Source organism: Desulforamulus hydrothermalis Lam5 = DSM 18033 (genome assembly GCF_000315365.1).
Taxonomy (GTDB): domain Bacteria; phylum Bacillota; class Desulfotomaculia; order Desulfotomaculales; family Desulfotomaculaceae; genus Desulfotomaculum; species Desulfotomaculum hydrothermale.
Genome location: NZ_CAOS01000015.1, coordinates 1 through 49,863 on the forward strand (window position 1 = coordinate 1; position 49,863 = coordinate 49,863).

47 protein-coding genes and 1 pseudogene are annotated in these 49,863 nt (G+C 47.8%); 14 read left to right on the forward strand and 34 right to left on the reverse strand.

The window, feature by feature from the left end:
- Nucleotides 1-664: 664 nt before the first annotated feature.
- On the reverse strand, nucleotides 665-1,267 hold the full coding sequence (locus DESHY_RS13360; RefSeq protein WP_008413307.1) for a helix-turn-helix domain-containing protein: 603 nt from the start codon (nucleotides 1,265-1,267) through the stop codon (nucleotides 665-667).
- Between the two features lie 338 nt (nucleotides 1,268-1,605).
- Between DESHY_RS13360 and DESHY_RS13795 the strand changes: the two are divergent.
- Nucleotides 1,606-1,821, forward strand: a pseudogene (locus DESHY_RS13795) (ISL3 family transposase); the annotation flags it as partial.
- Between the two features lie 75 nt (nucleotides 1,822-1,896).
- On the opposite strand, the gene DESHY_RS12540 reads toward DESHY_RS13795, so the two are convergent.
- From DESHY_RS12540 to DESHY_RS12565, 6 genes are all read right to left on the reverse strand, one after another.
- Nucleotides 1,897-2,307, reverse strand: coding sequence for a MerR family transcriptional regulator (locus DESHY_RS12540; RefSeq protein ID WP_008413308.1), 411 nt, complete (start codon nucleotides 2,305-2,307; stop codon nucleotides 1,897-1,899).
- A 170-nt stretch (nucleotides 2,308-2,477) separates the two neighbouring features.
- Nucleotides 2,478-2,801 (reverse strand): DUF4387 domain-containing protein, encoded by a 324-nt coding sequence (locus DESHY_RS12545; RefSeq protein ID WP_008413309.1) that lies wholly within the window; start codon nucleotides 2,799-2,801, stop codon nucleotides 2,478-2,480.
- Between the two features lie 5 nt (nucleotides 2,802-2,806).
- Nucleotides 2,807-4,168 (reverse strand): acyclic terpene utilization AtuA family protein, encoded by a 1,362-nt coding sequence (locus DESHY_RS12550; protein WP_008413310.1) that lies wholly within the window; start codon nucleotides 4,166-4,168, stop codon nucleotides 2,807-2,809.
- Nucleotides 4,169-4,236: 68 nt separating this feature from the next.
- Nucleotides 4,237-5,517 (reverse strand): TRAP transporter large permease, encoded by a 1,281-nt coding sequence (locus DESHY_RS12555; RefSeq protein ID WP_008413311.1) that lies wholly within the window; start codon nucleotides 5,515-5,517, stop codon nucleotides 4,237-4,239.
- Entirely contained in the window at nucleotides 5,495-6,022 is a 528-nt protein-coding gene (locus DESHY_RS12560) for a TRAP transporter small permease (RefSeq protein ID WP_008413312.1), read from the reverse strand. The genes DESHY_RS12555 and DESHY_RS12560 overlap by 23 nt, the downstream gene beginning before the upstream one ends.
- Nucleotides 6,023-6,082: 60 nt before the next feature.
- A complete protein-coding gene (locus DESHY_RS12565) occupies nucleotides 6,083-7,099 on the reverse strand; it encodes a TRAP transporter substrate-binding protein (protein WP_008413313.1) in 1,017 nt (338 codons plus the stop codon).
- A 372-nt stretch (nucleotides 7,100-7,471) separates the two neighbouring features.
- Between DESHY_RS12565 and cbiQ the strand changes: the two genes are divergently transcribed.
- Both cbiQ and DESHY_RS12575 read left to right on the forward strand, forming a co-directional pair.
- Nucleotides 7,472-8,248, forward strand: a complete 777-nt coding sequence (gene cbiQ, locus DESHY_RS12570; protein ID WP_008413314.1) for a cobalt ECF transporter T component CbiQ — start codon at nucleotides 7,472-7,474, stop codon at nucleotides 8,246-8,248.
- Nucleotides 8,249-9,097 (forward strand): energy-coupling factor ABC transporter ATP-binding protein, encoded by an 849-nt coding sequence (locus tag DESHY_RS12575; RefSeq protein WP_008413315.1) that lies wholly within the window; start codon nucleotides 8,249-8,251, stop codon nucleotides 9,095-9,097.
- Nucleotides 9,098-9,257: 160 nt separating this feature from the next.
- Here the strand turns inward: DESHY_RS12575 and DESHY_RS12580 are convergent, their stop codons facing one another.
- Nucleotides 9,258-10,499 (reverse strand): methionine gamma-lyase family protein, encoded by a 1,242-nt coding sequence (locus tag DESHY_RS12580; RefSeq protein WP_008413317.1) that lies wholly within the window; start codon nucleotides 10,497-10,499, stop codon nucleotides 9,258-9,260.
- A gap of 41 nt (nucleotides 10,500-10,540) precedes the next feature.
- A complete protein-coding gene (locus tag DESHY_RS12585) occupies nucleotides 10,541-11,482 on the reverse strand; it encodes an AAA family ATPase (protein ID WP_174269717.1) in 942 nt (313 codons plus the stop codon).
- 149 nt (nucleotides 11,483-11,631) lie between these two features.
- Between DESHY_RS12585 and DESHY_RS13800 the strand changes: the two genes are divergently transcribed.
- Complete coding sequence (locus DESHY_RS13800) at nucleotides 11,632-11,901, forward strand: hypothetical protein (protein ID WP_235695580.1); 270 nt, start codon at nucleotides 11,632-11,634, stop codon at nucleotides 11,899-11,901.
- On the opposite strand, the gene hfq is transcribed toward DESHY_RS13800, so the two are convergent.
- The 16 genes from hfq to DESHY_RS12660 all read right to left on the reverse strand — a co-directional run bounded on the left by hfq (nucleotide 11,898) and on the right by DESHY_RS12660 (nucleotide 30,223).
- Entirely contained in the window at nucleotides 11,898-12,143 is a 246-nt protein-coding gene (gene hfq / locus DESHY_RS12590; protein ID WP_008413320.1) for an RNA chaperone Hfq, read from the reverse strand. The genes DESHY_RS13800 and hfq overlap by 4 nt on opposite strands.
- Nucleotides 12,144-12,197: 54 nt before the next feature.
- Nucleotides 12,198-13,145 (reverse strand): tRNA (adenosine(37)-N6)-dimethylallyltransferase MiaA, encoded by a 948-nt coding sequence (gene miaA / locus DESHY_RS12595; RefSeq protein WP_008413323.1) that lies wholly within the window; start codon nucleotides 13,143-13,145, stop codon nucleotides 12,198-12,200.
- A 2-nt stretch (nucleotides 13,146-13,147) separates the two neighbouring features.
- A complete protein-coding gene (locus DESHY_RS12600) occupies nucleotides 13,148-13,942 on the reverse strand; it encodes a class I SAM-dependent methyltransferase (protein WP_008413324.1) in 795 nt (264 codons plus the stop codon).
- Complete coding sequence (mutL, locus tag DESHY_RS12605; protein WP_048818160.1) at nucleotides 13,939-15,840, reverse strand: DNA mismatch repair endonuclease MutL; 1,902 nt, start codon at nucleotides 15,838-15,840, stop codon at nucleotides 13,939-13,941. The genes DESHY_RS12600 and mutL overlap by 4 nt, the downstream gene beginning before the upstream one ends.
- A gap of 10 nt (nucleotides 15,841-15,850) precedes the next feature.
- Nucleotides 15,851-17,206, reverse strand: coding sequence for a histone deacetylase family protein (locus DESHY_RS12610; RefSeq protein WP_008413328.1), 1,356 nt, complete (start codon nucleotides 17,204-17,206; stop codon nucleotides 15,851-15,853).
- Nucleotides 17,203-18,885: a hydantoinase/oxoprolinase family protein gene (locus DESHY_RS12615; protein ID WP_008413330.1), complete on the reverse strand. Its 1,683-nt coding sequence runs from the start codon at nucleotides 18,883-18,885 to the stop codon at nucleotides 17,203-17,205. Before DESHY_RS12615 ends, DESHY_RS12610 begins: the two co-directional genes overlap by 4 nt.
- Nucleotides 18,886-19,062: 177 nt before the next feature.
- Complete coding sequence (mutS, locus tag DESHY_RS12620) at nucleotides 19,063-21,678, reverse strand: DNA mismatch repair protein MutS (RefSeq protein ID WP_174269719.1); 2,616 nt, start codon at nucleotides 21,676-21,678, stop codon at nucleotides 19,063-19,065.
- Between the two features lie 129 nt (nucleotides 21,679-21,807).
- The gene (locus tag DESHY_RS12625; RefSeq protein ID WP_008413332.1) at nucleotides 21,808-22,185 is read right to left on the reverse strand and encodes a YlbF/YmcA family competence regulator; all 378 of its coding nucleotides are present in this window, start codon (nucleotides 22,183-22,185) and stop codon (nucleotides 21,808-21,810) included.
- Nucleotides 22,186-22,217: 32 nt separating this feature from the next.
- A complete protein-coding gene (gene miaB / locus DESHY_RS12630) occupies nucleotides 22,218-23,597 on the reverse strand; it encodes a tRNA (N6-isopentenyl adenosine(37)-C2)-methylthiotransferase MiaB (protein ID WP_008413334.1) in 1,380 nt (459 codons plus the stop codon).
- A gap of 693 nt (nucleotides 23,598-24,290) precedes the next feature.
- Nucleotides 24,291-24,629, reverse strand: a complete 339-nt coding sequence (locus DESHY_RS12635) for a thiamine pyrophosphate-binding protein (RefSeq protein WP_008413338.1) — start codon at nucleotides 24,627-24,629, stop codon at nucleotides 24,291-24,293.
- 166 nt (nucleotides 24,630-24,795) lie between these two features.
- Nucleotides 24,796-24,954 (reverse strand): hypothetical protein, encoded by a 159-nt coding sequence (locus tag DESHY_RS14330; RefSeq protein WP_162829795.1) that lies wholly within the window; start codon nucleotides 24,952-24,954, stop codon nucleotides 24,796-24,798.
- A gap of 73 nt (nucleotides 24,955-25,027) precedes the next feature.
- Nucleotides 25,028-26,665 carry an AMP-binding protein gene (locus DESHY_RS12640; protein ID WP_008413340.1) on the reverse strand — a complete coding sequence of 546 codons (1,638 nt, stop codon included), beginning with the start codon at nucleotides 26,663-26,665 and terminating at the stop codon, nucleotides 25,028-25,030.
- 160 nt (nucleotides 26,666-26,825) lie between these two features.
- Nucleotides 26,826-27,737, reverse strand: coding sequence for an NAD-dependent epimerase/dehydratase family protein (locus tag DESHY_RS12645; protein ID WP_072866232.1), 912 nt, complete (start codon nucleotides 27,735-27,737; stop codon nucleotides 26,826-26,828).
- Entirely contained in the window at nucleotides 27,737-28,744 is a 1,008-nt protein-coding gene (locus tag DESHY_RS12650; protein ID WP_008413342.1) for a GDP-mannose 4,6-dehydratase, read from the reverse strand. The genes DESHY_RS12645 and DESHY_RS12650 overlap by 1 nt, the downstream gene beginning before the upstream one ends.
- Complete coding sequence (gene rfbF / locus DESHY_RS12655) at nucleotides 28,741-29,523, reverse strand: glucose-1-phosphate cytidylyltransferase (RefSeq protein WP_008413343.1); 783 nt, start codon at nucleotides 29,521-29,523, stop codon at nucleotides 28,741-28,743. Before rfbF ends, DESHY_RS12650 begins: the two co-directional genes overlap by 4 nt.
- Nucleotides 29,480-30,223 carry a glycosyltransferase family 2 protein gene (locus DESHY_RS12660; protein ID WP_008413344.1) on the reverse strand — a complete coding sequence of 248 codons (744 nt, stop codon included), beginning with the start codon at nucleotides 30,221-30,223 and terminating at the stop codon, nucleotides 29,480-29,482. The genes rfbF and DESHY_RS12660 overlap by 44 nt, the downstream gene beginning before the upstream one ends.
- Nucleotides 30,224-30,394: 171 nt before the next feature.
- Between DESHY_RS12660 and DESHY_RS12665 the strand changes: the two genes are divergently transcribed.
- Both DESHY_RS12665 and minC read left to right on the forward strand, forming a co-directional pair.
- The gene (locus DESHY_RS12665; protein WP_008413345.1) at nucleotides 30,395-31,846 is read left to right on the forward strand and encodes an MptA/MptB family glycosyltransferase; all 1,452 of its coding nucleotides are present in this window, start codon (nucleotides 30,395-30,397) and stop codon (nucleotides 31,844-31,846) included.
- Between the two features lie 110 nt (nucleotides 31,847-31,956).
- Entirely contained in the window at nucleotides 31,957-32,640 is a 684-nt protein-coding gene (minC, locus tag DESHY_RS12670; protein ID WP_008413346.1) for a septum site-determining protein MinC, read from the forward strand.
- Nucleotides 32,641-32,743: 103 nt separating this feature from the next.
- On the opposite strand, the gene DESHY_RS12675 is transcribed toward minC, so the two are convergent.
- On the reverse strand, nucleotides 32,744-33,298 hold the full coding sequence (locus DESHY_RS12675) for an NUDIX domain-containing protein (protein WP_008413347.1): 555 nt from the start codon (nucleotides 33,296-33,298) through the stop codon (nucleotides 32,744-32,746).
- 174 nt (nucleotides 33,299-33,472) lie between these two features.
- On the opposite strand from DESHY_RS12675, the gene DESHY_RS12680 reads away from it, so the two are divergent.
- Genes DESHY_RS12680 through DESHY_RS12690 form a run of 3 tightly spaced genes read left to right on the forward strand, consistent with a single transcriptional unit; the run spans nucleotide 33,473 to nucleotide 36,556 of the window.
- Nucleotides 33,473-34,471, forward strand: a complete 999-nt coding sequence (locus DESHY_RS12680) for an acyl-CoA dehydratase activase-related protein (protein WP_008413348.1) — start codon at nucleotides 33,473-33,475, stop codon at nucleotides 34,469-34,471.
- Between the two features lie 6 nt (nucleotides 34,472-34,477).
- Nucleotides 34,478-35,584, forward strand: a complete 1,107-nt coding sequence (locus DESHY_RS12685; RefSeq protein ID WP_008413350.1) for a hypothetical protein — start codon at nucleotides 34,478-34,480, stop codon at nucleotides 35,582-35,584.
- Nucleotides 35,585-35,593: 9 nt separating this feature from the next.
- On the forward strand, nucleotides 35,594-36,556 hold the full coding sequence (locus DESHY_RS12690; protein WP_008413351.1) for an acyl-CoA dehydratase activase: 963 nt from the start codon (nucleotides 35,594-35,596) through the stop codon (nucleotides 36,554-36,556).
- Between the two features lie 26 nt (nucleotides 36,557-36,582).
- On the opposite strand, the gene DESHY_RS12695 is transcribed toward DESHY_RS12690, so the two are convergent.
- Genes DESHY_RS12695 through DESHY_RS12705 form a run of 3 tightly spaced genes read right to left on the reverse strand, consistent with a single transcriptional unit; the run spans nucleotide 36,583 to nucleotide 39,736 of the window.
- Nucleotides 36,583-38,067, reverse strand: coding sequence for a sensor histidine kinase (locus DESHY_RS12695; RefSeq protein WP_008413353.1), 1,485 nt, complete (start codon nucleotides 38,065-38,067; stop codon nucleotides 36,583-36,585).
- Nucleotides 38,064-38,756 carry a response regulator gene (locus DESHY_RS12700; protein ID WP_008413355.1) on the reverse strand — a complete coding sequence of 231 codons (693 nt, stop codon included), beginning with the start codon at nucleotides 38,754-38,756 and terminating at the stop codon, nucleotides 38,064-38,066. Before DESHY_RS12700 ends, DESHY_RS12695 begins: the two co-directional genes overlap by 4 nt.
- Nucleotides 38,757-38,806: 50 nt before the next feature.
- Nucleotides 38,807-39,736, reverse strand: coding sequence for a DMT family transporter (locus DESHY_RS12705; protein ID WP_008413357.1), 930 nt, complete (start codon nucleotides 39,734-39,736; stop codon nucleotides 38,807-38,809).
- 295 nt (nucleotides 39,737-40,031) lie between these two features.
- On the opposite strand from DESHY_RS12705, the gene DESHY_RS12710 reads away from it, so the two are divergent.
- The 3 genes from DESHY_RS12710 to DESHY_RS12720 all read left to right on the forward strand — a co-directional run bounded on the left by DESHY_RS12710 (nucleotide 40,032) and on the right by DESHY_RS12720 (nucleotide 43,416).
- Nucleotides 40,032-40,682 carry an IS607 family transposase gene (locus tag DESHY_RS12710; RefSeq protein WP_274377202.1) on the forward strand — a complete coding sequence of 217 codons (651 nt, stop codon included), beginning with the start codon at nucleotides 40,032-40,034 and terminating at the stop codon, nucleotides 40,680-40,682.
- Nucleotides 40,645-42,354 carry an IS200/IS605 family element transposase accessory protein TnpB gene (locus tag DESHY_RS12715; protein WP_008413361.1) on the forward strand — a complete coding sequence of 570 codons (1,710 nt, stop codon included), beginning with the start codon at nucleotides 40,645-40,647 and terminating at the stop codon, nucleotides 42,352-42,354. Before DESHY_RS12710 ends, DESHY_RS12715 begins: the two co-directional genes overlap by 38 nt.
- 300 nt (nucleotides 42,355-42,654) lie before the next feature.
- Complete coding sequence (locus DESHY_RS12720) at nucleotides 42,655-43,416, forward strand: CpaE/TadZ family protein (RefSeq protein WP_235695581.1); 762 nt, start codon at nucleotides 42,655-42,657, stop codon at nucleotides 43,414-43,416.
- 61 nt (nucleotides 43,417-43,477) lie between these two features.
- Here the strand turns inward: DESHY_RS12720 and DESHY_RS12725 are convergent, their stop codons facing one another.
- On the reverse strand, nucleotides 43,478-44,854 hold the full coding sequence (locus tag DESHY_RS12725) for a coiled-coil domain-containing protein (protein WP_008413364.1): 1,377 nt from the start codon (nucleotides 44,852-44,854) through the stop codon (nucleotides 43,478-43,480).
- A 367-nt stretch (nucleotides 44,855-45,221) separates the two neighbouring features.
- Between DESHY_RS12725 and DESHY_RS12730 the strand changes: the two genes are divergently transcribed.
- The gene (locus DESHY_RS12730; RefSeq protein WP_008413366.1) at nucleotides 45,222-45,884 is read left to right on the forward strand and encodes a GNAT family N-acetyltransferase; all 663 of its coding nucleotides are present in this window, start codon (nucleotides 45,222-45,224) and stop codon (nucleotides 45,882-45,884) included.
- 95 nt (nucleotides 45,885-45,979) lie between these two features.
- Here the strand turns inward: DESHY_RS12730 and guaB are convergent, their stop codons facing one another.
- The 4 genes from guaB to cobU form a co-directional block, all read right to left on the reverse strand.
- Nucleotides 45,980-47,434, reverse strand: coding sequence for an IMP dehydrogenase (gene guaB / locus DESHY_RS12735; protein WP_008413368.1), 1,455 nt, complete (start codon nucleotides 47,432-47,434; stop codon nucleotides 45,980-45,982).
- A gap of 216 nt (nucleotides 47,435-47,650) precedes the next feature.
- Entirely contained in the window at nucleotides 47,651-47,875 is a 225-nt protein-coding gene (locus DESHY_RS12740) for a hypothetical protein (RefSeq protein WP_008413370.1), read from the reverse strand.
- 85 nt (nucleotides 47,876-47,960) lie between these two features.
- On the reverse strand, nucleotides 47,961-48,596 hold the full coding sequence (gene cobC / locus DESHY_RS12745; RefSeq protein WP_008413371.1) for an alpha-ribazole phosphatase: 636 nt from the start codon (nucleotides 48,594-48,596) through the stop codon (nucleotides 47,961-47,963).
- Nucleotides 48,593-49,180, reverse strand: coding sequence for a bifunctional adenosylcobinamide kinase/adenosylcobinamide-phosphate guanylyltransferase (gene cobU / locus DESHY_RS12750; protein WP_008413372.1), 588 nt, complete (start codon nucleotides 49,178-49,180; stop codon nucleotides 48,593-48,595). The genes cobC and cobU overlap by 4 nt, the downstream gene beginning before the upstream one ends.
- Before the next feature lie 136 nt (nucleotides 49,181-49,316).
- Between cobU and DESHY_RS12755 the strand changes: the two genes are divergently transcribed.
- The gene (locus tag DESHY_RS12755) at nucleotides 49,317-49,847 is read left to right on the forward strand and encodes an HDIG domain-containing metalloprotein (protein ID WP_048818163.1); all 531 of its coding nucleotides are present in this window, start codon (nucleotides 49,317-49,319) and stop codon (nucleotides 49,845-49,847) included.
- Nucleotides 49,848-49,863 lie beyond the last annotated feature (16 nt).

Sequence of the window (49,863 nt, forward strand, 5' to 3'; positions counted from 1 at the left end):
TTTTTTTCTTTTTTTTTTTTTTTTTTAAAAAATTATTTAGGGAGGAGATTTTTTTAATAAACTCCCCTCCTATTTTTTTCTGGGGGGGGGGGGGGCCCAGGGGGGGGGGGGGGGTTTTTTTTTTTTGTTAGAAGGAAAAAAAATATAAAAACTCCCTCTCACGCAAGTTTTTTCCCACACCCTTCGTCATATATTATTTTTTTTTTTTGCCCGCCCCCCAATAGAATATATTTTTTGTTCCCCCCCCTCTTTTTTTGCAGGGAGGGGGAGGGGGGGGGGGGGGTAAAGATTTCCCCCTTCATGGGAAAAATAAACCCCACAATTAATTTTCCCCTCCCGGGGTTTTTTTTGAATTTGAAAAAAAATCCGGGTTTGGGGAGGAAGGGTTTTTTTAAACAGGGGTGGCTTTTTTTTTTTTTTTTAAAGCATTTTGTTGCGGGGGCCGCCCCCCACGGGGCTGGGGGGTTTTTTTTTTTGTTTTCTTTTTGGGATTTTCTGTAAGTTTTACGGGCAAAATTCCCTTTAACGTTCCCCCTCCCGGCCCCGCAGCAGTTGTTCCTAACCATTATAAAACGGACGTTCACCTTTCCCTTTTGTTCGGGCCGGGTCCTTTTGCGGGCTGAGGGCTGGATACCCATATAAACCACAGAACTTTAGAAAATCATCAATTGTAACGAAAGATACCGTCTCCCTGGTGGGTAATAACCATTTGCTGGGCATTGTCCATTACCAGTTCCAGGGCATACCCGCCAAAAAAATCAAAGGATTCAGTAAGGGCACGGATTACGTCGGCCGTGGTTATACTCAAAGAGAAGGCATAATATTTCATCCGACTGCATGATAAGACTACTTCATGGATATATATTTTTACTGGCTTTCCGGCAACCGGCAGCATCCACTCCTTCCAATCATACTGCATCTGCCTGCCAGGATCAGTTTCAACACGGGTAGTAGCTAATTTATCGGCCTTATCATCTTCTTTAAATGCTCGCAGGAAACGGTGTACACTGGATAAAGAGCCGTTATAGCCTTTTTGAACCAATTCTTTGTGGATTCTTGTACCAATATAGCCTTTATGGAGCATAGTTTGGATTTCTTCACGGTACTGATCAAGTTGTTTTTCATACTTTCTGGCCTTAAACTCCGGCGGATTAACATCTCTTAGGTACTTTCTAACGGTGTTCCTTGATACTCCCACTGTTTTGGCTATTTTCCTGATGCTAACCCCCTGGGCATACAGAGCTTTAATACGTTGCCATTTGTACATACTGACCACCTCTTTTGCATCCCCCTTTCGGGGGATATTTTATCATATGGTGGGTCAGTTTTATTTGACGATCAGGGGTCAATTCTATTTTACGATCTATATTAATGTACCGTTATCTGCCCTGTGTAAGCATCTTACCCTGTAAGTTATCCCCGGAATACCTTTGTAGCTACCGCTTGTAGTGGAGTAAGAGTTATTGGTTACTATTTAGCCTTCAGCGGAGATAGCTACCGCTTGCGGCATGCTTTAGGTAATATTCAAAACTAACATTATGTTGGCAAGTGATCTATTAAGAAATTGGCTGCCATTTTATTAACTTTTATCTTGCCAAACACAGGCTAAATCTCGTTAAACAACATAAAATCAAAGAATTTTACTACCTGGCTAATACAATCGTAAACTGGAAAACTGAAATTCTAAATTCATTTGATGTCCCTTACTCAAATGGGTGTATTGAAGGCTACAACAACAAAATTAAAGTCATCAAGCGTAATGCTTTTGGTTTTAGAAATTTTAATAGATTCCGCTCACGTATTCTTCACTGCTGCGCTTAATTTTGGACATAAAAATATGGCGACAGGTATCCGTAGACACCTGTCACCCCAACATTTGACATAGAGCCATATTTTTTAATTTTTCGACTGGCATCCCTGGTTGTAGTGCGGGCAAACACTGCAATGATCTGCCTTGTCTTCAATGATAAAGCAATATGTACCCTGCTCTTTCCAGCATGGTTTGTTAATGTTGACCGGTTCACCCTGACCGGTGTTGCCGCCGCCGTTGCAGTTTTTGGTGTTCCAGCAAGGATACATGCTAATAATTTGCTGAACACCGGCAATGTTTAAACCCTTTTCATTAATCAGGTAATGAATAAACTGCAGTCGCTTAACATCATTGTTGCTGTATAAACGCTGCTTGTTGCGGCGTGACGGTTGCACCAACTTATGCTTTTCCCAAATACGCAAGGTTTCTGGATGAACTTTTAAAAGATCTGCAATAACCCCAATGTTAAACATGGGTTGATCATCATTACAAAACAAAGTATTATCTCCTCTCACTTGCTATTTTGTATTTATTATATAGTATATAGTCTATAAACCAAATTTGTAAATAAGCTAAATGGGTGCAAATTTATTAGTTTTTCTTAAATATCTGGCTGTTTTAGGACAAGTCGCGAAATTTTGTAGATTTTGCCGAAAGTGGTATTTGGCTAATCTGTCTCAATTGTTAATTCTAATAAGGGAGCATGTTGTTGAGCCCCGTAAACATCCGTCTCGCCCAATGCACCCGAAGGGTAAGGACGGACGATGGTGGCTTTGATGGCACAGGCAGGGGGAAACTCAACAATGCCGATCACGTCTGCTTCGCTGATCCCGTAAAGCCTGGCAATGGTTGTTTTATTAATTACTCCGGAACGGCAGGCCAAATCAAAGGAGGGCTTGTCTTTAAAAATAACATCCAGGGTCAGTTCATAAGGCCCGGAATTTTTACTGCGTATTACCGAGGCAATTTGTTGTAGTTTTACTGTAGCCAATGATATTACCTCCCTGCCTGAATAATTTCTATCGGGAATAAACTTAACGGGTCATCAACCTGCATTAAATGATAAATATTAAAATTATATACGGCGCCGGCTTTAAAATCCGACGGTGAATAAGGAAAGGCCAAATTGCCTGCTGTCGCCAGCCTTCCCGGGTACCCGTAATGCAGCATGGTAGATCGGGCAAAGCTGCAAATGGTATTGGCAAGTTCCTGGGTCTCAGCTACCGCTTCAATGATGATCCCCAGTTCATGAGGGTTGCCTTTCGGTTTGGGTTCCAGGCTGCCCATAACACCGTTTCTCCCATAAATGTTAAAGTGCAAGAAATACTGATAACCATATTGCTTAAAGTTGTCTTTTACTCTTTCCCGCACAGCCTCTACTATATGGTCAATTTGCTCAATCATAATGGGATCCCGGCAGCCGGCAACAGATACCGTCCGGTAACCCACCCGCTTGACCCCCTCCAGTTTAACTGCATAACTTTCGCCGGGGACAAATTTACTACCGGCAACCCTGACTGTGCGGGAGGTTACTTGCGTGAAGGTTGTCTGCCGGAGATCTAAAACTCCTCCCGGGCCGGGCAAAAGGTAAGGGTTGGTTTTTTCATACAGCGTATGGGCTGCCACCGAAGTGGTAGTGCAGGCACGAATGGGATTTAAAGGTTCTACCAAAAAAGAATCCTGCTGCAGGATACCCAGCAAGCAGTCACTGCCGCTGCCCGGTGAAGCTGCAATCGCCCCGCATTCCAGTATTTTGCCCATATGTATGGCCAGGCCTTTATCATAGCCCTGCAGCAACGCGCCGGCACAGAATACTGCCGGATCGTAAGCCCTGCCCGCCAGCACCACCTGGGCACCCTGTTCCAGGGCAGACATAACCGGTTCCGGACCCATTTGAGCAACAATTCTGACGGCTGCATTAATATCTTCCTCTGTCAGCCGGGGCGCCGGATGCAGTGGCGAAATCCTGTTCTGTCGCCAGGCCTGCCAAACTGTTTCTTTACTTACTTCCGCATGAATAACAGCCAGCGAAAAATGCCAGCCCTTTTCCCTGGCCAGTTCAAGAATAATCTCTTTATTCCAACTGACATGCGCAGCGGCTCCGCAGCCGCCGGCGGTACCGATTACCACCGGAATTTTCCCGGCCAGGCCCGCTTCTATCATTAATTCTAAATCACGTTTAACCGCCATCCGGTCGGTAAAAGATACTCCTGCCCCCAGGTAGTAAGGACCCGGGTCGGTGGAACCCGCATCAACCGCAATCAGATCGGGGGATCGTTCCAATCCGGCCTGAAAAGATTCCTCCGGAAAACCATAACCTAATATTGCAGTGGGAGATAATACTTTGTATTCCCTCACTGGTTATCCCTCCCCAAAAAAAATAAGGTAAGACCCATGCCTCACCTTATTATATACCCAATTGTCAGTTATTTCATCAAGACCCGCGGAATATAAAGGGAAATATCCTCCCACAGCACAAAAACAACAAGCATGGCAATCATGATGGCAATAAAGGGCAACACCCCTTTAACAACATTCTCTAAAGGGTCTTTAGCCATAGCACTGACTACAAACAAATTCAATCCTACCGGCGGCGTAATCATAGCCAGTTCCATATTTACCGTCATAACAACAGCAAATTGTATCAAATCAATACCTAAATGGTGAATCATCGGCAGCAATATGGGCAGGGTGATAAGCGTAATGGAAACAGCCTCCAGAAAAGTTCCCATCACAAAAAACATCAGGTTGGTGGCCAGGAAAAACAAGTATTTGTTCAAGTGGTTTGCTGCAATCCAGTCCGCCACCGCATTGGGTACCTGATTGGTCGTTAGAAACAAGGCAAAGATCATAGCTGCGGCAATAATCATAAAAATCATGGAAGAGATATTAATTGACTCGACAAAGATTGAACGAATATCCTGCCATTTAAGTTCTCTGTATATTAGAGCTGAGACCAGGATGGTATAAAATACGGAGAGAACCGCTGCTTCGGTGGGCGTGACTATCCCTGTGTAAATACTGCCTAAAATAAAAACCGGTAATAAGCCGCCGGGCAGTGCTTTGAGAGCTGATTTCCAACGGGTTTCCCAGTCGGCCTTTGCTCCCCGGCCGAAATTGTTTTTTTTAGCGGTCAGTACAGCTGTGATTAGCAATACGGCAGCCAATAATATCCCCGGCAACAATCCTCCCATAAATAATTTTCCTATGGATTCCTCAGCCACTACACCGAAAATAACCATGGTGACACTGGGCGGTATTAAAATCCCCAGGGTACCGCCCACAGCCACCAGGCCCATGGCGTACCTTTTAGGGTAGCCATTGTCAATCATTGCGGGCAGCATGATAGAACCAATGGCTGCTGCAGTAGCCGGACTGGAACCGGAAATAGCGGCAAAAACGGCACAGGCCAGTACGGTGACCACTGCCAAGCCGCCGGGTAAATGACCCAGCCAGGCCCTTAAAAAATCAATTAAGTATTTGGCAATGCCTCCTCTGGACATAAGTACCCCGGCAAAAACAAAGGCAGGAATAGCCATCAAAGTAGGGGATAACAAAGAAGCAAACATCCGCTGCACAATCATATAAAGACTGTAATCCATGGTTACAGCCAGCACAATGACGGCAGATGTGGCCAAGGCAATAGCAATTGGGACATTGAGCAAAAACAGAATGATAAACAGACTAAAGATGTAAACCGTCGCCATGCTGCTCACCCCTGTTCTTGGCCAACCAGTGTTTGCCGCCGTCCTTTAATAAATAACAGAGCTTTTCGATAAAACGCACGCCCAGCATGACACCGCTGGCCGGCATAATTAAATTGACAATCCACAGGGGAAACTGGCTGTCGGTGGAACGCTGACCGTACAGGATATAATTTTGCACCAATGCCACGCCATAGTAAGTAAAAAAGACAGCAAAGGCAAGCCCCAAGGTATTGGAAAAAATGCTGACCACCCACTTGCCGCCCACAGGCAGAAAGTTATAAAGCATATCTACTTTAATATGATGATTGTTCCGCAAGGCCACCGCCAAACCGGCCATGGTACCCCAGATTACAAAATAAACCGAAAACTCATCCAACAGTGACTGCGGCTTGCCAAAAAAATATCTTAAAACAACATTAATAAAAACCAGGGTCAGGCCGATGAACAGCATGCCGCCGGAAAAATAATCTTCAAAGGCAGTGTAAATTCTGATCAGTTTTCGCAAGCTAACCCCTCCCATGGAATAAAAGGGGCGGTCAGGTTGCACCGCCCCGGCAAAGAACTTTTATTGACTGGCCCTGGCTGCCTCAATATACTCTCTGCCAATCTTATCGGTATATTCTGCATATACAGGTTCTAAGGCCTTAATAAAAGCTGCCCGGTCCGTTTCTGTTAACTCATAAACTTCAACTTTACCACTTTCCTTAATCTTGGCAAAGCTCTTGGCGTTCAGTTCCTCAGCCAGCTTACGCTCAAAGGCAGTGGCCTCTTGCATTGCCTCATTAATAATTTGCTGCTGTTCGGGAGTTAAGCTCTGCCAAAACTTCGTGTTGGTCAGCACCACATAATCCAGGCGACCATGACCGGAAACTGTAAGGTATTTTTGTACTTCAACATATTTTTGGGTGTCGATATTGTTAAAGGTATTTTCCTGTCCATCCACCGTTCCGTTCTGCAAAGCCTGGTAAACTTCTGCAAAGGCCAGGGTTTGGGAACCCGCTCCTAAGGCTTTAAACTGAGCATCCAACAGACCGCCGCTCTGGGTTCTGAATTTAAGCCCTTTGAAATCAGCCGGTGTTTTTAATGGCCGCTTGGAGTTGGTAAAATGCTTGGCACCGTTGGGCCACCAGGCCATTCCCAGCATACCCTTGGGTTCCAGGCTTTTCATTAACTTTTGACCGGCCGGCCCGTCATAAAAATTGTAGGCAGCCTGGTCACTGCTGAACAAAAATGGCATGTCAACTAATTGAAAAGCCGGTACAAAACCAACCAATTTGGTTACCGAAGGGGCTATCAACTGCACGTTGTTGGCCTGCAATGCTTCTAATTCTTCTTTATCTCCGAACAGTTGCGAAGAAGGAAATACCTGCACTTCCATCTTGCCGCCGGATTTTTGCTCGACCAGCTCTTTAAATTTCAAAGCTGCCTGCCCTTTGGGAGTTGTTTCAGCCACTACATGGCTGAATTTAATAACAACTTTTTCATCTTTTGTCCTGGTTGACCCGTCACTGCCACAGCCCGCTAAAGATAACAGCAATAAGGTTGCTAACAAAAAGGTAAAAATTGTTTTTATTTTACGCATACCGGTGCCTCCTTTGTTTTATTTTTTTGAAAAATCAAATAATTTTGCCGAAAGTCCACCTCCCTAAAATTATACATATGACTGCCAATATACTATATAAATACAATAGTCTGTTAAATTGTATGTCTTAATACTAGTATGTTGTAACCTAATTACCAATAAAAAAACCGCTAACGGTCAAAAATAACGCCTTAACGGTTAAGTCTGTAGCCGGCCCTAGTGGCACGGCAAATTAGTTTTAGCTTGCCGCTGATGACTTGCAAGGAAATATTTTATGATATAATGACACTGGTATTGGGTTATTAAACCGCCCGGCCAATTTATAAGTCTTGTGGCATGACTGCGGCAATCTGCATATAAAGGAGAAAATAAATGCTGCCCATTGAAAGATTAGCCTACTGCAACGGTTTGCGGGGAATACACCCGGGAGAAAAGTTTTTGTTGACCAGCTGTTTCTTGCTTACCTGCCTGGCACTTAATGTGCCGGTTGTCTCAGGTTTGGTTTTGCTTACCATGTCTGTAATTACACTGCGCCAGGGGAAAATTCCTCTGGGTTTTTACCTCAAACTGTTATCTGTTCCCATGTTTTTTCTGATGGCCGGTACTGTTACCATTGCTGTCAATATTTTGCCGCCCCAGGCACCCGCCCTGTGGAGCTGGCAATGGGGCGGGCTTAAACTGGGGGTTACATCAAGCAGCTTGCTTGCCTGCGCCAAGCTCATATTGCGCTCGCTGGCGGCGGTAACTTGCTTATATTTTTTGGCCTTAACCACACCTTTAATTGAAATTATCGGCATATTGCGAAAGCTGAAAGTCCCTCCCTTGTTTATCGAATTAATGTCTTTGGTATACCGCTACTTATTTATATGGCTGGCAACGGCAACCGGTATCTATACTTCGCAAACTGCCAGGCAAGGTTACAGTTGCCTGAAAAACAGTTATCGCTCCCTGGGACTGCTGGCCTCCAGTCTGCTGGTACGATCCCAGCAACGGGCTCAGGAGCTGTACACGGCTTTAGAAGCAAGGTGTTATCAGGGCACCATTGAGGTACTGGAACAAACATATCCCCTCTCCAAAAAAAACCTGCTGTTGATTGCCATAGCTGAAATATTATTAATTCTGGCCTATTATTTAAGCGGAGGAAATTAAATGTCTGATCATATTTTTCAAATGCAAGACCTTTACTTTTACTATCCTGACGGCACTCCTGCCCTGCAGGGCGTATCCTGCAACATTGCCAGAAATAAAAAAATTGCTCTTTTGGGAGCCAACGGGGCTGGTAAATCTACTTTTTTACTACATTTAATCGGCATTTTACAACCTGCCCGGGGAAATATTCGGTTTAACGGGCTGCCGCTGCAATACGACCGGGATTCATTAATCAGATTGCGCAGTAAAGTGGGTTATGTCTTTCAAGACCCGGACAGCCAGCTGTTTTCGGCCAGCGTCTGGCAGGAAGTTTCCTTTGGACCCATGAATTTAGGTTTGCCCAAGCAAATAGTGGCCAACCGGGTGGCCGATGCTTTGCAGGCAACCGGCACCTTTCACTTAAAAGATAAACCAACTCATTTCTTGAGTTTCGGCCAAAAAAAACTGATCTCCATTGCGGATATCCTGGCCATGCAGCCGGAAATGATTATATTTGATGAACCCACGGCTTTCCTTGATCCCCGGTATACCCGGCGTATCCTGGACCTTTTAGACAATCTTAATCAGCAAGGAATTTCTATTATTATGGCCACCCACGATGTGGATAAAGCCTATCAATGGGCCGATACAGTTTTTGTCATGAAAGAAGGTCGGCTGGTTAAGATAGGCTCGCCGGCAGAAATATTCAGTGATGATGACTTATTACAGGCAACCTCCCTGGAAAAACCGTTAATTCTCAGTATTTTCCGGCAACTGCAGCAAGCCGGTTATATTTCACACCGCTTGGCGCCGCCGAAACAATTGGATGAATTAATTGCGCTGCTGCCGGGCCGGCCTGCCGCCCGATAAGCGGCTGTAAAACATTCAGTAACAGATCTTTCCCCTTGGATTAAAAACAGTTTTTCTTTCCCGGCATTACTAAAGGGTGGCTTTTGATACCCTGGTCATGCCAACCGGGCATCATTAACCACCCACCAAAATTCAACCATAGGATTATTTGGGGTTAACTTTACTTGACTTGCAGCACATTCCAGGCTGCTTTTATCACACCCAGCCTTACATATTCTTTGGATAAGCCACCCTGTAAATATACAGCATAGGGTTCCCGCAGCGGAGCATCAGCAGTCAGTTCCAGTGATGCTCCCTGGACAAAGGTACCGGCCGCCATAACAACATCATCCTGGTAGCCCGGCATGTAGTCCGGTTCCGGCAGGGCATGGGCGTCCACCGGAGAAGCTGCCTGTATGCCGCGGCAAAAGGCCAGCAGCCTCTGGGGGCTGGTCAAGGCAATGGATTGAATAATGTCAGATCTGGGTTCATCATAGGCCGGTGAAACTTGAAAACCCAATCTTTCAAATAGCCGGGCCGCAAACACCGCTCCCTTAAGGGCTTCTGCCACCGTGTGCGGTGCCATGAAAATACCCTGCATTAAAAGCCGCTGATGCCCCAGGGATGGCCCCACTTCCGCACCGATGCCCGGTGCTGTCCAGCGGTTGGCAGCCATTTCCACCAGTTCCCGGCGCCCCGCTATATATCCCCCGGTGGGTGCTATGCCGCCGCCGGGATTTTTAATCAGCGAACCGGCCACCAAGTCAGCCCCTACGGCGGTTGGCTCGGTGGTATCCACCAGTTCACCGTAGCAATTATCAACAAACACAATGGCCTGGGGAACACGGGATTTAATAAAATCGGCCAACCTGGTTAGCTCTGCCAGGGTTAATGAAGGGCGCCAGGCATAACCCCGGGAACGCTGCACTAAAACTACCTTGGTTCTGGGGGTCAGGGCTCTTTCGATGGCAGCCCAATCCAGTGTCCCCCGGTCAGTTAATTCCACTTGTTGATAAGTAACCCCCAGGTCCTTTAAAGAACCAGGGGCATTTCCCCTTTTGCCGATAATTTCTTCCAGAGTATCGTAGGGTGACCCCTGTACCGCCAGCAGTTCATCCCCCGGCCGCAGCAAGCCGTACAGGGCAATGGCAATGGCATGGGTGCCTGAAACAATCTGGCTCCTGACTAAGGCGGCCTCTGCCCCGAAGACATGGGCATAAATTTTCTCCAGGGCCTCCCTGCCGGCATCATTATACCCGTAGCCGGTGGAACCTCGCAAATGGTAATCAGAAACCCGGGCCAGGTGAAAACCTTCCAGCACCCGGGCATGATTCAGCAAGGCCCGGGCTTCAATTTCGCGGTATACCGGTTGTACTTCAAGTTCTACTTCTGCAGCAAGTTTGTCCAATTGTGCAAAATCCATGTTACACCCCTGATGCTATTTTTTTACTGGCTCTGATGGTATTATATTTCTTCCACCGCCTCTGTCAAGTCTTCCCTGTAAATGGTCATCAGGTCTTCCCGGGTAATATTTTTTCGCCCCACCAGGCGTACTGCCTGATGCCGCATGGCCCGCTCAATCAAGTTGCGTACCAGCCTGGCGTTGCCGCTATGCTCATGCTTTACCGTCTGGTATTGCAGAATTTTGTATAATTCCTCCCGGGCCGGCGGGGACAGCACATATTGGCGCTGCTTCAGCATCAGGTCGGCAATTTCCATCAGTTCTTCCAAGGAGTAATCCGGGAAGGTGATATGTATAGGAAAGCGAGAGCGCAGCCCCGGATTAGTTTCTAAGAAATAATTCATTTCTTCCTGGTAGCCGGCCAGTATAATGATTAAATTATCTTTGTTATTTTCCATACTGGCTACCATCGAATCTATAGCCTCCTTGCCAAAATCCTTTTCGCCGCCTCTGGCTAAAGAATAAGCCTCGTCGATAAAAAGGATTCCTCCCAGGGCTTTTTTAATCTGATCCCGGGTCTTGGCTGCCGTATGGCCGATGTATTCGCCAACCAGATCGGCCCGTTCAACTTCAATCAGATGACCTTTCGGCAATACCCCCATTTCCTTAAATAAACGCCCGATAATCCTGGCCACTGTAGTTTTGCCGGTACCCGGGTTACCTTTAAAAATCATGTGCAGCACCATAGGTTCATAAATAAGCTTTTCCTTTTGCCTGAGTTTTTGAATTTCAACAAAGGCTTGAATTTCTTTAACCAGTTTTTTCACACTGGACAAACCGATTAACTGATCTAATTCACCCAATATCTCCTGAGTAGCCTTACGGCTGGCTTCTTCGTTAAGGGGGGTTTTGTCCTGGGAATTCAACTGCTTGCCCGTAAAGGATGTTTTTCTGACTGGTCCCACCGGTTTTGTTGCTTCGGGCCGGGGCAGATTTTGCCACATTCTAATCTTAACCAGGTTGTTCACCTCCGGGCAATAACTTTATGGTTGTTAAACATTATACGCTCGGAGGGTGCTATTGTGACCATAAAATCAACAGCCTCTCCCTTTGGGAGAGACTGCAGAGTGTCGACATACATTATCGGTGATTTATGATCCCCTTTGGCTCCGGTCTACGCACCGACAGCACTATGATTCGCTACGGTCGCCCTTGGGGTCGCCTCAAACGGGCCATCCTGGCCCGGTTCGGCTGGCGCCCACATCCTGTGAGCGCCACCCCAATGGCTCCTTTCGCTCATCAAGTGCTGTTTCCGGTGCTTCGACAAGTCGCCCACAGGGGATCATTAAACCACCTCACTTTGTTTTACAGCCTTTGTCTACAGTCTGTAGCCTCTCCCTTTGGGAGAGGCTGTCAGTGTTAGGACACGGGCTTGTTTTCCGAAAAGGAGGTATTAACCGGACGCAGCGGGCTGATGGTGGAAATTGCATGTTTATATACCATCAACTGTTTGCCGTCGCTTTCCAAAATCACCGTAAAGTTATCAAAACCCTTCACCATACCTTTTAATTGAAAACCGTTGATAAGAAATATGGTAACCGGGATATTTTCCTTTCTGACCTGGTTTAGAAAGGCATCTTGCAAATTAATCTGGGGTTTTGTCATGAGGGTTCCCTCCATTATTGGAAAATATTTTCTTTCTATATCATAACAAGTGTTCTACGCGTTGACTAATTCTCCTGCTATTTGTTTAGCAATTTCCCGGGCCAACTTACTTTTATCGCTGTAATTTTCCAGGCAGAGCCAGTGAATTCGCTTATCCGCCCTGAACCAGGTTAGCTGCCGCTTGGCAAAGCGCCGGGTATTCCGCTTAATTAGTTCAACCGCATCCGCCAGCGTGCACTCTCCCTTTAAGTAGGCAATTATCTCCTTATAGCCCAACCCCTGCAGGGCGGTGCCCCAGGTATCATACCGCTCCATTAATTGCCTGACTTCCTCTACCAGTCCCTGCTGCAGCATCAGATCAACCCGCTGTTCAATCCTTTGATAAAGCAGCTGCCGGTCCATGGTTAAGCCAAACATTCGGCAGCGGTACTTGGGAAGATTGTTCTTTTGTACATACCGGTATTCTGAAATTGGTTTGCCGGTTTGATAATATACCTCCAGAGCCCGGATTACCCGCCTGATATCATTGGGATGCAATTTTTGAGCAGTCACCGGATCCACTGCCGCCAGTTGCCTGTGCATAGCCTGGTTGCCCAACCTGGCCGCTTGCTGTTTTAGCTGTTCCCTTAATTCAGAATTACCGTCAGCGGGGGTAAAATCATAGTGATCAATGACTGAACGGATATATAATCCGGTGCCCCCCACCAGCAAGGGCAAATTTCCCCGGTCTGTTATTTCTATAATTAACTTTTCGGCAGCCCGTTGAAACATAGCCACACTGAATTCCTGGTCTGGCTCCACAATGTCAATTAAGTGATGGGGTATGCCCTGTCTTTCGGCCAGGGTCGGCTTGGCCGTCCCGATATCCATACCCCGGTACACCAGCATGGAATCAGCAGAAATAACTTCTCCCCGCACCAGTTTGGCCAACTCAATAGCTACGTCGGTCTTCCCCGCCGCCGTTGGCCCCACAATGACAACTAAAGGCCGCAAGTCCTGCATTGTTACGGCACCACCTTTTCTATAATGCCGTAAGCCACCGGCGAATATTTTCCTCCCTGTACGGCAGGAAAGTTCAGTCTTTTAAATTCGTCACTGCCCCTGTTTTCTTTCATCACCACTCTCTTTCTGGCAACCCGAACAGCCTCGGCCACAGCTTCCCTGGATAGGGGGTTGTGGTTGGCAAACAGGCGCAACGGTGCCATGGAACTGGATTTTTCCCTGGCCACCCGAAACATGGGGTCAAAATACACCACATCAAAGGAGTTGGCAGGCAGGTTTTTCAAATATGTCAAGTGATCTGTCGGGATCACTGTTATCCGTCGCATGGCCTTTAAAATCTCCGGCTTTTCTCCGGTATAAGACTGTAAACCAAGGCGAACAACGGACGCCACCGGTGCGGCATCCTCCAAGCCTACAACAGTTCCTGCCGGGCCCACCACATAACTGGCTACCAGTGCATCCGCCGCCAAACCCAGGGTACAATCCAGTACCGCATCCCCTGCTTGCAGATTCATTGCACTGATCATTTGGTCAGTTTTCCCAGACTGGATTTCCTTTATACGCAGTTTGGCTAATCCTGGATGAAAAAACAGTTCTTTGTCGTCCACCACCAGAGATAATTTTTCACAGGACAGCAGCATAACAGCCGCTGCACCGCTTGCCTGCCGGATTGCGGCCAAAGACTGCTTACCCCGACGCACATAGGGAATATTCAGTTCCCGGCTTAACGCTAACGCCTTTGCTTCCAGCTCTGCCGCCCTGCGGATACCGGTGGTAATAACAAGGGATTGTATCATCGTTTGAACCTTTTATTCAGCTCCTCATGGGAAATTTGGATCAGGGTGGGCCTGCCATGGGGACAGGTAAAGGGCTGACGGCAGCCGGCCAAACCCGAAAGCAGCGCCTTTATTTCCAGGCTGCCCAAATTTTTCCCCGCTTTTACCGCCTCACGGCAAGCCATCGAGGCCGCCAAACGATCGATTACCAGTGACATGTCGATTTGACGGGAAGGACTCTCCTGCAGCAAGGCCAGCAGATCCATAAATATCTCGCCGGGTGCCTGGGCAGCCTGGGGCGGTATACCTCTTAATAAGAAAGTATCTCCGCCAAAATGTTCCACTATAAAACCAAGTTTGTTAAAATCCAGGATATGCCGCACCGTCAATTGGGCTTCGTGAGGCGGAATTTCTAAGGGAACAGGTGTCAACAGCATTTGCGCAACAACTTCCTGCTGCAGCTGCTGCAGGTATTTTTCATATAAAACCCGTTCATGGGCGGCATGCTGATCAATGATGTAGAGGCCGCCTTCGCCGTAAGCCAGGACATAAGTGGGTGGCAGCAGCCCGGTTGGCGTTAAAGCAGGGAAAAAAACGGCCGGCCGGTAGTCCTTTTGTTGTTCCAGTAAAATATTCTCCGATGAGTCCGCCCGGTCCTGCTGTTTTTCGGTTATCCTTTCAGTTTGTTCAACCGGCGGCATGCTTGGGTTGGATTTGAGCGGCAAAGCAAAATGCAGCTGCCGGCTGTTAATTGCACCGCCGCTTTTCTCGGCCGCAACATGTTGCTGCTCCGTCTGCCGGTTTGCGGCAGCCGGCGGGGCCGGCTCACCTGCGGCCCTTTGCTCGCTATAGACTGACCCCGCCAAGGAGGGCGTAGCCTGTCTTTCATGACGCCTTGCCGGCATGTTTTCCCACAACCCGCCAATGGCGCCGGTTGATTGCAAAGGCTTGATCAGGGCTGCCGTCAGTTCGTCCAGAACTTCTTTTTCTCTGGCCAAACGCACTTCCATTTTGGTAGGGTGAACATTTACGTCAACCTGGGCAGGATCTATAGTCAGGTGCAGCACAGCCACGGGAAAACGCCCACCGGGTATTTGGTTCTCATAAGCCTGTTGTAAAACATTGGAAAACAAACTACTGCGAATATACCTGCCGTTAATAAAGAAATTTTGATATTGTCGGGATGCTCGGGTCAGCACCGGCTTGCTTATCAGGCCCTTGACAGCCAGCAACTCTCCCTGGCAGTTAACTTCCAACATGCTGTTTAAATTAGCAGCACCCAGGATAACAGCGGCAGCATCTTTGAGGGAGCCGCTGCCGGGGCTGACAAACAGTATCCTGTTGCCGCTGCGCAGTTCAAAACGAACATCCGGCCTGGCCAGAGCCAACTTGGCTAACAAATCACTGATCTGGCCGGTTTCCGCAGCAACCGATTTAAGAAATTTTCTTCTGGCCGGAGTATTAAAAAAAAGATCTGTTACCTCTACCGTAGTTCCCACCGGGCAGCCCACCGCAGCAATCTCTTTAATCTGGCCGGCCTCGATACGGACCGCTGTTCCTCCCAGTTCGCCGGCCGTTCTGGTGGTTAAAGTTACCCGAGCCACCGCTGCAATGCTGGGCAGGGCTTCGCCACGGAAGCCCAGTGTATTGATCCTGTTTAAATCCTCGGGCCGGCGAATTTTACTGGTAGCATGCCGTTGAAAGCACAGGGCGGCATCTTGGGCTGACATACCGCAGCCGTTATCCACCACTTTAATGCCGGTTATCCCGCCCTGTGTCAATTCCACGGAAATACGCTGAGCACCGGCATCCAGGCTGTTTTCCACCAGTTCCTTAACAACAGAAACCGGCCGCTCCACAACCTCACCGGCAGCAATTTGGTTAGCAATGGTTTCATCCAGTACAATGATATTTGCCAACATGTCACCCCTAACCGTCTGAACGAAACTCCTGACGTTCCTCACGCCGGTACATCATAAAAGTATCAGTAGACTTATCCTGCATATATATATAATTAAATCGGTAATCCTGTTTGTTTTGCTCATAAACATCCCAGGCCTCTTCCTGACAGTATTTGCAAGCCTGTATCGGAATAGTCACCGCCAGCACGTGATAACGCTTACCGTCGGGATGATAAGCCTGCGAATCAAGGATGATGTAGCCCGGACACTGGGGGCAGACCCGTACCTTTTCAAACTGTTTTTCTTCTATAAATTGGGTATCGTAATAAATAGGTTTGCTGCGCTGGTAAAATTTAGCCCCGTTGGCCAGCATAAATTTGTCTGTTTTGTGACGGTTAGACCAGATTTCCTGCAATTCTTCCACCACTCGATGGATTTCGGAGGTCACCTTGGGATTTTCCTTAAAGCGATCAGGCCGGTATTCCGGTTCCACTACCGATGAATAATCCTTGCCGGCCAACGCCAGTAAAATGGCAAGGTTTACATAAGGCAATGCGGTTTCAATGGCATAACCGCCTTCCAAAACAGCCAGATCCGGTTTTAACTTTTCGGTTAACCGGGCATATCCCTGGGCGGTAATGCGCATTTGCCCCAGGGGATCAGTAAAATGATTATCCTGTCCGGCAGAGTTAACTAAAAAATCCGGTTGAAAATCCGCCAGGATCGGCAGAATTAAATTATCCATTACATAGTGCAGCCCGCTATCCGTGACACCAGGCGGCAGCGGAATGTTAACAGTGGCAGCATATGCCCCGGGGCCGCCCAGTTCATAAGTAAAACCGGTGCCGGGATAGATGGTGCGACCGTCCTGGTGAAATGATATAAACAGCACATCCGGATCATGATAAAAAATATCCTGGGTGCCGTCACCATGGTGAACATCCGTATCAACTATGGCAATTTTTTTCACGCCATAGGCTCGGCGCAAGTAATCCACCAAGACTGCTTCATTATTTATATTGCAAAAACCCCGGTTGCCATGCACGACCCGCATGGCATGATGACCCGGCGGCCGAACCAGGGCAAAGCCGTTTTTAATTTGTTGATTCATAATTTTATCTCCCAAATGCATGGCTGCGCCGGCAGCAATACGGTGGGCCTCCAACACCTGGTCACTCACTGTGGGCACACAAAAATGCGTCCGGCAAATATCGTGCGGAGAGGCCAATTTGGGAGAAAACTCCTCAATTTCCGGCAGATCGAGAATACCTTCCTCAAACATCTGGTCCCGGGTATACAGCAAACGCTCTTCACGTTCCGGGTGGGTGGCAGAAATAGCCCAGTCAAAGGCCGGAAAGAAAATAATGCCGGTTTTTTTAATCATTTTATCAACCTCCCCCCGGAACCGATGTGTCCCAGAATGCCCCTGGGCGTTTGAACCGAGATATGATACAACCTGCCGGTTGTACGCCAGTCGCGTACAATATTAAAAACATCCCGATTGGTAATTTCAATTTCCTCTACATATTCCAGCAAGTTCATATTAGCCGCCCGCTTCATCAGCCAGCTTTTGGCCAATTCAACCGCCCCGATCTCATCCAGCCGGCCGCTTAACCTGCCCTGGTAGCCTTCTTCTTCCACAATAAAAATCTGACGTTCGGTATCTGCCAGCAGGCTTACTTGTAAAGTGGGCCTGGCTACTGCTGCTCCAATGGCGTTGGCAACCGGAGCGTAAGGAGGTAAAATAGGGGTACAACCCAAGCGGGCGGCAATTTGCGGCACAAAGCCGGCAGCCCCGCCCCCTACCCCCACCACATTTTGCGGGCGCAGCTTTTTTTTCTGCATTACTTCCCATACCCGGTAGGCCGGCTCCTGCTCCCATTCTACAAACATCTGCTGGATTTCGGAAACTATGGTATCAATAACCAGATTAACAATGTTGTGGGCCACTTCCATGGGGCCCATTCCCATCGGGTCACCCAGACTCTGCATAGCTTCCCGGGCTCTGTCTGCATCCCCGATTTGCGTCATGCCCATGTAACGCAGGGCATCGGTGGGTGTGGGCAACGGCCCGCCCAGGCAGTAAGCCTGACCGACTCGCTCGGAATAAATAATCAGTTCTTTGCCAACCCGTTCTACCACACTGTCGCCACCTACCGGTACCGAACGGACCGACAATGCCCTGACCTGGGTATAACGATCGCCAATTTTCGCTCCCCGGGAAGCCAGCAGCGGTTGCCCCGATAAGATGAGGGCCAGGTCGGTCGTAGTGCCGCCGATATCAACTACCAGGGAAGTTTCTCCCGGCGGGGTTAATGCCTGTACACCCAGAGTACTGGCGGCGGGACCGGAAAAAATCGTTTCTACAGGCACTTGCTCTGAAAAAACAAGGGGCAAAGTACCGCCATCAGCCTTTAAGATAAATACATCGGCACCGATATCACGGCGGGCCATCGCATCACGTACCGCATTGGCAAAATAACGGTATTTATCCCGGGTAGCACAGGTGAGCAACGTATTAACAATACGCCGCGGGAAATTTAACCTGCCACCTGCCCGGTGCCCCATCTCCACCTGCCAGTCCGGGTGCTGTTGTTTGATATATTCAGCCACCCGCAACTCATGCGCATTATTGCGGGTGGAGAACTTTCCTACCACAGCCACCCTTTGATAACCCTTTTCCTCCAACCAGCCAACAGCTCTGACCAACTCATCCTCAGCCAGCGGAATAATCTCCCTGCCCCGGTAATCAATGGCTCCGGTTAAGAAAAAAACATCTTCCTGCTGCCGAAATTCCATCAAGGTTCGGCCGGGACCCGGCAGTAACAACAAGCCCACCGGATCATATTTTTTTTCAGCAATTAGATTGGTGACAATGGTGGTACTAAAAACAACCCTTTGAATCTGCTTGCCCGGTATTCCTTTTAACAGGTTGTCCAGCGCATCCCCCAGGGACAATAATAAATCATCCTGGGTTTCCACCTTTGCGGTAGCACGCACAGCACCGCCATCCAACAGGACAGCATCGGTACAGGTACCGCCAACATCAATGCCGATCAGCATGACGAGGCCTCCTTATAATGCAAGGATCATTCAATATCCTCTGCAGAATAACATTTATTCCTCCAGAACGGATATCATATACCAAGTTTATCATATTCTTATTTTTAATTGTACAAAAAATAATCATTTTTACCGGGTAAACAGCCATACGCCAAGGCTTTCCCCGATAAAGCAGCGTTATTGGTTATTGCGCAGTTTGCTTTGCAAACCGCTCAGGTAATTTAAGCATTGCAGCGGCGTCATATTGGTAAGATCCAGGGCTAATATTTCCTGCCGCAACCAATCCTGCTCGGTTGTAAATAATGCCGGCGCTTGTTCCTGCCCGGATACGGCAACCTGATTTTTCCCCGCCACCACCTCTTGGGCGGCCCGTTGACGGTATTCCAGTTGCTGCACCAGCTCGGCAGCTCTTTCAATAACATGGCCGGGCAATCCTGCCAATCGGGCACAGTGTACGCCATAGCTTTTACTGGCCTTATCCCGTACCACTTTTCGCAAAAATACCACCTGGTCACCTTGTTCCTGCACTGCGGTAGCATAGTTTTTTAATCCCGGCAGCAAACCTTCCAGTTCGGCCAATTCATGATAATGGGTAGAAAATAACGTCCGGCAACCTACCACATCGTGCAGGTATTCAATAACCGCCTGGGCTATCGCCATACCCTCCAGGTTAGAGGTGCCTCTGCCCAGTTCATCAATAATAACCAGGCTGCGGGCAGTGGCGTTATCAAGTATTTGCCGGGTTTCGAACATTTCTACCATGAAGGTGCTTTGTCCTGAGCTCAGATCATCCGAAGCACCAACCCGGGCAAAAATTCTGTCAACAATCCCGATTTTGGCCATTGAAGCCGGTACAAAACTTCCCACCTGGGCCAGCAGGACAATTAAAGCCACCTGTCTCTGATAGGTGCTTTTCCCCCCCATATTGGGTCCTGTAATCAAACACAGCCGCCGGTTGGCGGTATCCAAACAGGTATCATTGGGCACAAAGCGTCCCGGCCCCAGAGTCATTTCCACTACCGGGTGCCTTCCCTCCGTAATTTCAATTACACCCTCATCAGATAACCGGGGCTTTACATAACCACGGGCGGTCGCCACTTCGGCCAGTGATACCAATACATCAATTTGTGCTATCAGGGCAGCCGTCTTTTGAATTCTCTGCACCTGATCAGCCACCCTGCCGCGAATTTCCGTAAATAAATCGTATTCCAGCTCTACCAAGCGGTCTGCCGCTCCTAAAATCATGCTTTCATATTCTTTTAATTCGGGTGTAATATAGCGCTCGGCGTTGGCCAGGGTTTGCCTGCGCTGGTAATAATCCGGCACGGCATGGAGATTGGCTTTCGTTACCTCCAAATAATATCCGAAAACTTTGTTAAAACCCACTTTTAAATTTTTAATGCCGGTTTTTTCCTTCTCTCGGGCCTCCAAACCGGCCAGCCAGGCCTTACCGTCCCTGGCAGCCGCCCTCAGCCGGTCAACTTCCGGGTGATAACCGTCTTTAATTAATCCGCCGTCCCGCAGCGATGCCGGCGGGTTGTCCGCCAGGGAAGCAGACAGCAAATCTCTCAGGTCGTCCAAAGTGTCAAACTGTCTGCTGATACTGCGCAGCAAACTGCTACGGCTCTGCTGCAGTGCCTGGTACAGGGAAGGAAGTTTCTCCAGCGAGCCCAACAAGGCGGTCAGATCCCGCCCGTTGGCGGTGCCGTATGCTGCCCGTGCGGTCAGCCGCTCTAAATCATAGATTTGTTTTAAAGCCCCTGCCAGTTCCTCGCGCAGCAGGAGAGCATGCACCAGTTCCTCCACCGCATCCAGGCGTGCCTGAATATCTGACAGGTTAATTAACGGCTGCTCCAACCAACTTTTTAAAAGACGCCCCCCCATGGCGGTACGGGTTTTATCCAGCACCCCTAACAGAGTTCCCTTGGTTCCCCCGTCCCGTAAAGATTTAGTGATTTCCAGGTTGCGCCTGGCAATGCCGTCTAACATCATATAAGCCCGGGGAGAATAGCAGGTAATTTCCGTAATATGATATAATTTGCGCCTTTGGGTTTCTGTTAAATAACTGAGCAAACCGGCAGCTGCCAAACACAAAGCCTGTTTTTCATTGTAATTGGCCAGCTTGTCTGACCCAAAATGATTTTGCAAAATTTGCCGGCAACCGGCCTGATCCAGGTTGAGCCGGAAAGGTGTCAGGGTAGTGGAGGGCAGTCCTTGAAGCAGCGCAGCCACCCTTGCATCCTTCATCATATCTTGATCCAGCAACACTTCCCGGGGTGATAAACGTACTATCTCATCCAGCAGGATGTCTCCGGCACCACTGCCGGACAGCTCTGTGACTTGAAATAACCCGGTCGACAAATCAGTTACAGCCATGCCGTAAAGGTCTTGCTTTGCTTGACAGAGCGCCACCAAGTAATTGTTGTCTTTCTCGCTTAACATGCTTCCGTCAATCAGGGTGCCGGGCGTAATTATCCGCACCACCTCACGTTTGACAATACCCCTGGCAGTCCTGGGGTCTTCCACCTGTTCGCAAATTGCTACCTTGTATCCTTTATCTATTAACTTACCAATATAGTTATCCGCCGCATGAAACGGCACACCGCACATAGGAACCCGTTCCGGTTCTCCGGCATCCCGCCCCGTTAAAGTAATCTCTAATTCTTTGGCGGCCAGTTTGGCATCCTCAAAAAACATTTCATAAAAGTCTCCCAAGCGAAAAAACAATATGGCATCGGGAAATTGCTTTTTTATTTCCAAATACTGCTGCATCATTGGCGTTAAGGCCACAATTATCTCCTCCCGTACCCAATTATACCATAAGACCAAACTGCTGCTATGATAAAGAAACCCCCTGGGGAATTAAACCATCCCCAGGGGGTTTTTCGTGAGTGTCGCAGACCTGCGACAGCAGCTTTAGCCTCAAGAATACGGGCCGCAAGCGGCACAATTGTGTTGTTCCTTTGGTTTGCCTTCAATTCCTTCGCTTATGCGCTCATTAACTTCATTAAGGAATTTTTGAAACTGATCTTGGATTTCTGCAAACTCCCTGATGTGATGATTTTCCATCATCTGGTCTTCCAGGGCATATACTTCACTAAGCTGCTCATCCGTTAATTCATGACCCTGCATGCGCATCATGTGGTGGGATTGCTGCAGGCGCTGGAATTTTTCTATTAATTCAACAGCAGCAGCGTCTGCCATCATGGCAGCTTCTTTTTCCCGCATGATTTTATACTTTTCGGAATCTGCAATCAGCTTGCCCAGCTCTAAGGCTTTTTCCAATACTAAATCACTCATCCATGTCACCTCCCCTGGTAATGATCAGAGAATCAATTAATGGCACCCGCAAGCACCAGTTCTCCCTCTAGCAGGTTTAACCTGCCCCTGGTAATCTTAACTTGTACCAGTCGGCCGGTTAGCTCCTTAGCCCCGGGAAAAACAACCAGCTTATTGGTACGTGTGCGGCCGGCCAGCAGGTCAGGGTTATTTTTGGTTTCCCCTTCCACCAGCACTTCAAAAACTTTACCTTCTTCCTGTTGATTGTTTTCCAGGGAAATTTGATTCTGTAATTGTATCAGTCTTTGGATTCGATCACTTTTTACTTCCTCCGGCACCTGTTCCATTTTGGCAGCAGGGGTACCGCTGCGAATGTTATAAACAAAAGTAAAAGCGCTGTCGTAGCGAACCTGCCGCACCAGGTCCAGGGTGTCGGCAAAATCCGCTTCGCTTTCGCCCGGAAAACCCACCATTAAATCCGCTGTAATACTGGCCCTGGGAAAAGCGGCTTTAATTCTCCGCACCAGGTCCAGGTATTGTTCCCGTGTGTAACCACGATTCATCAACTTAAGAATACGGTTGCTGCCGGCCTGCGCGGGCAGGTGGAAATGTTCACACACCTTTGTGGTGGAGGCAATGGCATCAATTAAACTTTGATCAAAATCCCGGGGATGGGAAGTCATAAATCTGATCCGCTGCAGCCCCTGAATTTTATCCAGGTCCAGCAGCAAATCCGCAAAACGATAATTGGCAGCTAAATCTTTACCATATGAATTTACATTTTGTCCCAGTAGTGTAACTTCTTGATAACCTTCCTGTACTAAAGATGCAATTTCTTTAATTATATCATCCGGCTGCCTGCTCCGCTCCCGCCCCCGCACATAGGGAACAATGCAATAGGTACAAAAGTTATTGCAACCATACATAATAGTAACCCAGGCCTTCAGCTTGTCCTTGCGGCGCACCGGTATATTTTCGATAATTCCCTGCTCAGCAGCCCAAACTTCAAATACCGATTGGTGATCCTGCTGTACTTGCTGAATCATGCGTGGCAATTCATGAATATTATGGGTGCCGAAAATTATATCAACGTAGGGAAAACCCTGACGCAACCTTCTGGCAGCATCCTCCTGCTGCGGCATACAGCCGCAAACCCCTAAAATTAAATCAGGTTTAGCCACCTTTAATTTTTTTAACCGCCCAAGCAAACCGTATACTTTGTTTTCTGCGGTTTCACGAACGCAGCAGGTGTTTAAAATAATTATATCCGCCTCTTCCTGTTTCTGAGCCGGCCGGTAGCCCAGATCCTCCAGGATACCGGACAAGGATTCGGCATCCCGCTCGTTCATCTGGCAGCCAAAGGACTGGATTAAATACTTTTTACAACCATTAATCTTCTTTCCCGGTGATAGATAGTCAATTTTTTCTGCCATGCAATATGTAAGCCTCCTAAAGTTGGCATAATTACTTTGCAGCAGTTACATTTTCCCATATTTACAGCGTGATTGCAAACCATATGTTATATTTTGGGGAAATTATCTCAGAAAAATACTTATTTATAGCCCGGTAAAAGCTATATTTAGCCAAAAACCAAGAACCCGGCTCAGTAACGACCGGGTTCTCCAGATCAAATTATAATAATCCTTTTCTTAAGATAACTTCCATGATGGCTGTGGTATCCAGGGAAATGTTAGGAACAACCCACAGGGCCAACAATAGGATGGCCATTGACAACAGTGCAATGAGCATTTTTCTCATCCCGATTTTCAACCCTTTCTACAGCAATACCTGATTAAATTATACATACCGGTTATTAAGGTGGTGTGAACTATTTATTAAATCTTTCTGTTTTTCTACCAAGACGTAATCTGCAGGCCTTTTGTAACACGTTTTAATAAAAATTATAAAACCCTAATCTTATTATAAATCCTCGCTCAGAGTAAAAAATATCAACCATAAGACATATTTAAAGGGACTTTTGTCTTGTTTTAATTAACAGCACTGAGGTGATAACATGCTAAAACTTGGTTCATATTTATATCTGCTTATCATTGGCAGTATTATTTTATTTTTGTTGGCATTACTGGCCACCCAGCTGAAAATCCGGTAATATTAGTCTTGGCCGTTCATGTCCCGTGACTGCCACGGTTCAGTTCATCTTTGTTCCCGGCACAACCGTCGGTGCACACCCGGTCTTTAGCAGCATCCGCCAGGCCGTTTAATAAATGCACCATACCGGGTCCGGTAGTGCCGATACACACTGCCGGTTGGCCCGTTAACTTGGCAAAGGCGGCGGCCATCAGGGCAGCAGTTTCTTCATGGCGTACCGCATAAAAGCGAACGGTCTGCTGACGCGCCAGGGCATCCAGCAAATGAAAAATACCGTCTCCAACTACGCCAAAAACATGTTTGATCCCCCATCTTGCCAGTTGTTCCACCATCACATGAGCCACAGTTTTGGACATAATCTTACCTCCCTTAAGTTATTTTAGTTTTGCCAATTCCGTCCGGCCCATGCAAAAACCCAACAAAAAAGCACCACCGGAAGTGGTGCCCAGACTGTAGACAAAGGTTGTAAAACAAAGTGAGATGGTTTTATGATCCCCTGTCGGCGACTTGTCGAAGCACCGGTCACAGCACTTGATGAGCGAAAGGAGCCCTTGGGGTGGCGCCCACAGGACGTGGGCGCCAGCCGAACCGGGCCAGGATGGCCCGTTTGAGGCGACCCCAAGGGCCACCGGAGCGAATCATAGTGCTGTCGGTGCGTAGACCGGAGCCAAAGGGGATCATAAACCACCGCTAATGTTTGTCGACACTCTGAACACCACCGGAAGTGGTGCCTTGTTATTATAATACTAACATACTAACGTTTCTTGCCTTTTTTCGCCCATTCCATCTCCCGCAACTGCACCCGGCGGATTTTTCCGCTGACAGTTTTCGGCAAAGCATCTACAAATTCAATCTCCCGTGGATATTTATAAGGTGCGGTAACTTTTTTGACATGATCCTGCAGTTCTTTAACCAGCTGGGGTGAGGGTTGATAACCTTCAGCCAGAACCACAAAGGCTTTAACTATTTCACCCCGCAAATCATCCGGGCTTGCCACCACCGCAGATTCCGCCACAGCATCATGCTCAATCAAGGCGCTTTCTACCTCGAAGGGCCCGATGCGGTAGCCGGAAGCCAGAATAACATCATCGGCACGGCCGACAAACCAGAAATATCCGTCTTCATCTTTAACGGCCCGGTCTCCTGTGATGTACCAGTCACCCCGAAAACAACGCTGGGTTCGCTCGGGTTCCTGCCAGTATTCCTTAAACAATCCGGCAGGCCGTGCCGGAGTAACCCTGATGGCAATATCACCCTCCTTACCCGGCGGCAGTACATTACCGGCATCATCGATCACTTCTACCTCAAAGCCAGGTGCCGGCTTGCCCATCGCTCCGGGTTTTACCGGCAGACAAGGAAAGTTGCCTACCACCAAAACTGTTTCAGTCTGGCCGTAACCGTCACGGATAGTTAATCCGGTGTGGTTTTTCCAAATTTCTATAACCTCGGGGTTTAGCGGCTCCCCTGCCCCGGTGCAGCTTCTCAGGGTGGGAAACTTATACTGGGACAAATCTTCCAGCACCAGCATGCGATAGTTGGTGGGTGCCCCGCAAAAGGTGGTAATGGGGTATTTTTGCAATACTTCCAGACAGCGCTTGGTGTTAAAACGTTTTTCATGGTGAACAAATAACGCTGCCCCCTGATGCCAGGGCCCAAAAAGACTGCTCCAGGCTGCTTTACCCCAGCCGGTGTCGGATAAATTCCAATGCAGGTCATCCGGTGTAAGATCAAGCCAATATTTACCGGTAACTTTATGGGCATATGGATAGCTGGCATGGGTGTGCAGAGTCATTTTAGGGTTGCCGGTGGTGCCGGAAGTAAAGAATAAAATTGCCCCGTCTGTACTTTTGGTTTTAACGGCACTAAACTGAGCAGGATATTTTTCTATGGATGACTGATAATGCAACCAGCCTTCCCGGGGCTCCCCTACCACTACTTTAAATTTTACGGTGGGTATGATGTCTTTAATTTCATCTACTTTGGCGGCAGTCTTTTCATCAGTGATTAAGGCAACCGCCCGGGCAGTTTTAATGCGATAGGCCAAATCTTTGGCTGTTAATTGAACCGTCCCGGGGCTGACTATGGCGCCCACCCGTAAACAAGCCAGAAAAGACTCCCACCACTCTATGTAGCGAGGCATAATTAAAATAACAACATCACCGGGCTGTACGCCCTTTTCAGACAGCAGGTTGGCCAATTGGCAGGATCGATCTTTAAAATCTTTAAAAGTGCGTTTAACCTCCCGGTCGTGTTCATCCACCCATAACATAGCCAGCTTGTCCGGATTGCCAGCCCATTTATCGACCACATCGGTGGCAAAATTAAAATACTCCGGTACATCCCATTGAAAACATTGTCGCTCTTTTTCATAATCTGTCATATTGTTGGTCATACAAATACTCCCTCCGTTTTTATGCCGCAAATAAATCCTGGGTTGTGTTTTTAGTCAACACCATTCGAGATCTACCGCGCAATTGACTGACTAATTATAAAATTTATTATATCAGATTATGTCAAGGAAATGGACAAAATTTTAGGGCCCGAGGCCCTCTTTAATTTTTATTAAGTATTTGGCGGTACCATTGAAGGGTGGTTGTCAGACCTTGTTCCAGCGAAGTGGCGGGCTGCCATTGTAAAATTTGCCGGGCCAATTTTATATCTACGCAATAAGCAAACTGTTCCTCTGCCGCGTAAGGCTTAGCCCCGTAGCGCAAGAGATCTGTCCCGCCGGTCAGGGCGCCGACCGTTTCTGCCACATCCCGCAAGGACACCGACTGCCCGCTGCCGATGTTAAAAACACCTCCGGCAGCCCGGGGAGTATTGGCAGCCCGCCACAGGGCTTCCACCACATCGGCCACATATACAAAATCCCGGTATTGTTGACCTGCTGTCATGGCAAAGGGTCGCTTGTATAAAAGAGATCTCATCAACTGACTTAAAAACAGATGTTCTCCCTGGGCCGGGCCATAAACCAGAGTGGGCCGCAGCACAACTACCGGCAGCTTAAAATATTCCCAGCACAAACCGGCCAGCATAGTGGCAGCGGCCTTGGCAGCACCGTAGGCTGATACCGGCCGTAACCTGTCAAGTTCCCGGTAGGGCGTTGCCCCCCGACCATATTCAGCCGCGCTGCCCAACAAAACCACCGCCCGGCAACCGGTATCCTGCAGTGAACGAAGCAAGTTCATGGTACCCAGCAGATTTGTTTGATAGGCCTGTTGAATGGCTGACCAGGAACGTCCCGTGGGCCTGACGGCTGCTAAATGAAAAACCATCTCAGGCTGAAAATGCCGGATTTGTTGACTGAGGGTGGGGTAATCCAGGATATCTGCCGTGACGAAAGTTGCGTCAGTATTAATTAGCCTTACATTTTTCCGGCGCCTGACCAACCCCAGGATCTCAACTTCTTCCGCCTTTAAGCGTGTTATCAGGTGAGCAGCGATGAAGCCGCCCGCTCCGGTTATTAGCGCACGTTTTTTATTGACCCCAAGTCTTTCACTCCCTCAAGGTATTGACGGTACCAGGCCAACGTATCAGCCAAACCCGCTTCTAAACCCCAGCGGGGATGCCATTGTAAAATTTTGCGGGCCCGGCTGCTGTCACTGTACTGCTGTTCAATTTCAGCGGCCGGCGTCCTTTGACCCAGTATGCGCGGCTTAAGGTTTTTTCCGGATATTTTAATTATCGTCTGAACCATCTCCAGCACTGAAATGGGGTGGTGGGGCGCAAAATTAAAGGCCTGACCCACCACAGCCGGGCGGTGCAGATGCTCTGCCAGTAATAAATAGGCAGCTACCGCATCTTCTATATAAAGGTATTCACGCAGGGGAGAACCATCACTGCGAATGGTAGGCGCCCGGTCTGCCAATACCGCCTGGACGGTGCCCGGTACCAACCGGTTAAAATTTAAGTCTCCGCCGCCATAAACATTGGCCAGCCGGGAGATTACCACCGGCAGTCGATAGGTTTGGTAATAACTCTGGGCAATTAAATCGCTGCATGATTTAGAAACATCATAGGGATGATTGCCCTGCAGCGGCTGATCCTCTGTATAAGGCAGCTCGGCTGACCGCCCGTAAGCCTTATCGCTGGATGCTACCACTATTCTCTCCACGGTGGGAGAAAGACGGCAGGCTTCCAAAACAGTCCAGGTGCCTTTAATATTAGACTCAAAGGTGGAAAGGGGCGAACGGTTGGCAATGGTAACAATAGTTTGGGCAGCCAAATGAAAAACCGTGTCTATTTCATATTCTGCCAGCACCCGGTTAACAAAGTGAAAGTCTGTAATATCACCATAAGCAGCCTGCATGTGGTTGAAAACACCGCTTTGAAAAAGATTGCTTGCTGCCACATGATCTCGGATGATGCCCACCACTTGAGCCCCTGACTGAACCAGCCTGTTAGCCAACCGGCTGCCAATGAAACCCGTACAGCCGGTTATTAAAACGTTTTTTCCCTGCCATTGACTCATGTTTGCCACACCTCCCACGGCGCATTACCCTGCTGCCACCAGGCATTTAGCTGTTCCATATCACGATAGGTATCCATACACTGCCAAAAACCCTTGTGTTTAAAAATTTTTAATTGTCCCTCCCGGGCTAACTGTTCCAGTGGTTCACGTTCTAATACACAATCTTCTTGGTCAACTAAATAGTTGAAAAATTCTCGCCGGAAAACAAAAAAACCGCCGTTAATCCACCCGCTTTTTACCTGTGACTTCTCACGAAAAGAAGTTACTGTATTGCCCCTTACCTCTAATTCCCCAAACCGGGATAAAGGCCGTACACCGGTTACGGTAGCCAGGCTGCCATGACTTTTGTGAAAAAGGTACAACTCATGCAAATTAACATTGCCCAGGCCGTCGCCATAAGTAACCATAAAATCACTGTCCTCAGCAATATATTGCTCTATTCTTTTTAAGCGGCAACCGGTCATTGCGCTAATGCCGGTATCCGCCAGGGTCACCTGCCAGTCAATGGTCTGGCTGCAGTGAACTTGCACCTGTGGCTGCGGCGAAAAACGGATGGTCAAATCACTGTTCATCATTTCATACTGAAGAAAATATTGTTTAATCATATCTCCCAGATAGCCCAGGCAAAGAATAAAATCTTTAAAGCCAAAATGAGCATAGTATTTCATAATGTGCCACAGTATAGGCCTGTTGCCTATGGTCACCAGCGGTTTAGGGCGAACCACGGTTTCTTCTTTAAGCCGGGTTCCTTTGCCGCCACACAAAATCACCACCTTCACGCAAAACACCCCTTATGCGGTAAATTGTCATATTGCGCAGAAATTCCCATACAGTTCTTGGCCGCACGCTTGATCTGCCGCCCTGACGACGGCGGAAAACTATCGGTATTTCTCCTACCGACAAATTTAAGTAACTGGCTTTAAGCACTACCTCCGCATCTAAAAACCAGTCCTTTGAACAAAGATTGAGATTTTCATAGCACCAACGGGTCATTATTTTAGGTGAACCGTTAATATCGCCAACATTTACCTTAAATGTATATACAAAAAGTTTGTTAAATATGTGGGAAACCAGTTTTCTTAGCAATCCGTCCTGTCGCTTTTGCCGTTTAACTTTGCAAAGCTGGAAGTTTCCAGCCAGCAGGTGTTTGAACACCCTGGGCACATCGGCCGGGTCAACTTGCCCGTCTCCTCCCATAAAGCCCAGGTACTCACCGGCGGCCCAGCGCAAGCCGTTAATGATGCCCCAGCCATAACCAAGATTTCTGGGCACCCTGACAACTTTAACAGCAGGATTACCCTGCGCCAGTTTCGCCAGGATTAAACCGGTACCGTCCCGGGAGCCGTTATCTACCAAAATTAATTCGAAACAAATTTTTTCTTTTTCCAGTGCGGCTATCAGTTCATTTACCACCGCCGCGGCATTGGCTGCCTCATTGTACATGGGTAAAACCAGGGATAGTTTTGCAGCAGGGGGCATGTTAATTACTCCTGTCTTTGTTTTTTAAACAATAAAATCTTGCCCACATTTTGCCAAAGTATTCCGGATATACTAGAGAAATAAGCGGTATAGAGCGGACTGTTGACTAAGGTTGAAAAATATAAGGTAACGGTTTCCACCGTTACATCCGTAACTTACGGAAGGTGAGTTATGACAAAAAAAATAACCGCCTGGGGGCGGCTGACTCTGCCGGTTTGGCTTGTCCTGGTGTGGCCAAGTATGGTCGGGTATATCAACCGGGCCGGTATTAAGGACTATTATCATGTTTATTTTGCTTTGCAAAGTATTGCCGTCAGCAGCATAACGGAACCGTTAATACTGACCCTGGTGTTTACCCTGGCTTTTATTTTATACCTGCAAGCCATCAGAAATTGCACAAAAGAAACCGATCCCCGGACAGTCTTTGCCTGGACCGGAGTATTTACAGCCTGCTTGCTCCTGATGTTTCCCTTTGCCTGTGAAGATGTTTATTATTACATCGCCATCGGTCACCTGCAAAACTATTATCAAGTTAATCCTTATTTTGTCACCGCTCATCAAGTTGCCGGTTGGTCGGCTGACCCGCTGTTAAGTACCACCCGCTGGGGTTTTTTATTAAATGTTTACGGGCCGGTGTGGACAAAGGTTAGCCACTGGCTGGTTGCCGCTGCTGCCGACCGTCTCTGGCAGGCGGCGGCACTGTTTAAACTTTGGGCTGCGCTGCTGCATTTGCTTAATACCTTGCTGGTGGGAAAAACCGCCCAACATCTGAGCTTGCCTGCCGCACAGGCCATGCTTATTTACGGCTGGAACCCCCTGCTGTTATTTGAGCTGCCCGGTCACGCCCATAACGACGCCCTGCTGCTCACCTTTGTGCTCCTGTCCTTTTATGCCCTCAGCAGCGGTTTGGCAAGCTGGCACCTGCCCTGCTTAACCATGGCGGCACTGGTTAAGTACACACCTGTTTTGTTAATACCCCTGGGATTCCTGTGGTTGTTAATGAAAAGACAATATCAAGCCCTGGCAATCGGCTGTTTAATCTCCGCGTTTCTGACGGTTGCAGCCTGGACCCCCTATTGGCAAGGGTTTGCCACTCTTAAAGGCTTGTTACGGCAGATGAACTTCTACTCCTTAAAATCCCTTCATTATGTTATCATACAGGTGTTACAGACCTGGCCCGGGCAACTGCCTAAAACGGTTATTTTTGCTGTAACGGCAAACTGTTTGCTTTTGGTCTTTTTGTTGTTTTACGTTTACCACCTTGTAAAATTTGTTGCCCCGGAACGGCAAAACGGCTTTGACCGGCTTGTTGTGACATGTAGTTTTATCTTACTGGGATATTTGCTGCTGGCCAACAAATGGTTTCAACCCTGGTACATGACCTGGCTTATCCCCATGGCGGCCCTCATCCGATGGCCCCACCCGCTTGTTTGCCTGCTGCTGTTATTGTCATATACTGCAGAATTGTCTCGTATCCCCCTGTTGTTAACCCAACATAACGGTATCACCATACAACTGGCCGCCTTTTTAATTATCTGGTTGCCCCTGCCGTGCTATTGCCTGTTACGGGTTTATTCGGATAAAAAGCTGCTGATGCTGCGACAAAAACATACCAAGCATTAAATTATCTGCCATTACCTAACGTTTAGCAAATTTTCCCCGACAACGGAAGGATTTGCTCGTCTGTAGTCGAATAAACTATTTTATATGTAAAAAATGGCAGGTGTATGGCTATGAATGAAGCCGTCAGTATAAAAGGAACCCGGCACGGCTTATTAATTCTGGTTGATCAGGAGCGGGATTTTGAAGAAATAAAACAAAATTTGTATAAGAAAATGGAAGCTGCCCGGGGCTTTTTTAAAGGAGCAAGATTCGCCTTTTACCATGAGCCGGTGGAAAACGAACAAAGGCGGGCACTGGAAGAAATATGTCTGCAATATGGGCTGATTCATCAACCGGAAATCAAAACAAAAATACAAAATACAGCGGTTTCTCTTTCATCCAACCATAATCAGCCCGCCAATCAATTGTCGCCGGCGCCTCAAAACTGCGCTGCCAATTGTGACACCCTTTTGGTGAAAAGAAGTTTGCGTTCCGGACAGCAAATTGAATATCCCGGCCATGTAGTTGTTCTGGGTGATGTTCATGCCGGTGCTCAGGTGGTGGCATACGGTAATGTACTGGTGATGGGCTGCTTGCGTGGTGTGGTGCATGCCGGGGCCAACGGTAATGCCAATGCCCGGGTAGTGGCACACCGTCTCGCGCCGGCTCAGTTAAGAATCGGTACATCCATTGCCTGCTCCCCGGCCTACGAGCAAAACCAGGCCAACTACCCGGAAATTGCTTATCTTTCGGAAGACGGTCAAATAATTGTGGAATCTTACAACAGCAGCCGTCCCGCCGGGCGGCCAACCTAATAAAAGGCAGCAAAGTCAAACCCGGAACTGCTGAACTGCTCAGAGTATCCGGGTTTTCTGTTGCCTGAAGGTTGATGCAAACGGTCTGCCGGCGCAATTTTATTCACTCGGCAAAGTTATTTTTTTGCAACAAGTTAAATGCCGCCAGTAAGCCGGCAATGGTTTTGCCGTCCCTTATTTGGCCATGATATATCATATCCAGGGCCTCCTGCAGGTCAACCTCGGTTACCTGCAGAAACTCGTCTTCATCCGGTTTTTGCTGCCCCGGTGTCAGATCCCGGGCCAAAAAAACGTGCATTAACTCATTGGTAAAGCCCGGCGTGGTATAAAACTCACATATTTTTTGCAAAGTGCCGGCGGTATAGCCGGTTTCCTCTTGTAACTCCCGGCGGGCACATGACTCAGGACTTTCTCCGGGGTCTTTTTTACCGGCAGGTGCTTCCAGCAGAATTTCCGCTACCGGATAGCGGTACTGGTTGACCAGTAAAACTTTTTGTTCCGGAGTAACAGCTACAATTGTTACTGCCTCTGAAAATTCCACCACCTCGCGGCTGCTTTGCTTGCCGTTAGGCAGCAACACTTGATCTACCCGCAAGTTTAATATCCTTCCCTCATATATTTTTTGCGAGGACAATGTTATTTCTTGTAAATGTTTCATATAACTAAGCCTCCAGTCATTTTATATACTGCATTAATTTCCTTGCCGGATAAAAGATTCCTGCCCATTAGGGCAATTCGCATTCAAATGTTGATAAGAAAGTTCCCCTGTTTTATGAAGGAGTTTCATGGAGCATGTAGAAATAAATTCCTGAGCAATTAAGGAGGGCATGACATGTCTGTTGCTACAGTTGGTATTCCTCGGGCTTTGGCATATTATATATACTACCCCAGATGGCGTTCTTTCTTAAGTGAGCTGGGTGTCCGGGTTGTCACCTCCGGCCTCAGCAACAGGCAAATGCTGGATGAAGGCGTTAAAGAGGCGCTGGCGGAAGCCTGTGTGCCAATTAAACTTTATTTTGGTCATGTCCTCTCCCTAAAGGACAAAGCCGATTTTATTTTTGTTCCCCGGCTGTACTGTCTAAACAGCAAAACACTTTACTGTCCAAAATTTTTAGGCTTACCGGATATGATCAAACACAGCCTGCATCATCTGCCGCCTGTTATTGACACTATGTTCAATAACCGTTATAAGGGTTTCTTAGCCAGGCGAACCGAATTAGCCAAATCTTTTTTTCAACTGGGTAGCAAGTTTACCAACGATAAATTGAAAATTCTCAAAGCCATTTATCATTCAATTAAAACCGAACAGCGTTATCACCAGTTATTACAGTCAGGTCTGTTACCTAATCAGGCCATTGCTCTGTTAAGCGGCTCTAAGAATGTTAGTGCCGCTCCCCCTCAGAACGCCCTTAAATTTGCTGTTCTGGGTTATCCTTATCATTTATATGATGAATTTATCAATGTAGGCGTGTTAACCAAATTACGGCGTTTGGGAGTTCAAATAGTAACCACTGAAAATTTGCCGCCAAGGGTTTTGTACCGCCAACAACACCCCTACCCGAAAGACATGTTCTGGACCTTCAGCGATCGGGCTTTCCGTTCAGCCCTTCATTTTTTTCGGGAAGGCGGTGTGGATGGCATTATCTATGTGACCGCCTTTGGCTGTGGTCCTGACGCCATGGTTTACCGGCTTATTGAAATGGAAGCCAAAAAATACCCTCATATTCCGTTTATGATTTTAATGATTGATGAACACAGCGGCGAAGCCGGTATCTCTACCAGGCTGGAGGCTTTTACAGATATGGTCAGGCGTAGAAAAAAAGGGGGCTAGTTGCAGATGCTTAAGGTCACATTTCCCCGCATGGGCCATTCTTATATTGCCTTTAAAATGCTGATGGAAGAAATGGGCAATCAAGTAATTGTGCCTCCCCGCCCCAGCAAGAGAACTCTCGACTTGGGTGTACAGCACGCCCCGGAGTTTGCCTGTTTGCCTTTTAAAATCTTGCTGGGCACTTATTTAGAAACCATTGAAATGGGCGCCAACACCCTGGTTACTTCCGGCGGCCACGGCCCCTGCCGGGCGGGGTTGTATGCCCAGGTGCATCACAGGATTATCCAGGAGCTGGGCCATCAGGTTAACATGGTTTGTTTTGAAGCTCCCCTGCGGCACCCGCTGGACTTTTTAAAAAAGGTTAACTTTCTCAACAGTGCCAGGCTGTCTTACAAGGCTGTCTATCAGGCCATTAAAAAAGGTTGGCATAAACTTAAAGCGTTGGATAACGTAGAAAAATTAACTCATAAAATACGCCCCCGGGAACTGGTGACCGGCACCACTTCTAAGGTTTACCGGCAAGCCCAGCAGTGGCTGGATCAGGCCAGAACTTTCCAGGAAATCGACGAGGCTTACCGTGAATCTGTTAACGCATTAAACAACATTCCCCAGGATCCAGACCGCCTGGTCTTTAAAGTAGGCTTGATTGGGGAGATTTATGTTTTGCTGGAACCGGCCAGCAATCAGGAAATTGAAGAAGTATTAGGAAATTTAGGCGTTGAAGTGGAACGTTCCATCTTCCTGACCGGCTGGACCAAAGATAACTTAAATAAAAACAGTAAAGACCTGGTTACCTGTCACGAAGCTGCCCGGGCTTGGATTCCGGTGGCCATCGGCGGCCATGGCCAGGATTCGGTGGGCCATACAGTGCTCTACGCCCTGCAGGGTTTTGACGGGGTAATTCAACTGGCCCCCTTTACTTGTATACCCGAAATTGTTTCCAAAACAGTGTTAACCAAAGTAAGCCGAAAGTATGATATTCCGGTGCTAACCTTCTTTTTGGATGAGCAAACCGGCAAGGCAGGTATGGCTACCCGTCTGGAGGCCTTTGTGGACTTATTAAGAAGAAAAAAACTTGCACGTCTGGATACCCATCCGGCTGTAACTGGTTAGGAGAAGTGTATGAAAGCATATTTAGGTATAGACGTAGGTTCTGTCAGCACAAATATCGTTATTGTAACTGAAGATAATAATGTTCTGGCTTCATTGTACTTGCGAACCCGGGGACGCCCCATCGAAGCACTGCAAGCCGGTTTAAAAGAAGTGGCGGCGAGCATTCCTGCTCACCTGCAAATTGCCGGCGTTGGCGCCACCGGCAGCGGCCGTTTTTTGGCCGGTGTGATGGTCGGGGCGGATGTGGTAAAGAACGAAATTACGGCCCACGCGGTGGCTGCATCACTGGTACAACCCAATGTTCAAACGGTGTTGGAAATTGGCGGCCAGGATTCAAAAATTATTATTTTACGCAACGGGGTGGTAACTGACTTTGCCATGAATACCGTTTGCGCCGCCGGCACCGGTTCCTTTTTGGACCAGCAGGCTGCCCGCTTGGGCATACCCATTCAGGAATTCGGTCAACTGGCATTAAAGTCTGCCTCTTCGGTCAGAATTGCCGGCCGCTGTACTGTTTTTGCCGAATCAGACATGATTCACAAACAGCAAATGGGACACCGGGTAGAAGATATTATCAACGGTTTATGCGAAGCATTAGTCCGCAACTATCTCAACAACGTGGGCAAAGGCAAAGAAATATTACCCCCTATACTTTTTCAAGGTGGGGTAGCGGCCAACCAGGGAATAAAAGCCGCCTTTGAACGGGCTCTGGGACACGATGTACAAATACCAAAGTATTATAATGTTATGGGTGCCTTGGGCGCTGCTCAGTTAGCCAAAGAAGAGTTGAACCGCCGGGGCGGCAAAACTAAATTTAAAGGTTTTGATGTCACCAATCTTTCTTATCTGACACGCAGCTTTGAATGCAACAGTTGTTCTAACCTGTGCGAAATTGTTGAGGTGCTGGAAAACGATGCGGTCATTGGCCGCTGGGGTTCCCGCTGCGGCAAATGGGATATTGCAGATTTATAGAGCCAGGCAGCTTGCCTGGCTATTATTTATTGCTTTGGAATGGTAAAACGGAAGGTTGTACCCCGGCCCGGTTTACTGCTTAGACTTACGGTACCGCCGTGCAGCTCCACCAACTGCTTAACAATGGCCAGCCCCAGACCGGTACCGCCAGCAGAGCGGCAGCGGGATTTATCTACCTTGTAAAATTTATCCCAAATAAAGGGTTGTTCTTCTTCCGGGATACCCGGACCATTGTCTTTAACTTCCGCAATAAGAGCTTGCCGGTGCTCCGCCAAGGTTACCAGCACCTCGCCGCCGGGTGGAGAGAATCGCAGAGCGTTTTCTGTTAAGTTAATTAAAATTTGGCCCAAGCGATCACTGTCTGCAGTTATTAATATTGGCCGGGACGGCGGCACAAAGCGCAACACAATCCCCCTGGCTGCCGCCAGGTCCTGCATTTTATTTACCACACTGTTAAACAGACTTACCGCATCTACCGCCTGCTTATTAAGAATCACTTCACCCAGCTCGATTTTTCGCATATCCAACAATTCACTGGTTAATCGACGCAACCGTAAAGTTTCTTCTAAAATGTTGTTAAGGTACTGCCGTTGTTTGGCCGGGTCTTTTACCACACCGTCCAAAAGAGCTTCCGCATTACCCTGAATAATCGTCAACGGTGTGCGTAATTCGTGGGAAACGCCGGCCACAAAATCCCGCCTTGTTTGGTCAATCCGGCGCAGCAAGCTGATTTTTTCAGCCAACTGGCAGGCCAAAGAGTTCAAAGATTCGGCCAGCCAACCAATTTCATCGTTCCGGGTCACGTCTACCCTCCTGCTGTAATCGCCCTGGGCCATGGATTTCGCCACTTCTTGCATCTGCAGCAACGGTCCCGACAAGTACCGGGATAACAGCCAGCTGACCAGCGCGGCCAGCAACAAGCCTCCCAGCAGGCTGTACAGACTGGTCCCCTGCAAAGCCCGCAGGTTGTTATCAATAGGCTGCAACGGGGTATTAACCACCAGGGCTCCCACTACAGAAGCCGCTTTTTTAACGGGCACGGCAGCCGTTAATATCTCCGTGTTAAACATGGGATGATGCCCGCGGTAGATTATCTCAGCGCCAGCCAGTATTTGCGACATATCCACCTTGGTTTGGGATTGACTCACATTGCCGGAAAGCCACTGATGACCCATACCCATACCCATACCTAAACCCATGCCGTGCATCATGCCGTGACCCCAGCCGGAACGGGCTGTCAGCACAATAGTTCCTTCCCGGTCGGTGAGGAACACCGTAGCCTGTAAACTGTTGGCCAAACCCTGCAACTGTTGAAAAACTGTCTGACTGTTGTTCTCCTCAGCCAGGTCTGCAGCAGCTGCCCGGGCTTCTGTCAACAATCTGTCCGACTGCTGTCTATAATATGTTTTCTCCAACAGCCACAACTGGCTTAAGGTTGTCAGGCCCATGGTTAAAATTACCAATAAAGTGGTGGCCAGCCATAGTTTTTTAACAATACCGCCGGGTTTCATTTAGGCACCTCAAATTTATAGCCTACTCCCCACACAGTAACAATAAGCTGTTTGCCCCCTTGTACATTTAACTTGTCACGCAGGCGGTTGATGTGCGTATCTACAGTGCGCAGGTCGCCATAATAGTTATAACCCCAAACGTTTTCCAGTAAAGTTTCTCGTGAAAAAGCCCTGCCCGGTGACTTAGCCAGGTAAAGGAGCAAATCAAATTCCCTGGGGGTTAACGTAATATCCTTGCCTTGAAACTCTACAGTGCGGGACTCCGGGTTAATTACCAACTGAGGAAAAGCTAAAACCGCCGGTTTTTTTTCAACGGGCAACCGGTCCGGATGAGAGCGACGCAAAACCGCTTTTACCCGTGCCACCAGCTCTCTTGGACTGAATGGTTTAACTATATAGTCGTCTGCCCCCACTTCCAAGCCCAGTACCCGATCAATCTCCTCTCCTTTAGCTGTCAGCATTATTATGGGAATCTGTGAGGTTTTTCGAACCTCCTTGCACAGAGTCAAACCGTCAACACCCGGCAGCATAAGATCCAGCAACAGCAGGTCGTAAGAATTTTTTGTCACCATGTCAACAACCCCGCTGCCGCTGTCATGCTCAACTACGGTAAAGCCATCCTTTTCTAAGTAAACTTTGACCAGATCTCTGATTTTTTCTTCATCGTCCACCAGCAATACCCTGGGCATAGGCATCACCTGCTTAATAAAATAGTTTTAGCCCCGGCATGGAATGCTTGTTATATTCCCCGGGAAACCTTGCCCGCAGGGAGTACCGTCCCGGCAGGCTTTGTCACCAGATAAACACCGCCTAATATTAACCCGCCGCCAACAGCGTGAAACAGTTGCCATTGCTCACCCAGCAAAAGCACAGAAAAGACAGCCCCGGATAGGGGTACCAAATTTTGAAATATCGCCGCTTTGCCCGCCCCTACCCTGTTAATTCCTGCAAACCAGAGGACAAAGCTAAGGGCTGATGCAATAACAGCCAAGTAAGTCAGGCCGGCCACTGAGACAATAGTCATGCGGCCAAAGGGATTATCTTGCCACTGTGTAACGGCTGCCAGGGTAAGCATCACCGCACCTATCCCCATGGCATAGGTACTGCATGTCAGCGGCGATAATCTTTTCATAATAACTTTACCACCAACTGAATAAAAACTCCAGGTCAGGGCGCTGCAAGTTAACATTAAATCACCGTGGTTAATATCCCAACTCAGCAGAGCCGCTGGCACTCCTTTGGTGACAATCACCACGACCCCGCCGAGGGATACCAAAAAACCAGCGGCCTGGCGCCAATGCAAGGGTTCCTGTAAGAAAAAAGCAGATAAAAGGGCTGTTAAGACAGGCCCACAGGCCACCAGCAAAGAACCGTCCATGGCGGCAGATACTCTTAAGCCGTTAAAAAACAGTATGTTATATAAAAAAATGCCGCTAAACCCCAGGAATACTAAAGCGGGCCAATCTTTAGACGAAATCTTTGCTTTTCTTCCCTCTTGCACCAGCATAAAAGGTAACAGGCATAAAAAAGCCAGCCAAAATCGTAATGCCGCTGCCACCAGGGCAGGTATCTCGCCGACAACCATTTTCGCTGCCACAAAGGCGCCCCCCCAGCTAACTGTAGCCAAAATCAACACAGCATAACTAAACATGTTGCTACCGGATATCATTAATATTTCACCTGCCAAATATTAGATAGCAATTAATCATGCTAATATCATACCACAAAGCCTGACCAGAGAAGCAAAAAATATTATTTACTACCCGACCGAGTGACATAATTAAATGGCACAAAACTTTATTCAAAGTTTTTAAGCTATTGTAATTAAATAGCAACTATGGCATAGTAAGATATAATTAGCCAAAATGCAAATTTTATACTTCTTGTAGTGATAAAATTTTGGGGAGGTACGTAATAGCTACCTTATTTCCGACAAACCTTGATAAAACTTAACAATATTAACTATAAGCAAAGCGGCAAAGAAATTAGGTGTACATCCGAACAGCCTGCGCAACTGGGAGAAGCAAGGCTTGATTAAGCCTGTCCGTTTACCTGGCGGTCAGCGCCGGTATTCCATGGACGAACTCAACAGGCTTTTGCAGTCCGGCCAACTGGACGCCGGGCAGGAAGGCGTCGTCCTGTACGCCCGGGTGTCCACCAAAAAGCAGGCGGATGCCGGCAACTTAAACAGGCAGCTGGAAAGGCTGAGGCAATATGTGATTGAGTCGCATTACCGTGTTGTTGCCGAGTTCACCGACGTAGCCAGCGGTTTAAACCAAAAACGCCGCGGTCTGACAAACGTGCTCAAGCTGGCCGAGCGGGGTGAGTACAAAAAACTAATTATCGAATATCCCGACCGGCTGGCCCGGTTCGGGTATTCGTACATTGAGCGGCATTTAAGGTACTGTGGCGTAGAGATCGTAGCCATAGCTGAAAAAGAGCCGGAAGACGCACAATCCGAATTGGTCAGGGACTTATTGGCAATAGTCACGTCTTTTTCGGCCCGGCTGTATAGCGCCAGAGGCGGGAAGAAGGTCAGGCAGGGTTTTCGGGAACTGATAGCGGAGGCATCTCAAAGTGAAAAAACGGAAGAACAACAAGAAGAAGCCGACTAAGACCGGTGGCGGCATAAGCTACACCGTCTGCGGCGAATTTTTTCCGGAGGTTTACCCTGCCTTCCGCTCTCAAAAGTGGAGCCGCGGGATGGAGGATCCGTTAGACACCGAGATGCGGCTGTTCTGCTCCTGCACCCGCTGGGCCTTCAACCGGTTACAGGAAGATAATTCCCGCCCAGAGCTAAAGAAGCAGGGTCAAGGAACATTCAGCATAAACTCCCGCTATTGCGACGACGCCATACTGAAGGCCAAAGCCGTAATTGAATCGCAAACAGAGCTGCTGACACTGGAAATGGAAGAGACGGAAACGAAACTGGCCCGCGCCAAGAAGAAACTCAGTTGGGCAGAAAAAGACCTGGACAGGGCCGTTAAAGCAAACAATACGGCTAAAATCGAGGACTTTAAGCACACCGTACACGGCCGCAAAGCCAGGGTAAAAAAGCTGGCTGACAAGCTGGACGAGCTAAAGGTCCACCGGGACAACGGCACCATACCAAAAGTAATTTTCGGGGGCCGTTCTCTGTGGAAGCGAGTGTGCAGAGGCAGGGTTTCGAGAGAAGAATGGCGGCAGGCCCGGCAGGACAGGCTATACGCCCGCGGCGACGAGACCAAAGGCGGCAACCCGAATCTCAAAATAAGCTGGCATAATGGAGAATTCACCCTGTCTGTGACCATCTCTCACCTGTCCGAACAGAAAGGGACAGACAAGAAGGGTAGACCCATAATGACCAGGGCCCCCCGGGTAACGGGCAAGCTCTGGCTGCCTGAGAAGCACCGGCAAAAAGTGCTGGAGCTGCTCTTATCAGGTGTGCCTTACACTGTGGAGCTAATCAAAGGTAGGGACAGCCGGTATAGGGTGCACATCACCTTGGCCGTTACAGCCCCCGTTTTAGTGACCAACCCCAACCAGGGTTACCTGGGTGTAGACACCAACCCCGACGGAGCAGCGCTGGCCAACGTCAGTTACACCGGACAGCCCACGCCCTGGCCGGAAGGTTTCACCGTACCCTATCCGAAAGCACTGCACAAATTCGCCGGGGAATTTCAGATAACCATGCACCCGAACGGTTTTCTTTACATCAAGGTACCAGAATTGTCCTACAGCCGGGGCTTCCGGCGCACGTACTTAATTGGCGTGCTTGCCAAAGTAGTGGTGGACACAGCTAAAACTTTAGGCAAACCCATCGCTTTAGAGAGCCTGGACTTCGGCAAAGACCGTTTTGACACCAACCGGAAATTCAACCGCATGGCGGCCAATTTTCCGTTCAAGAAGATGGTCGAGGCCGTCACCCGTAAAGCCTTCAAAGAAGGCGTCGGTGTAAAGCAAGTCTGGCCGGCGCACACGTCCACCATCGGCTATTACAAATACATGGAGCGTTACGGCATAACTATCCACCACGCCGCGGCATTAGTGATAGCCCGGCGGGCAATCGGTTTCAAAGAATACATAACCAAAGAGTTAAAGCAGAAAGTTCAGGCCGTCAAAGAGAAGCTGAGTCAAAAGGTAAATTCCTTGCCTGGGGAAGGAAGAGGGATGACCCGAAAGGTGAAGCAACTCTTCAAGCGGCTGGACGGAAAGATTTTTGTACACAACGGTTTGACCCGTTACAAACAGGAATCGTTTCACTCTGTCTGGCATGACTTGAAACACCTTGCTTTATCAAGTAGGTGACCCCGTTTAGCCGGAGTACGGGAACAACCGGTAGGCCGCATCTAACAGATTGCGGGAAGCAGAGCCGCAAGGCTTTTGCCGGACGGTCAACGCAAGACGGAAACCACCGTGGTTTTCCATATGGCCGCGTTTTGCGCCCGTAAAGCACTGTTTTTCCGTCCGGGTGAGACTCCCGGGGCCGAGGCCCCCTGTCACCCCAGGGAAAATTTTTCATGGAGGTGTAAAGCCTGGTCATGGGGGGCCGGGTTTACAAAAATCTAACTATTGTTAGGTATTGTGAACTTTTTTGAACCAGGCGATATGATGAAAACCATTATGATTCACAGTTTGCATCAGGGCGAAGGAAAAACAAAAATTGCCAAGGAGTTGGCAGGATATACGCAACTGCAAGGGAAACGAGCATTACTGGCAGACCTCGATTTTATTACGGAGCCGCACAGCAGAGCACTGGGGTTGCCCAGTTCGCCCAATTTACAAGACCTGCTGCAGGAAATAACCGCCGCCGCCAAAGAAAAACCTTATTTTGCCGTCCAGCTGGGGGAGGAAAAACTGGAGCAATACCTGCTCACTCATCATAGCGGTCTTAAAGTATTATCCAGCGAAAATGCCAAGCACCTGGCTGAGGATGAAGAAATTGCACAAAAAATCAGAACGGTAGTAAGAAATCTTAAACAACTCCCCTATGATTTAATGGTTATTGATACCGACAGCAGCAACCGTGACTACAACCAGGCGGTGCTGGAGGAAACGGATCAAGTGCTGATTGTTATGGACAATTTCCGATACAACGTAAAAGATCTCATCCTTTACTTGCATAAATTACAGGATATGGATTATTCCACCGACAACTTTAAAATAGTACTGAACAAGGTCCCTGATCCGGTGCATGTTACCATTGATGAAATTGAAAAGGAGACGGGTTTACCGGTTATCGGTATTGTACCGGTTTTGGATAAGACCCCCCTCCCCCCTCAAGAAACTGAAAACGTCTACCTGAACGTAGCAAATCCCAATAATGTTGAATTTATTGCTGCCATTAAGAAAATTGTCGATGTTTTATAAAAATTACCCAGGCAGGTGATCATAACCTGACAAAAGTAGAGGGTGCACCTTTTGGTGCACCCTACCATCCAAACAGATTACATATTTTATTAAAAAATCTTACCAGGGGGCGGTTTAATTGAGCTTCTAATTCTTGCTTTTCCGATTGCAGCCGGCTTAGTTCTTGTTGGGTCAGGCGCAGGGATTTTTGCAAATCCTCCCCTCCCTCTAAAGCCTCTTTTAAATCATTACTAAGGGTATGAATATCCTGTTTTAATTTGCGTTCTTCCAGGTTAGCCAGCTCTTGGTATTTTTCAATTTTTTGCTTCAGTTCAACAATCTCCGTTTGTAATTCTGCCACCCTGGTGCTGTAACGTTCCTTAAGTTCGGCCAGGCGGGCTTTGTTTTCCCGATCACGTTCTTTATATTGTTGTAGTTTAGAAAACAAACCTTCTAAACTGGACTGATTTTTTTCAGCCGTATCCTTTAAACGCCTGTTTTCGGTTTCTAACTCTTTGCACTTGCGAACCCATAATCTACACTGGTAAAGAATGCTGTTAGCTTTATTTTCGGTTCTTTCTAACTCGTGACGATAACGAAGAATTTCTTTTTTGCGCATATTAAGCAATAAATCTTTTTCAGACAGTTGGGTAGCCAGGTGATTGTACTGTTCAATTACCGAAGCTCGTTGAGCCATAGCTGCGGCTGCTTCTCTCTGGGCGGCCCCCAACTCCTGCAGTTGATGTGTCAAATGCTCATTTTTTTGCAGCAGCTTTTCCCTATCCTGCTGCCATTGTTTTTTCTGTCTGTTTAATATTTTCAAGTAACGTTTAACCAGCTCATCATATAATATATGTGCCGATTGATTATAATTCCAAATATCACTTACTCTTTCAAAATAAGGAAATTTACTTAATACTTGCTGAACAGCAGCTCCGGTGGTGGGACGCCATTCATTTACACACTCAAAAACCTGTTGGCCGGATAAGCCTCCCGGGTGCATTTTAAGTGCTTTAATTACCAAATGCTTTAAAGAATACTGATCTGCTTCCACATTCCATTCAGTTAAACCCCAACTGCCGTTATCCAGCTGGACAAACCTGCCATCAGGCATTAAGGCGGCTTCTTCAGCTAACTTCCTAATCCTTTTCTTTCTTGCCACCTGGTTGGTTACTACTTGCCGCAAACCGATGGGCTGCTGTCTTTTAATCAACATTTGGTAAAAATGATCATTTTCCGGATAACCCTGCAATTTTAACCGCCATTTACCGCTTTCGTCAGTGTAAAAACAAGCGTGCTGTTTCAGACACAGTTTTATTTTTTCAATTACTTGTTCGGCAGAATAGTCTTGCAACATCCTTTTCTGAACGTAGGGTGCAATTTCTTCTACAGATAATCCATCAAAAAAGAAGAGCGTCTTTTTTAAAACGTCGGTTAAAGAATTTAATTTGGCAGTCACCGAAACCCATCACCTTCCTGTACTATAATTAAACGGCAGAAATGGAATTATATTCCTTTTTATCAATAGATATTCCCCTTCAGGTTTCAGTTCCCTGCTCTCTGTCTGTAAAATTTTTCCTACAAGTTTCGTTACTTCTTTACACAGTAATCCTTATCCACTAATATCTTTAAAGATGTTTGTCTTATTTCTGAAAAAAAGACTGACAGATGTCAAACTACAAAACTTTAGTGCAAGAACCATCTCTAATTTATTTGCTTGATGCTTGTAAATTTAGGCACAATTAACATATAATAAAGTTAAGTGGTTATTTTTTTAACCTAAACGGTAGTAATACCTGTCTAAACTGTTATAAGGGGGGAGAACCATGAGTATTGCCATTCGTTCTGACGCCGGCGATCTAAATAAAAATGCCGTGGTAAAATTGGAAAACGGTGTGCTCAGAACCGCCCGGGGCATTATTCACATGGAAGGCCCCTGCAGCAGTGATTATATTGCGCGCCTGACTATGGACAGCGGTCTCAAGAATTTTCGCCCCCCCGCCCGTCAACAGGAAGCATTAATGTTGATTTCTAACCTTCCGGAAGGTAAGGTTTTTATCGCCAGGCACCAGGATAAAATTATTGGTTATGTAACCTTCCATGCACCTGATGAATACAGCCGCTGGAGCAAGCATCCTTACATTCTTGAATTGGGCGCTGTAGAGGTCAGTCCGGAATGGAGAAACGACAGAATAGCCCATTACCTGCTAACAGAGGCCTTCTCCCATGACTTTGTTGAAAATCATATTATAATTACCATTGAATTTTGCTGGCACTGGGATTTGAAGAACAGTGGCTTAACCATGATGAACTATCAAAAAATGTTAACCAGGCTTTTCTCTGCTGTGGGGTTAGTCAAAAGGGCCACCGACGATCCTGATATTACCGAGCATCCCGCCAATGTTATGATGGTACGCTTTGGTAAAAAGATTCCCAAAGAGGCCATTCAACGGTTTGAAGAGCTAACTTTTCTAAATCGCAGTTTATAAAATGAACTGACCACAATTTTGTTTTAATTCTATCAGCCAAGAAACCCGTACCATTCCGGTGGTACGGGTTTCTTATTGCCGGTTATGCTGCTATTTTACAAACTGTAGTTGGGAGCTTCCTTGGTTATATTTACACCGTGTGGGTGGCTTTCCTTTAAGCCTGCCGGTGTAATGCGAACAAACTTGGCCTTTGTTTTTAGCTCTTCAATGGTACGGCAACCGGTGTAACCCATACCTGCCTTCAAACCGCCTACCAGTTGGAAAATGGTATCGGATAAAGAACCTTTATAAGGCACCCTTCCTTCTACCCCTTCAGGTACCATTTTCTTGGCTTGCTCCTGGAAGTAGCGGTCACCGCTGCCTTGCTTCATAGCACCCAGAGAACCCATGCCGCGATATACTTTATAACTGCGACCCTGGTAAATTTCTTTTTCTCCCGGGCTTTCTTCGGTACCGGCCAGGATACTGCCCAGCATAACTACACTGGCCCCGGCGGCGATGGCCTTAACAATATCACCGGAATATTTTATACCACCGTCAGCTATCACCGGTACGCCGTGCTTGGCTGCTTCCTGTGCACAATCATATACAGCAGTGATTTGAGGTACCCCGACACCGGCCACCACCCTGGTAGTGCAAATGGAACCCGGCCCAATGCCTACTTTGACGGCATTGGCGCCGGCCGCAATCAAATCCCTGGTAGCTTCCGCTGTTGCTACATTGCCGGCAATGATGTTTAATTCGGGGTAGGCAGCGCGAATATTTTTAACGGTCTGCACCACCATGTGAGAATGGCCGTGAGCGGTATCCACCACGATGACATCAACCTTGGCTTGCACCAGGGCCTGTACCCGTTCCATGGTGTCAGAGGCCACGCCTACCGCTGCCGCAACCCGCAGACGGCCCCGATGATCCTTGGCAGAATTGGGGTACTCTTTGGCCTTTTTAATGTCTTTAATGGTGATAAGGCCACGCAAATTATTATGCTCGTCCACAATAGGCAGTTTCTCCACCTTGTGTTTCATCAGAATCTGTTTGGCTTCTTCCAGGGTAGTGCCTACGGGTGCTGTGATTAAATTGTCTTTGGTCATGACGTCACCGCACGGCCGGCTGTCATTGGTTTCAAAACGCAAGTCCCGGTTGGTTAAAATGCCCACCAGTTTGCCAGCCACCGTAATGGGTACACCCGAAATATGATATCTCTCCATGATTTCATAAGCTTCTCGGATGGGGCTTTCGGGTGAAAGAAAAATAGGATCTGTGATAACCCCGTGTTCCGAACGTTTTACCCTGTCAACCTCCATGGCCTGGCGGGCAATAGACATATTTTTATGGATAACGCCAATACCGCCTTCCCGAGCAATGGCTATAGCCATGCGTGATTCGGTAACCGTGTCCATGCCTGCACTCATGATTGGTATGTTAAGTTTAATATCATTGGTAAGGTAGGTAGAGGTATCAACGTCCCTGGGCAATACTTCTGATGCTCCCGGGATCAATAATACATCATCAAATGTCAGTCCCATCTTAGCAAATTTCTCCGGATACAACTCTATCTCTCCCTTCTTTTTTGGTAGGACCTGGCTTAAAAATATAATTGTTTATTATAGCACAGGTATGTTCAGGTTGCCAGAAAATCATTGTTAAAAATGTTTTTTTGTATACAATTTGACATGCTTAAGCAACTGATTAAGCAGTACCCTCCGGAAAAAAACAAGACTCCTCCCGTTAACTAACAGGAACTGAGTCTTTTATCTTTAGGCGCTTTAATCCTGACCCATGATGGAGCCAATGCCATGGGTCCAAAAATGCTCTTTTAAGTAACCAATACATTTTGGCGTCACGCCAAACTCCTTAGCCATTTCTTCATCCGAGCGATTATTTTTGATACCTTCAATGAGGGCATCAAAATCTACCCCTACTTCACTGGCCTTGGTTTGCAGACTGGGTTCTGTACTCCATGGTACTCTGGACCGAATAAACTCTTCCATGTTAACTTCCTCCCTGCTGACTTGTTATGCCTAGTCTTTCACAGGGTGATACAGATTATCCAAGAAAGAGTTGCAGCCCAGCACACTATTTTTCATGTAAATGACAGGTATCATTATACAATTCCAGCACTGCTTTTTCCGGACCGTCATATGCAAGAACTGTCAGTGATAAATTGTCCATCCGTAACTGCCAAAAGCAATTTAAGTCCAGGCCAAGGGCTAATCCCACTATTACCCGGATCACACCGCCGTGCGTGGCCAGTAATACGGTTTCTCCCGCATGGCGCATAACTAACTCAGTCACTGCTTTGCTGCAGCGATCCACCACCTGCTGCAAACTCTCCCCGTCGGGAATCGTTATAGTTAACGGGCTGGCCCACCAACGGGCACTTAGTTCGCCGTATGTTTCTGCAATTTCCTTAAAGGTAAGACCTTCCCAGCGGCCAAAATTGATTTCACGTAAAGCAGGCAAGCTGTAAACCGTCCCTTGATGTGGTTCTGCCAGGATCACGGCGGTTTCTCGGGCCCGGGACAAATCACTGCTGTAAAAAGCATCTATTTTCTGCTTGCTGAGACGATCCGCCAAGGCTTTGGCCTGTTCTCTGCCGCGTTGGGACAGTGGTATATCAGAATGACCTTGAAATTTGCCCCCGGCATTCCAGGCTGTCTCGCCATGGCGCACCAGGTATAGCCTGGTTCTCAACGCTATCAACCCTTTCATAAACTATTAGATCCTGCCAGAGATTTTAAGGCAATGGGCAAGCCGGCCGCCACAAAGTAAACCTCATCGGCCAAATGTGCTATCACCTGGTTGGCTGACCCGGCGATATCCCGGAAAGTGCGTCCCAGAGGGGTATCAGGCACTATGCCCAGCCCTACTTCATTGCTCACCACCAGTACAGAGGAACCACAATTCCGGCAGACTGCAGCCAATTGCGTCACTTTATTTAATATATATTTTTCTTGCTCCGGCGCCGTTCTGCCGTGGAAAGGGCTGTTGTCATTTAAAAGTAAATTGGTCAGCCAGAGAGTAAGGCAATCCAGCAGTATAACATGATACCGCTTGGCTTGTTTTTGTATAACTTCAATAACCTGCAACGGTTCTTCCACCGTATCCCAAACAGCCGGTCGTCCGGTGCGGTGCAACTGCACCCGCCGGGCCATTTCCTCATCATATACAGTGGCGGTGGCAAGATAAAGAACTTTTTCTCCCAGCTGTTGAGCCAGATTTTCAGCAAACCGGCTTTTGCCGCTGCGACTGCCGCCTAAAACCAAAAATAGTTTGCCTTGCTGACATGATTTCATAACAACCTTCCTTACTCCTACCAGGTATAAATTTCTTTGTCTTGCTAAATGTGTTATATTAATGCTATTACATTTCTGCCCTTACCCCTTATTATCCTGCTTATGGCACAGCCCGGCTGCAAGGGAGGAAAAATTGTTGCTTTTAAATCGCCTTAAACAATTCTGGCACGCTCTTTTCAGTCAAGTGGGCCCTGAAGAAACTGCGTTTATTAAAAAATATTTAGATGCCCGGGAACAATCGCTGTTTTGGGCCATGGACCGGCCAACCCAAACTCACTGTATCAGAGTAGCCCGCACCTGCCTTAATTTATTAAAAAACTGTCAAACCCTTGAGGTTAACCAAAATATTTTGCTTAAATCAGCCCTACTGCACGACCTGGGCAAACCAGCCCGTCTCATCAAAACAAGGGACCGGGTTCTTATTGTCATATTAAGCACATTGGCCCCCGCACTGTATCAATATATCCTGCAGGGTAAGTTGGGGCAGGGGCGTTTTTACCGGGCAGCTGCGGCTCATGCCAACCATTGTCTGGCAGGTGCCCGGAGGGCCGAGCAAGCCGGCCTGCCGCCGGCCGTAATTTACCTTATAGCCAACCACCACCGGCCGGAGCAAGCCGGAGACCCGCCGGAGTTAACGCTGCTGCGCCAAGCAGATGCTTTAAATTAAGCAGTGTCAGAAAATT

Excerpts from the sequence above, each read along its gene's own strand:
- DESHY_RS12615 (WP_008413330.1), bottom strand. The coding sequence starts at position 18,885 with ATGCTGATCGGCATTGATGTTGGCGGTACCTGTACCGATGCTGTCCTG.
- DESHY_RS12740 (WP_008413370.1), bottom strand. The coding sequence starts at position 47,875 with ATGGAAGAGTTTATTCGGTCCAGAGTACCATGGAGTACAGAACCCAGT.
- DESHY_RS12640 (WP_008413340.1), bottom strand. The coding sequence starts at position 26,665 with ATGACCAACAATATGACAGATTATGAAAAAGAGCGACAATGTTTTCAA.
- DESHY_RS13360 (WP_008413307.1), bottom strand. The coding sequence starts at position 1,267 with ATGTACAAATGGCAACGTATTAAAGCTCTGTATGCCCAGGGGGTTAGC.
- DESHY_RS12635 (WP_008413338.1), bottom strand. The coding sequence starts at position 24,629 with ATGTCCAAAACTGTGGCTCATGTGATGGTGGAACAACTGGCAAGATGG.
- DESHY_RS12695 (WP_008413353.1), bottom strand. The coding sequence starts at position 38,067 with ATGAAACCCGGCGGTATTGTTAAAAAACTATGGCTGGCCACCACTTTA.
- hfq (WP_008413320.1), bottom strand. The coding sequence starts at position 12,143 with ATGACAAAACCCCAGATTAATTTGCAAGATGCCTTTCTAAACCAGGTC.
- cobU (WP_008413372.1), bottom strand. The coding sequence starts at position 49,180 with ATGAAATCATGTCAGCAAGGCAAACTATTTTTGGTTTTAGGCGGCAGT.
- DESHY_RS12720 (WP_235695581.1), top strand. The coding sequence starts at position 42,655 with ATGATGAAAACCATTATGATTCACAGTTTGCATCAGGGCGAAGGAAAA.
- DESHY_RS12700 (WP_008413355.1), bottom strand. The coding sequence starts at position 38,756 with ATGCCCAGGGTATTGCTGGTGGACGATGAAGAAAAAATCAGAGATCTG.
- DESHY_RS13800 (WP_235695580.1), top strand. The coding sequence starts at position 11,632 with ATGATCCCCTTTGGCTCCGGTCTACGCACCGACAGCACTATGATTCGC.
- DESHY_RS12555 (WP_008413311.1), bottom strand. The coding sequence starts at position 5,517 with ATGGCGACGGTTTACATCTTTAGTCTGTTTATCATTCTGTTTTTGCTC.
- DESHY_RS12665 (WP_008413345.1), top strand. The coding sequence starts at position 30,395 with ATGACAAAAAAAATAACCGCCTGGGGGCGGCTGACTCTGCCGGTTTGG.
- DESHY_RS12580 (WP_008413317.1), bottom strand. The coding sequence starts at position 10,499 with ATGGATTTTGCACAATTGGACAAACTTGCTGCAGAAGTAGAACTTGAA.
- DESHY_RS14330 (WP_162829795.1), bottom strand. The coding sequence starts at position 24,954 with ATGATCCCCTTTGGCTCCGGTCTACGCACCGACAGCACTATGATTCGC.
- miaA (WP_008413323.1), bottom strand. The coding sequence starts at position 13,145 with ATGCAGGACTTGCGGCCTTTAGTTGTCATTGTGGGGCCAACGGCGGCG.
- DESHY_RS12690 (WP_008413351.1), top strand. The coding sequence starts at position 35,594 with ATGAAAGCATATTTAGGTATAGACGTAGGTTCTGTCAGCACAAATATC.
- DESHY_RS12675 (WP_008413347.1), bottom strand. The coding sequence starts at position 33,298 with ATGAAACATTTACAAGAAATAACATTGTCCTCGCAAAAAATATATGAG.
- DESHY_RS12705 (WP_008413357.1), bottom strand. The coding sequence starts at position 39,736 with ATGATATCCGGTAGCAACATGTTTAGTTATGCTGTGTTGATTTTGGCT.
- cbiQ (WP_008413314.1), top strand. The coding sequence starts at position 7,472 with ATGCTGCCCATTGAAAGATTAGCCTACTGCAACGGTTTGCGGGGAATA.
- cobC (WP_008413371.1), bottom strand. The coding sequence starts at position 48,596 with ATGAAAGGGTTGATAGCGTTGAGAACCAGGCTATACCTGGTGCGCCAT.
- DESHY_RS12575 (WP_008413315.1), top strand. The coding sequence starts at position 8,249 with ATGTCTGATCATATTTTTCAAATGCAAGACCTTTACTTTTACTATCCT.
- minC (WP_008413346.1), top strand. The coding sequence starts at position 31,957 with ATGAATGAAGCCGTCAGTATAAAAGGAACCCGGCACGGCTTATTAATT.
- miaB (WP_008413334.1), bottom strand. The coding sequence starts at position 23,597 with ATGGCAGAAAAAATTGACTATCTATCACCGGGAAAGAAGATTAATGGT.
- DESHY_RS12565 (WP_008413313.1), bottom strand. The coding sequence starts at position 7,099 with ATGCGTAAAATAAAAACAATTTTTACCTTTTTGTTAGCAACCTTATTG.
- DESHY_RS12730 (WP_008413366.1), top strand. The coding sequence starts at position 45,222 with ATGAGTATTGCCATTCGTTCTGACGCCGGCGATCTAAATAAAAATGCC.
- DESHY_RS12585 (WP_174269717.1), bottom strand. The coding sequence starts at position 11,482 with ATGTGGCAAAATCTGCCCCGGCCCGAAGCAACAAAACCGGTGGGACCA.
- DESHY_RS12650 (WP_008413342.1), bottom strand. The coding sequence starts at position 28,744 with ATGAGTCAATGGCAGGGAAAAAACGTTTTAATAACCGGCTGTACGGGT.
- DESHY_RS12610 (WP_008413328.1), bottom strand. The coding sequence starts at position 17,206 with ATGATTAAAAAAACCGGCATTATTTTCTTTCCGGCCTTTGACTGGGCT.
- DESHY_RS12625 (WP_008413332.1), bottom strand. The coding sequence starts at position 22,185 with ATGAGTGATTTAGTATTGGAAAAAGCCTTAGAGCTGGGCAAGCTGATT.
- DESHY_RS12685 (WP_008413350.1), top strand. The coding sequence starts at position 34,478 with ATGCTTAAGGTCACATTTCCCCGCATGGGCCATTCTTATATTGCCTTT.
- DESHY_RS12680 (WP_008413348.1), top strand. The coding sequence starts at position 33,473 with ATGTCTGTTGCTACAGTTGGTATTCCTCGGGCTTTGGCATATTATATA.
- DESHY_RS12600 (WP_008413324.1), bottom strand. The coding sequence starts at position 13,942 with ATGATACAATCCCTTGTTATTACCACCGGTATCCGCAGGGCGGCAGAG.
- DESHY_RS12660 (WP_008413344.1), bottom strand. The coding sequence starts at position 30,223 with ATGCCCCCTGCTGCAAAACTATCCCTGGTTTTACCCATGTACAATGAG.